Here is a 42,680-nt window from a genome sequence, read left to right as displayed (position 1 = left end):
CTCGAGGGGGAGGGGAGCGGCTCCGGTGGCTCACTTACCCACCAGCCGCTCGTAGTTCATTCGCATCATCGCGATCACGTCCTCGACGTCCTCTGCGGTGCGGATGCGGCGGGCTGCTGGACCCTGGGCATCGGGGAACACCGGGTGGTGGGTGATGCGGCCCTGCGCCTTCAGCTCGCGCCAGAGGGGCTTGGGGAAGAAGAAGTGGGCGACGCTGTCGCCGTGGAGATGGCCGATCTCATGGCCGTTGACCTTGAAGGCCCATTCGCCGCGGCTGCCGTAGCCGCTGGTGACATCGGGCCAGGACGTGACGATCAAGGTGATGTGCTCGCTGGCGGTGAGGGTGTCCGTCATATTGCTGTCCTTGCTTGGCATTTCTGCAGGACGGGCGAGTCTGCAACCTCAAGCACTGTTGAGGTCAAGAGGGACGGGGAGGGGGCGCGGGAACTGCCGAAGCGTCGGCGCAATTCGAGATATTAGGGTTATCGCTTATACTTAACAAAAGCTTGCCGGTTGCCGGCCGCGGGTTTTGCTTGTGTTTGATTCGGCAAGGAGTAGGGTCCCGGCAAACGAGCCAAGGGATACGTGTTTCCCCTGAGCTCCGGGCTCCCTACGGTTCTTCTCAGGTCCGCCGCAACTCCTGAGTCCGTAGGGCGGCTGGTCCGGTCGCCGTGAGAGTGGCCTCTTCAACATGCGCGCCGGACCAGCCACTCCTCTTTCATGTTAGCTCCAAGTCCGTCGGCCCGGACAGAGACGATCCCGCACTAACCACAACAAAAAAACCCCGCATGGCTCATGCGGGGTTTTGCATTTCGTTCCGGAAAGCCCGACTACTTGATCTTGGCTTCCTTGAACTCGACGTGCTTGCGCGCCACCGGATCGTACTTCTTGAAGGCGAGCTTCTCGGTCTGGGTGCGGGCGTTCTTCTTGGTCACGTAGTAGAAGCCAGTATCAGCCGTCGACACGAGCTTGATCTTGACGGTGTTGGCTTTGGCCATTTTGGTGGTCCTTCTGAACAGCGGAAAGCGCCGCGATGGGCGGCGCTGAGAATTTGCGCGCAACCTACGGATTTGTAGGCGATTGTCAACTGGCAGGATGCGTGAAAGCCAAGGAGACCAGCCATGCCGCAACCGACGGACCTTCTCAAGAAGCTGCAGATCAAGTCCGGTGCGCGGCTCTGGCTGGTCAACGTGCCGCGCGAGATCGCCGAGGAGCTGACGGCTGGGGCCGAAGTCGAGCCGGTGCGTGCGGGCGAGGACTTCGACGGCGCCATCGCCTTCTGCGAGACGATTGCCGAGCTCGAGAGCTTTTCGGCGCAGATCCTCAAGCGGCTGCCCGAGGACGGGCTTTTATGGTTCGCCTACCGCAAGGGCGAAGCGGCGGCGGAATCAGGGTTCAACCGCGACAAGGAGTGGGAGAGCGTCTACGCGCGGAGTCTGCGGCCCGTGCGGCAGATCGCGTTCGACCATACCTGGAGCGGCGTGAGGTTTCGCCCGGCCGCGAAGGTCAAGGCGAAGGAGGGATCGCGGTTTTCGCCGGCAGGGTGACGGTGCCACGCCTCGTGGTTCGAGGGTCGCTTCGCTCCCGCCTCACCATGAGGCTACTGGGATTCGAGTGCGCCGCACCAGTAGCCTCATGGTGAGGTGCCCGCTGAGCGGGCCTCGAACCACGAGGCGTGGCAGAATGCGGAGTTACTGCCCCGCGACTTCCCGGTGGGCCGGATTGAAGCCGTGCATCTTGAGCGCCCATTGCAGGCCGACGATCGCGCCCTTGATCGAGGGCAGCATGGCGAGCGGGAGGATGACTGCCAGCGGCAGCATGGTGAAGACGTAGGTCATCGGGTGCACCCGCCAGACCATCTCCATATGCATCATGATGCCGACCAGCACGTGGCCGACGATGAAGATCGCGATATAGGGCGGCAGGTCATCGGCGCGGTGATGGAAGAACTCCTCGCCGCAGGCGGGGCACTCGTCGACGACCTTGAGATAAGAGCGGAAGAGCTTGCCCTTGCCGCATCTGGGGCACCGGCAGAGCGCGCCTTTCCATATGGCATCGCCAACGCTGCGCTTTTCGACGGCGGTGGTATCGACGTTTGTGCTGATCTCGACGCCCATGGCTTACCTCTTTCGGCGGCCCCGCGGCCCGCCGGCCATAGATCGGCGTTTCGCGCCCGAACGGAAAGATGGCGGTTTGACGCGGGGGCCTTCCGAGAGCATCTCGAAACGCAGGGCTCCGGCGACGGGCGCGGCCTCCAGTAGCCGGACGGTTACCGGATCGCCGAGGCCGAATTTTTCCCCCGTGCGTTCGCCGATCATGGCCTGCTGCTCCTCGACATGGCGGAAATAGTCGCTGCCGAGGGTGGAGGCGGGGATGAAGCCGTCGGCGCCGGTGTCGCTCAGGCGCACGAAGAGGCCCGAGCGGGTGACGCCCGAGATGCGACCCTCGAAGCGTGAGCCGATGCGCTCGGCAAGGAACTGGGCGAGGAGCCGGTCGGCGGTCTCGCGCTCGGCGAGCATGGCGCGGCGTTCGGTCGCCGAGATGTGCTGGGCGATGCCGGGGAGCTTGGCCGTCTCGTTCTCACTGAGGCCGTCATTGCCGAGGCCCAGGGCCGCAATCAGCGCGCGGTGGACGATGAGGTCGGCATAGCGGCGGATGGGCGAGGTGAAGTGGGCGTAGCGGTCGAGATTGAGGCCGAAGTGGCCGTAGTTCTCGGCGGCGTATTCGGCCTGGGCCTGGCTGCGCAGCACCATCTCGCTGACCTGCTCGATGTTGCCGGCCTTGCGGGCCTGGGCGAGGATGCCGTTGAACTGGCTCGGCTTCATCGCGTCGGTCTTGGCCATCGAGATGTCGAGGGATGCGAGAAACTCGCGCAACGCGCCGAGCTTTTCGCGGCTCGGCTCGTCGTGGACGCGGTAGAGGAGGGGCGTCTTCGCCTTTTCCAGCGTTTCGGCCGCGGCGACGTTGGCGGCGATCATCATCTCCTCGATGAGCCGGTGCGCGTCGAGCCGTTCGGGGATGTGGATATCGGCGACGAGGCCGTCTTCGCCGAGCAGGATCTTGCGCTCGGGCAGCTCGAGGTCGAGCGGCGACCGCTTGTCTCGCGCCTTGGCCATGGTGGCATAGGCGGCCCAGAGGGGTTTCAGCACAGGCTCGAGCAGCGGGCCGGTCTTGTCATCGGGCTTGCCGTCGATGGCGGCCTGGGCTTGCTGGTAGCTCAATTTGGCGGCCGAGCGGATGAGGACGCGGTGGAAGCTGTGGCTTTTCTTGCGGCCATCGGCGCCGATGACCATGCGCACGGCGAGCGAGGGACGCGCCTCGCCTTCGCGCAGCGAGCAGAGGTCGTTGGAGATGCGCTCGGGCAGCATGGGCACGACGCGGTCGGGGAAATAGACCGAATTGCCGCGCAGGTACGCCTCGCGGTCGAGCGCCGTGCCGGGGCGCACATAGGCGGCAACGTCCGCGATGGCGACGCGCACGATATGGCCGCCGGGGTTCTTCGGGTCCGTGTCGGGCTCGGCCTGCACGGCGTCGTCGTGGTCCTTGGCGTCGGCCGGGTCGATGGTAAGGAGCGGAATGTCACGCCAGTCTTCGCGACCCTTCAAGGTCGCGGGCTTGGCCGCCTCCGCCTCGCGCTCGACGGACGCCGGGAAACGATAGGGGATCTCGAGGTTGTGGATGGCGATGAGGCTGACCGCGCCCTCGGACTTGGGATTGCCGATGACGTTGGTGACGCGGGCGCGCGGGATCATCAGCCGGCCCGAGAGCTTGACGTCGACCTCGACGAGGTCGCCGTCCTGCGCTTCCCCGAGGTCGCCGAGGGGAATGCGCATTTCCTTCTGCTTGCGGTCGACGGGGATCAGCCGCGCGCCATCCTCGTCGCGGCGCACGATGCCGATATGGGCGCGGCGCGGCTTGTCGAGGATCTTCATCGGGCGGGCGGTGTAGCGCGGGACCGGACCGTCACCGGCATCTATGCGGGCAAGGATGCGGTCGCCGGGGGCCGGCGCGACGCGGGCCGACTTGCCGCCGACGACGGAGACGCGCGGAGGCTCGCCTTCCTCCTCGTTCCACTGGGCGGGGAAGGCGTGGAGATCGTCAGGATCGGCGTCGGAGGGAATATCGAGGACGGTCACCGCCGGCAGGGCCGCTGTGCGGCGGATGGCCTTGCGGGTGCGGGTGATGACGCCCTCGCCCTCGAGCTCGTTGAGCATCGCCTTGAACGGACGGCGCAGGTCGCCGCGGATGCCGAAGACCTTGGCAAGATCGCGCTTGCCCTTGAGGTCGGTCTCGTTGGCGAGCGCTTCGAGAATCTGCTCGCGGGTCGGGAGTTCGCCGGGCGTCGCCTGGCGGGGCCGCCTGGGGCCCGAGGTGTTCCTGTTTCTGGTTGGCGCTTTGGCCATTAATTCGCTTTTTCTGCCGCTTTCTTCTTGGTTGCGGCCTTTTTCGTGGTGGCTTTGCGAGCCGGAGCTTTCCTCGCCTTGCCACCCGTCTGGGCGGCGCGGGCGGCGATCCATTGGACCGCCTGATCGAGCGTCACGTCCTCGGGCTTGATGTCCTTGGGGATCGTCGCGTTGATCTTGCCCTGATTCACATAGGGACCATAGCGCCCGGCTCGCACGGTAATCGGGCCGTCGTCGTGCTCGAACGTCTTGATTGCGGCTGGCGTTGCACGCCCTCCGCGCGAACCTCCGTTGGCGGCCTTCTGGGCGAGGGCGTCGACGGCGCGGTTAAGGCCGACGGTGAACACCTCTTCCACATCGGAGAGGTTGGCGTATTTGCCGTCGTGCAGGACGAAGGGGCCGTAACGGCCGATGCCCGCCGATATGGGAAGCCCGGTTTCGGGATGCAAGCCCACCTCGCGCGGCAAGGATAGAAGCTGCAGCGCCTTGTCGAGCGTCATGGCCTCCTGCGCCCAGCCTTTCGGCAGGGACGAGCGCTTGGCGTCCTTGCCGTCGCCGAGCTGCACATAGGGGCCGAAGCGGCCGGACTTGAGGAAAACCTCCTCGCCGCTCTCGGGATCGGCGCCGAGCACGCCATCGCCGGCGCCAGCCGTTTCCGCATTGCCGGTCGCGGCATCGGAAAGCTGCATGGTGTACTTGCACTCGGGATAGTTGGAGCAGCCGATGAAGGCGCCGAACTTGCCGAGCTTCAAGGACAGCTGGCCGGTGCCGCAGTTGGGGCAGCGGCGCGGATCGCTACCATCGGCGCGGGGTGGGAAGATGTGATCGGTCAACAGATCGTTGAGCGCGTCGAGGACTTCCGAGACGCGCAGATCCTTGATCTCGGCGATGTGGTTGGAAAAATCCTGCCAGAACTCGCGCAGCACCTGCTTGTAGTCGAGCTCGCCGGCCGAAATCTGGTCGAGCTGCTCCTCGAGGCCGGCGGTGAAGCCGTACTCGACGTAGCGGCGGAAGAAGCTCTCGAGGAAGGCGGTGACGATGCGGCCGCGGTCCTCGGGCACCAGCGCCCGCTTGTCGAGCCGCACATAGTCGCGGTCCTTGAGGGTTGCGAGCGTCGCCGAATAGGTGGAGGGGCGGCCGATGCCGATCTCCTCCATCTTCTTGATGAGGCTGGCTTCGGTATAGCGCGGCGGTGGCTGGGTGAAGTGCTGCTCGATCAGCGCCTCTTCCAACGCCGGCTTGTCGCCTATGGCGAGCGGGGGCAGCTCGCGGCTGTCCTCGTCATCCTCGTCCGCATCGGTCGATTTCGCCTCGACGCCATAGAGGGCGAGGAAGCCGGGGAAGGTCACGACCGAGCCGACGGCCCGCAGCTCGATGTCGCGGCCGGGAACGTTGACGGCGATGTCGGCGGTGGTGCGCTCGATCTCGGCCGATTTCATCTGGCTGGCGAGGGTGCGCCGCCAGATGAGGCCATAAAGCCTGGCCTGATCCGGATCGCTGTTCCGCATCGTATCGGGATGCTTGAACATGTCGGTCGGGCGGATGGCCTCGTGCGCTTCCTGGGCGTTCTTGGCCTTGGTCTGGTAGATGCGCGCCTTCTCGGGCAGGTAGTCGGCGCCGAATTCCTTGGCGATGGCGCGGCGTGCCTGGTCGATGCCCTCGGGCGACATCTGCACCGCATCGGTACGCATGTAGGTGATCAGCCCGTCCTCGTAGAGGCGCTGGGCGATTTGCATGGTGCGCGAGGGCGAGAGGCCGAGGCGCGAGGAGGCGTCCTGCTGGAGGCTCGAGGTGGTGAAGGGCGCGTAGGGGTTGCGTCGCGTCGGCTTCTTCTCGACGTTGGAGACGTTGAAGTTGCCGGCCTCGATGATCTTGCGTAGCGCGGTGGCTTCCGCCTCGTTCTTGATCGAGAGCTTGTCGGTCTTCTTGCCGTCGACCGAGAACAGGCGCGCCTCGAAGCTCTTGCCCTTCTGATTGAAGCGGGCGCCGACGGACCAGTATTCCTCAGGCTTGAACCGCTCGATCTCGGCCTCGCGATCGCAGACGAGCCGTAGCGTCACCGACTGCACGCGGCCGGCCGAGCGCGAGCCGGGGAGCTTCCTCCAGAGGATCGGGGAGAGGGTGAAGCCGACGAGATAGTCGAGCGCGCGGCGAGCCAGGTAGGCGTCGACCAGGGGTTCATCGATGTCGCGCGGATTGGCCATCGCCTCGGTCACCGCGTCCTTGGTGATGGCGTTGAACATCACGCGCTTGACGGGTGTGTCCTTCCTGATCGCCTTCTTCTGTTTCAAGACATCCAGCAGGTGCCAGGAGATGGCTTCGCCCTCGCGATCCGGGTCGGTGGCGAGGATCAGTTCGTCGGCGCCCTTCAAGGCGTTGGCGATGTCGCTGATGCGCTTGCGGGCGGCCGAGTCCACCTCCCACGACATGGCGAAATCCTCGTCGGGACGCACCGAACCGTCCTTGGCCGGCAAATCGCGGACATGGCCGAACGAGGCCAGGACTTCATAGTCCTTGCCCAAATACTTGTTGATTGTCTTGGCCTTAGCCGGACTTTCAACGATAACGACCTTCATGGAAACCCGATCCGCAACTGCAACTCGAAAGCGCGGGCAACATGGTGAAGGCAAGGGGCGGTGTCAACGGGGAGGGGTATTGGTATCGTGCGGGGAGGCGGGGAGGATAGGCAAATGATGAGCATGGACGAGGCCGTCGAGGCTGTTCTCCGGTTGCCGCAGGGGAGTCTCATCGGCATCGACGGACTGCCGTGCTCGGGCAAGAGCACCCTGGTCGAACGGATCGAACGGCGCATGCAGGCAGCGTGTATCTATCTCGACGACTTCGTGCGGCCGGAGCAGGACTGGCCATCGCGGAACCGGCCGGCGTTCCCGTTCGAATATATCCAGTACGAGGCGTTCCTCAGCACGGTGCGGGCGCTTGCCGAGGAGGGGACCTGTTCGTTCCATCCATACGATTGGCAGACGCGTGCGGTGGTGCCGGAAGCGCGGACGATCACGCGGGAGCAGACGGTGATCGTCGAGGGCGTCTCGGCGCTGCACCCGGAGCTGGCGCCGCTCTACGACCTCAAGATATTCGTCGAGAGCGACCGGGCGACGACACTGGACGCCTCGTTCGCACGCGGCGTCGGCGGCTGGGAGACGGAATGGCGGGAGCTGTTCCTGCCGAGCGCCGACCTCTACATGGCGACCGATCCGAAGGGGCGGGCGGATCTGACGGTCGCGGGAGGAGTGGAGGCATTGGGCGGCGCGATCTGAGCTTCAAATGCAACTGGTTGCAATATGCAATCTAGTGTGCCACTCTTCCCGCCCGGAAAGAGGAGAGTGACATGGCCGAGCGGACCAACTTCGTCATCGTGCACGGCGCATGGACGGGAGGCTGGTCGTGGATGCGGGTGGTGGACCGCCTGCACGACCGTGGCCACCGCGCCTTCGCTCCGACGCTGACGGGACTTTGCGAGCGCTCGCATCTCAATGCGGTCGGCGTCGACCTCGATATGCACATCACCGATATCGTCAACGAGATCGTCTGGAAGGACCTGACCGATGTCGTGCTCGTCGCTCACTCCTACGGCGGATTGGTCGGCGCCGGCGTCGTCGAGCGAGTGCCGGAACGGATTGCTTCGCTGGTGTTCGTCGATGCGTTCATTGCCGAAGACGACAAGTCGTTTGCCGACATGGTGCCGGGGTGGGAGCCGACCGAAGCCCTCATCGACTCCCCGCCGACGTCGCCGGGCGACTATCTGGACGAGGCAGACCGCGCCTGGGTCGACACCAAGGCGTGTCCGCAGCCGGCGGGCACCATGACGCAAAGGATGCGGGTGACCGGCGCCTACAAGAAGGCGCCGAGGAAAATGTTCATCGTGGCGATGGGCTGGGATGGCTTCCAGGGCACGGCGGAAAAGCTGGAGCGCGAGGGCGGATGGACGGTGCACCGGCTGGCCTGTGGGCACGATGTGCCGATCGACATGCCGGACGAACTGACGGAGTTGTTGGTGGAGGCGGCGTGAGCGTGTTCAGCAGTGTGTCGGATTGCGCTGCTCAGGTCGGACTGGTGTCATTCGAATCGTCCTGCAGGATCGTTTCGTAGTCGTGACCGCCGTAGAAGACACCGATGATGGAAACGGTCTCGACATCCACAGCAAAGGCGATCACCGCGCGTCTCCTGTAATTCGTGATGCGCAGGCCAAGCCGGACGTCGTCTCGCTTGGTTCCCCGATGGGGGAAGGTATGCAGACTCTCGCAATAGCTCACGATGGCTTCGGTATATCGCGCCGCGATGTCGGGCGACGCTGCGCGCGCAATATGCCGGTAGAGCCCGGCAAGTTGTTCCAACGCTTCTGGGCTGAAAACGACGCGATGGCGCATCACTTCTTGGAGTGTTCGACCGCAAGGCGCGCGCGAACCTGGTCGGCGGTGAGGCCGCGGGCGGGATCAGCTTTCAGGGCGTCATAAGCTGGACCGACCTCGTTGTGCAGCCAGCTTTCCACGACGCGATCCCGGGCTATCAATGTTCGTAAGCCGTCGCGGATCACTTCGCTTTCGCTGGCGTACTCGCCGGCTCGTACTTTGGCTTTCACCATATCCGCCATGTCGCTGGGCAGAGTAATGCTCATTTGCCGGGTTGTTCGCATGGCTGGCACCTTAGTAGTAGGATTAAATCATACTACGTTGAATGCCAGCAATCCAGCTTTCCGTAGTGTCTATTCATACCGCAATGCCACCAGTTGCCCGCTCGACCATTCGATGCGGCCGGCAAGGTCGAGCTCCAGGAGCAGCATCTGGATGGCCGATACGGCGAGGCCGGTTTGGGAGATGATATCGTCCACCGCGACGGGCGTGGTGCTCAGGGCCTCGATGAGGCGGGAGCGGTCGTCGGAGGAGGGCGGGGGCAGATCGAGGGAATCGCCGAGGGCGTCGAGGTCGGGTTCCCAGTCGGGATCGAAGAGAGTGGTGCGGGCCGGGTCGGCGCTCGCGAGGGTCTCGATGATGTCGGCGGCGCAGGTGACGAGCTTGGCGCCCTGCTGGATGAGGGCGTTGCCGCCTTCGGCGCGCGGATCGAGCGGGGAGCCGGGGACGGCGAAGACGTCGCGGTTCTGCTCCAGTGCTAGGCGCGCGGTGATGAGCGAGCCGGAGCGCTTGGCGGCTTCGACGACGACAATGCCGAGGGATAGACCGGAAACCAGTCGGTTACGCCTCGGAAAATCGCGGGCCCGAGGCTCCCAGCCCATGGGCATTTCGGTCAGAAGAGCGCCGCCGTGGTCGAGGATTTCCTGGGCGAGCGGAATGTTCTCGTCCGGATAAATGCGGTCGAGGCCGCCGGCGAGGACGGCGACGGTGCCGGTCGTGAGGCTCGCGCGGTGGGCGGCGGCGTCGATGCCGCGGGCGAGGCCGGAGACGATGGTGTAGCCGCGCTCGCCGAGGTCGAGCGCGAGCGTGCGCGTCATCTTCTGGCCGGCCGAGGAGGCGTTGCGGGCCCCCACGATCCCGACCGTGCGCTGCCAGTCGAGGCTCTCGCCGCCAGCGATGGTGACGAGCGGCGGGGCGGCGGGGATGAAGCGCAGGTGACCGGGATAGTCGGCCTCACCGCTGGCGACGAGCCGGGCGCCGACCGCCTCGATGGCGGCGAGCTCGTCTTCGGCTTGCATCTGCGTGGTGATGCGCACGCCCCGTCCGGTGTTGCGCACGAGCTCGGGCAGAGCGTCGAGCGCCGCCTCGGCCGAGCCGAAGCGGTTGAGGAGCTGGCGGAAGGTGACGGGGCCGACGTTCTCGGTGCGCAGGAGCCGCAGCCAGGCGAGGCGTTGGGGCCGGCTCAGCGCGATGCTTCCCGGCCTTTCGCCCATGCTATTTGCCCTGGCCGATCTTGGGTTCGGTGCCGGCTATGAGACGCCCGATATTGCTGCGGTGCTGGAAGATGAGCACCAGGGCGATCAGCGCCGAGGTCAGCGCGAGCGGGGTGCCGGAGAAGGAATAGGCAAAGAGCGGAGCGGTGACCGAGGCAGTCAGAGAGGCCAGGGACGACATCTTCTGGGTCAGGGCGATGAGCAGCCACACGGCGCAGAAGATGAGACCGACGGGCCAATAGAGCGCCAGCAGGATGCCGATGAAGGTCGCAACGCCCTTGCCGCCCTTGAAACTGAGCCAGACCGGAAAGCAGTGGCCGAGGAAGGCGAAGCCGCCGGCGATCATGGCGGGGACCTCGCCCCAGTAGTAGCGGGCGATGAGGACGGCGATGGCCGCCTTGCCGGCATCGAGGATCAGCGTTCCCGCGGCAAGGCCCCGATTGCCGGTGCGCAGCACATTGGTCGCTCCGATGCTGCCCGAGCCGATATTGCGCACATCGCCAAGGCCCGCCATGCGGGTGAGGATGAGGCCGAAGGGGATGGAGCCCAGCAGGTAGCCGAGGGCGGCGGCGTAGAGATTGACGACTTCGAAGGTCATGCCAGAGCCTCCTCGCTCAGCTCGAAGACGGTCTTGCCGCCGACGATGGTGCGCATCGCCTTGCCCGCGAGCCGCGCGCCCTCGAAGGCGGTGTTGCGCGAGCGCGAGCGCAGCTCGGTTTCCTTGACCTGCCAGGGGTAGTCGAGATCGACGAGCACCAGATCGGCCGGCGCGCCGCGGGCGATGCGGCCGGTCGGCAAGCCGAGGATCTGGGCAGGGCGGAAGGTCATGGCGCGCAGCACCGTCATCAGGTCGACATCGCCGTTGTGGACGAGGCGGAGCGCGGCGGCAAGCAGGGTTTCGAGGCCAATGGCGCCGTCCGAGGCTTCGGCGAAGGGCTGGCGCTTGACCTCGGTGTCCTGCGGATCGTGGTCGGAATGGATGGTGTCGATGACACCCGAGCGCAGGCCTTCGATGACGGCGAGGCGGTCGTCCTCAGTGCGCAAGGGCGTCGCCAGCTTGAAATAGGTGCGATAGCGGCCGACGTCGTTCTCGTTGAGGGTCAGGTTGTTGATCGAGACACCGGCGGTGACGCGATTCGATTTTTGCTTGGCCTCGCGCACGAGCGAAACGGATCCGGCCGTCGAGATCTGGGCGGCATGGTACTTGACCCCGGTCAGGAGCGCGAGCTGCAGGTCGCGGGCGAGGGGGATGGTCTCGGCTTCGCGCGGAATGCCCTTGAGGCCGAGGATGGTGGCGAAAAGCCCTTCGTTCATCACGCCATCGCCGGTCAGCCCCTTGTCGAACGGCAGGTGGGCGACGGGCATGTCGAAATTGGCCGCGTAAGTGAAGGCGGCGCGCAGCAGGGCGCTCGACTGGATCGACTGCTTGCCATCCGAGAAGCAGACGGCGCCGGCCTCCTGGAGGAGGCCGAACTCGGTGATCTCGGCGCCGGCGAGGCCCTTGGTGATGGCGGCGGCGGGCAGCACGCGCACTTGCGAAGTCGCCTCAGCCCGCCGGACGAGGAAGTCGACCAGCGCGCCGTCGTCCACAGCCGGAGTTGTATCGGGCATCATCACGAAGCTAGTGACGCCGCCGGCCGCGGCCGCTTCGCCAGCCGATTGCAGCGTTTCCCGGTATTCCTTGCCGGGCTCGCCGACAAAAACGCGCATGTCGATAAGGCCGGGGGCGAGGACGAGGCCTCGCGCGTCGATGATTTCGGCGCCCTGGGGAGCGCCGGGCGTGCCGGCGGTGTCGATGTCGGAGATCAGGCCGTCCTCGACCAGCACGGCGCCGCGCGTGTCGGTCATCGAGGCCGGATCGACGATGCGGGCGTTGGTGATGACAAGGGCGCTCATCGCGGCGCTCCGTTGCTGTCGGGCAGCAGCGCATCGAGCACCGCCATGCGCACGGCAACGCCCATCTCCACCTGGTCGGTGATGACCGAACGGGGGCCGTCGGCAATCGCCGGATCGATCTCGACGCCGCGGTTCATCGGGCCGGGGTGCATGACGATGACGTCGGGCTTGGCGTTCTTCAGCTTGGCTGCGTCGAGGCCGTAGAACCGGTAGTATTCGCGCACGGACGGGATCATCTTGCCGTTGGCGCGCTCGTGCTGCAGGCGCAGCATCATGACGACATCCACGCCCTTGAGGCCTTCTTCCATGTCGGTGAAGACCTCGGTCGCGAGCTGCTCGATGCCGGCGGGCAGCAGGGTTTTCGGCGCGATGACCCGGGTGCGCACGTTGAGGGCGCCGAGCAGCAAAAGGTTCGAGCGGGCGACGCGCGAGTTGGCGATGTCGCCGCAGATGGCGACGGTCAGTCCGGCGATGCGGCCCTTGTGCTGGCGGATGGTCAAGGCATCGAGCAGGGCCTGGGTCGGGTGCTCGTGGGCGCCGTCGCCGGCGTTGATCACCGAGCAGCCAACCTTTTGCGACAAGAGCTCCACCGCGCCCGCCGCCGAGTGGCGCACGACCAGCACGTCCGGGCGCATGGCGTTGAGCGTCGCGGCGGTGTCGATCAGCGTCTCGCCCTTGGTGACGGAGCTCGTCCGCACCGACATATTGACGACCAGCGCACCGAGGCGTTTGCCGGCGATCTCGAACGAGGACTGCGTGCGCGTCGAGGGCTCGAAGAAGAGGTTGATCTGCGTCTTGCCCGAGAGGGTCGAAAGGGATTTCCGCTCCTGGCGCGAGACGGGTATCATCCGCTCGGCGCGATCGAGCAGTTCCACGATCTCGTGCTGGGCGAGATCGGCGATGGAGATGAGATGGCGCTGGGAAAATGGAGGGAAGCCGGCGAGCCGGCCGGGAAGATCGCCCGAGGCGTTGGCTGGCGAAGACTGGGCCATGCGCTCCGATCCTGATGGATTGGCAGGGGTCTAGCCGCTGGTGTCGGTTTTGGCAATCGACATTGGCCGACACCAACAGACAAAATGGAGTTGCGGGCGTGGGCTCGGGGAAGGCCCCCTCACCCGGCCCCTGACGGGGCCGACCTCTCCCCCAGGGGAGAGGTGGCGGGCTCCTGGCCGTAGTGCCTCCCTTCACCTCCCTTGGGGGAGAGGTCGCGCGAAGCGCCGGGTGAGGGGCCTTTCGCTCGTAGGTACGCTGAATATCAATCCCGCCGCAGCCGGTCGAGCGCACCCTGCAGGATGTAGCTGGCCGCCAGCTTGTCGACGATCTCCGCACGGCGGTCGCGCCGGAGGTCCGCCTCGATCATCATGCGGGTGACGGCGCTGGTCGAGAGCCGTTCGTCCCAGAAGGCGATGGGTATCGGCGTTTTCTGGGCAAGATTGCGGGCAAAGGCGCGCGTCGACTGGACCCGCGGGCCTTCCGAGCCATCCATATTGAGCGGCAGGCCTAGGATGATGGCGACGGCATTGTTCTCCGCGATGAGCGCGAGGATCCGCTCGGCGTCCTGGGTGAACTTGGTGCGCTTGATCGTTTCGAGCGGCGTCGCGCTATAGCGCAACGCGTCCGACACCGCGACGCCGATGGTCCTGGTGCCGAGATCGAGGCCGAGGAGCTTGCCGGAAGCGGGCAGGTCGGCGAGGGGGTTTGTAAAAGTTTCGGACATGAGCCTGTCTATCATTTCAATGAAAGAAGTTCATCTCGCTGTGGACTGAATCAGTTTCAATCATTATGATTGGCTTTGATTGGAGATGAGTCATGGAAACGAAGGTCCTGACGGCGCATGTTCCCCTCGAACTGGCCGAGCGCGTCGATGAAACCGCAACGCGTCTGGAACGGTCTCGCGCCTGGGTAGTGAAGCAAGCCCTGACTGAATGGCTGTTGCAGGAAGATGAACGGCGACGGTTGACGCTCGAAGCACTCGCGGACGTCGAGGCCGGGAATGTCATCGACCATGATGCTGTCGAGGCGTGGGCCAAGAGCCTGAGCTCTGGCAATCCACTTTCGCCGCCGCGTTGATGCGGCTGCAATGGACGCGGGCTGCGGTCAGCGATCTGACGCGGCTGCATGATTTTCTGAAACCCGTCAATGAAAATGCGGCGGCGCGAGTGGTGCAGATGCTGACAGCCGCGCCCAGTCGCCTGCTGCAATATCCCCGCATCGGTGAGCGCCTCGACGAATTTGCGCCTCGTGAGGTGCGGCGGATTATCGTTGGGCACTACGAGTTGCGTTACGAACTCGCCGGCGAAGTGATCTACGTGCTTCGCATCTGGCATACGCGAGAGGAACGATGAAACTCACCTGGTTCGGCGATACCGCCATCCGAATCTATATCGGCGGGCAGATTTTCGTGGTCGATCCGCAGCTTGCGCCGGGCGGGGTGGACCAGGCCGAGCTTGCGGCGGGAGCGGAGAAGGTGTTGCGGCTGGCTGGTGGGGACGGCGCCGAGACGATCGATCCGCGCAACTGGCGGCCGCAGAAGGCGCCGCGGATGATCGATGAGGGCGAGGGATTGCCGCCGGTTCGGCTCTACCGCATCGGGCTGTCCGCATTGCTGATCGATGCCGTGGGGGAAGCGCCCCTGATGCTCGCTGGCCATGACGATCTGGAGTTCGGGCGCTGGGCGGATGGGGCAGTGGTGGTGCTGTTCGGGGCTGGACAGGCGGCGGCGAAATTGCTCGATGCAGCGCGGCCCAAGCTCATAGCCCTTGCCGGAGGCGAGGAGGCGGTGGACGCGACGGTCGGCGCCATCCGTGATCGGCTGGACGGGGCAGGGCTCGTGGCAATGGAGCCCGGATTGGCCGTGGAAGTTTGATACGTGCCATAAGGCAAAATCGTTGTCTTTTGTCCGGGCGCGTTGCTAAAAGCGCCAGATCGGACGAACCAATCCCGTTTTCTGGAGTATTGCATGTCGGTTGACGCGACCACCGTGAAGCGTATCGGGCGCCTAGCGCGGATTCGGATCGAGGAGAACGAAGTCGCTGCCTATCAGAGCGAACTCAATGCGATCCTCGGTTTCGTTGAACAACTGGGTGAGGTGGATGTTTCGGGCGTCGAGCCGATGACGTCGGTCACGCCCATGGAGCTGCGCCGGCGCGAGGACGCGGTGACGGACGGTGACTATCCGGAAAAGATCGTCGCCAACGCGCCGCTCTCGGAAGACAATTTCTTCATGGTCCCCAAGGTCGTGGAGTAGGCGATGGCCGTTACCGTCGCGATCGAGACGCCCTTGCAGGACGACGTACGCCGGCTGGTTGCGGCGCTGAACGACCATCTGCTGCCGCTCTCGCCCCTCGAATTCCAGTTCAAGATGACCGTCGAGCAGATGGCGGGCGCCGACACGAGCGTGTTCGTTGCGCGCACCGAAGACGGCCGGGCCGTCGGCATCGGGGCGCTGAAGGTGCATGATGCCGGGCTCGGAGAGGTCAAGCGCATGTTCACCGACCCGCAAGTGCGCGGGCAGCGGGTCGGGGTGGCGATCCTTCAAGCGGTGATCGAGCTCGCGAGGCAGAAGGGGCTTTCGCAGCTGATGCTGGAGACGGGCACGGGCGAAGGCTTTGCCGGCGCCCACCGGCTCTACGAGCGCTACGGCTTTACCCCGCGCGGTGCCTTCCTCGACTATCCCGACAGCGAGTGGTCGGCCTTCTATGAAATGCGGCTCACGGTGCCGGCGACCGCCTGAGCGGATGCGGCGCCTCCTGCCAAGACGAACGAAAGAGCTTTCTTTTGACTGATCTGACCAAACTCACGCTCGCCGACGCCCGCAAAGGGCTCAAGGCCAAGGACTTCACCTCGGTCGAGCTGACGCAGGCCTATCTCGACGCCATCGAGTCGGCCAACCCCAGCCTCAACGCCTATGTGGCGGTGACGCCCGAGCAGGCGACGGAGATGGCCAAGGCCAGCGATGAGAAGCTCGCCAAGGGCGAGGGTGGGGCGCTCGAAGGCATCCCGCTCGGCATAAAGGACCTGTTTGCCACCAAGGGGGCGCATACGCAGGCGGCCAGCCACATCCTCGACGGCTTCAAGCCGGAATACGAGTCGAGCGTCACCGCCAATCTCTGGCGCGACGGGGCGGTGATGCTGGGCAAGCTCAACATGGATGAGTTCGCCATGGGTTCGTCCAACGAGACGTCTTATTACGGGCCGGTCGTCAGCCCGTTCCGGGCGCAGGGGTCGAACGCCAACCTCGTGCCGGGCGGCTCCTCGGGCGGGTCGGCGGCGGCGGTGGCGGCCTGGCTCTGCGCCGGGGCGACGGCGACGGATACGGGCGGCTCCATCCGCCAGCCGGCGGCGTTCACCGGAACGGTCGGCATCAAGCCGACCTATGGGCGGTGCTCGCGCTGGGGGATTGTGGCGTTCGCGTCCTCTCTCGACCAGGCGGGGCCGATCGCGCGCACCGTCGAGGATGCGGCGATCCTGATGACCTCCATGGCCGGGTATGACCCCAAGGATTCTACCAGCGTCGACCTCCCGGTGCCCGATTTCGCCGCTGCCGTCGAGCGCGGCGTCAAGGGGCTGACCATCGGGGTGCCGCGCGAGTACCGGATGGACGGCATGCCCGAGGAGATCGAGGCGCTCTGGAAACAGGGGCTCGAGTGGCTGAAGGCCGAGGGGGCGAGCGTCAAGGACATCTCGCTGCCGCACACCAAGTACGCGCTGCCCGCCTATTACATCGTCGCGCCGGCGGAAGCGTCGTCGAACCTCGCTCGCTATGATGGCGTCAAGTATGGCCTGCGGGTCAGCGGCAAGGACATCACCGACATGTACGAGCTGACGCGCGCCGCCGGGTTCGGCCGCGAGGTCAAGCGCCGCATCATGATCGGCACCTATGTGCTTTCGGCCGGCTATTACGACGCCTATTACGTGCGGGCGCAGAAGGTGAGGACGCTCATCAAGCGCGACTTCGAGACTGCGTTCAACGACGGGGTCGATGCGATTCTTACCCCCGCCACGCCTTCGGCGGCGTTCGGCGTGGGCGACGAGGACATGAACGCCGATCCGGTCAAGATGTACCTCAACGACGTCTTCACGGTGACCGTCAACATGGCCGGCCTGCCGGGCATCGCCGTGCCGGCGGGCAAGGACGGCAAGGGGCTGCCGCTAGGTCTGCAGCTCATCGGCAAGCCGTTCGACGAGGAGACGCTCTTTGCCGCGAGCCGGGTGATCGAAAAGAGCGCGGGCCTCGATTTCTCGCCAACCCGTTGGTGGTAAGCTCCGTTATCAGGATGCCCCCGAATAGAGCCCGACCCTCGCTTTCCTTGATTGCGAGGGTTTTGGGCGTTATCTGGCCGGCAACGACAATCTTCCCGGCGCGCCCCTGCGCCGCACGACAATGGTGACGCGTATGGCCAATGATGTTTTCTCGACCCTCGACTGGTCCGAGCCGCCCAAGGACATGACGAAGCCTCTGCAGGCGCTGTGGTGGATCAAGAAGGGCGGCTTCCGGGTCGGTCCGGAATGGGAGCAGGCCCATATCATCTGCCAGGCGATGGAAGGCGTGCAGGCTTTCGACTGGGTGCATGCTTTGCTGCATTGGGTCGAAGCGGACATGGGCAATGCGGACTACTGGTACCGCCGGGCCGGAAAGCGGCGCGCGACCGCCAGCGTTTCACAGGAGTGGGAACATATCGCGGCAGCACTCAGCGATGTGACCCGGCATTAGGTCCGGAGTGCCTTGCGGGCGCGCTCGTCCGCACCATATCCCACTGCGGACGATCCAGAACGGACCCCGCGATGAACGACAAGAACAGGCGGCGGCTCGACCGCCAATTCGACAAGATCGAACGCATGGCGCCGCCGGCGCAGCGGGTTCTGGCGTTCCTGCGCAGGCCAGGCGTCCGGCTCATCCGCGTTCCCCTCGGCATTCTCCTCGTCCTCGGCGGCATCTTCAGCTTCCTGCCGGTGCTCGGGCTCTGGATGCTGCCCGTCGGGCTTCTGCTGCTGGCGATCGACCTGCCGTTCCTGCGCGGCCCGGTGAACTGGAGCATCGTGCGGGGGCAGCGCCGGTGGACGACCTGGCGGCGCTCGCGGCGCAAGTTCTGAATCTCCCCTAGCCCCGGACAATCACGGCCGACCTGTGCTATGGCGTGGTCACCTTCCAGGAGGTGCGACCATGCCCATGCCAGTCGAAGCGGCGCTGTGGGGACTGCTCAGCGGATCGGCGCTGGTCATCGGCGCGGTGCTCGGGTTCTTTCTCAAGCTTCCGCAGCGGCTTGTGGCCAGCGTGATGGCGCTCGGCTCGGGCGTGCTGATCTCGGCGGTGGCGTTCGACCTCATGGACGAGGCTTTCCAGCAGGCCGGATTCGGGCCGGCGGCGACGGGGTTCGTCACCGGAGCCGTCCTCTATACGCTCGCCAACATAGTCGTCTCGCGCCAGGGCGCGCGGCACCGCATGCGTTCGGGCTCGGATCCCAAGGAACGGCAGATGGACGCGGCGGCCGGTGGCGGGCTGGTCCTCGCGATCGGCGCGCTGCTCGACGGGGTGCCGGAATCCGTGGTGATCGGGGTGAGCCTGCTCGACGGAACGGGCGTGAGCATCGCGACCGTGGCGGCGGTCTTCCTCTCCAACGTACCGGAAGGGCTGTCGAGCTCGGCGGGAATGCGCCGGGCCGGTCGTTCGGCGGGCTATGTCTTTGCCGTCTGGGGCGGCATCGCGCTCGCTTCGGGCGTCGCCGCGTTCGTCGGCAATTGGGCGCTGGCAAGCGCCGATCCGGCGGTGCTCGCCATCGTCACCGCGCTCGCGGCGGGGGCAATACTGGCGATGATCGCCGATTCGATGATTCCGGAAGCGTTCGAGACGACGCATGAATTCACCGGGCTGATCGCGGCCAGCGGGTTCCTTGCGGCGTTCGCGCTGACGAAGCTGGCTTAGCGTATGGCGTTCCCGCCACGCCTCGTGGTTCGAGGCTCGCAAGGGCTCGCAAGGGCTCGCACCTCACCATGAGGACTACTGACATGCCGCGCCCTTTCATCAGCCCTCATGGTAAGGTGCGCCGACAGGCGCCTCGAACCACGAGGGCGTGGCACTATTGAACGAGTTCTCCCGCCGCGAAGGCGGCTTCGATCCTGTCCACGGCGTCAGCCAGTTTCTCGTCGATGATATGCAGGTACTGCGTCCAGTCGGAGAGATGCCCCAGTTCGTCGGCGCCATCGGAGATGCCGCGCAGCGCCATGAGGGGCACGCCGAAGGTCTGGCAGGCGCGGGCGAGCGCGAAGGTTTCCATGTCGACCATGTCGGCATCGATGTCGTCATAGCCGGGGCCGGAGACGACATTGGCGCCGGTCGAGAGGCGCGCCTGCGGGATGCCGGCAAGGATGGGAGAAAGCGGCAGCTCGCGCGGCAGGTCGAGCAGGGGAGTCTTGCCCTTCTCGAAGCCGAGGGCCGAGGCGTCCATGTCGCGGTAGGAGACCGAGGACGCCTGATAGAGGCCGGTCTGCTCGAGCGTGCGCGAGCCGGCCGAGCCCAGCGAGACGACGAGTTGCGGCAGATCGCCTTCGAGTTCGGCGCGGGCGAGAAAACGCGTCAGGACGACCGCGGCTTCCACCGGACCGATGCCGGTCATCAACGGCTTGATGCGCGCCTTGAGGGCAGGGCCATATTCGGGCTCCGCCGCCATGACATAGAGGATGCGCCCGGCCACCAGCGAAGCGCTAGACGGCGAAGCTCGTGCCGCAGCCGCAGGAGGCGACGGCATTGGGATTCTTGATCTGGAAGGACTGGCCGATCAGGTCATCGACATAATCGATCTCCGCCCCGCCCATGAATTCGAGCGAAAGGGAATCGATGAGGACCGTCGCGCCATTCTTTTCGAGAACGACATCGTCCTCGGCCGGCCGCTCCTGCACGAGGTTGTACTCGTACTGGAAACCGGAGCAGCCGCCGCCGGCCACGGAGATGCGCAGCACCGTGCCTTCCGGTTCCTTGGAAATAATCCGCGAGACGCGCTTGGCAGCGCGGTCGGTGAGGACTACTTGGGGGCGTTCGAGCACTTGCGTCATCGGTTTGCGTCCAGCCGTTGTCGTAACTTCATAACAGCAGTTGCAAGATAGGCGTTCCCGGTGCCGATGAAAAGGGGGCAGGATTTGGTCGAAACGGGTCAGCATGCCCCCTATGCATCCTTTCCCACGCGGTCGCGCGGGCGGGTCCATCCGACGGGCGAGAGCCCGACGCGTTCGGAATTCCAGCGCGACCGCGACCGCATCATCCATTCGACCGCCTTCCGCCGCCTGCAGCACAAGACGCAGGTGTTCCTCCATCACGAGGGCAAGCATTTCCGCAACCGGCTGACCCATACGCTCGAGGTCAGCCAGATGGCGCGCTCCATGGCGCGCTCGCTGCGGCTCGACGAGGACCTCGCCGAAGCGGTGGCGCTCTCGCACGACCTCGGGCACACGCCGTTCGGGCATGCGGGTGAGCGGGTGCTGAACGAGCTGATGAAAGAATTCGGCGGGTTCGACCACAATGTGCAGGCGCTGCGCGTCGTCACCCGCATCGAGAACCGCTATGCCGAGCACGACGGGCTCAATCTCACATGGGAGACGCTCGAAGGCATATTGAAGCATAACGGACCGCTGACCGACGCCGAGGGGAGGCCGGTCGGCCGGTATGTCGAGGAGGGGTTGCGGGCCGGACTCGACGATATTTCGGCGAGCGAGGACCTGCGCATCGACACCTACGCCAGCCTCGAAGCGCAGGTGGCGGCGATCGCCGACGACATCGCCTACAACGCCCACGACATCGACGATGCGCTGCGGGCGGGGCTGCTGGGGCTCGGTGAATTCGCCGAGGTGCCGATGGTGGGATCGATCCTTGCCGAGGTGACTGCACGCTATCCCGATATTCCGGTCAAACGGCAGACGCACGAGGTGCAGCGGCGGCTCATCACCCGGGCGATCGAGGACGTCATCAAGAGGAGCGCGGCCGAGATCGCGGCGTCCGGCGTCGCGAGTTCGGACGATGTGCGGGCGGCGGGACGCGCGCTGGTCCGGTTTTCCGAACCGATGGCAGAGGCGGAAAAGGGGCTGAAGCGCTTCCTCTTTGATCGCGTCTACCGGCACGAGGACGTGATGCGGCCGGTGCGCGAGAGCGAAGCCGTGGTGGCCGGGCTTTTCGGGCGGTATATGGATGGGGCGTCGATGCCGGGCCGATGGGGCGAAGCGATGATGGCGGCTCCTGACGAAGCGGGCAGGGCGCGGATCGTTGCCGATTTCATCGCCGGCATGACCGACCCCTACGCGCTCGACGAATACGAGCGCCTGTTTGACGCTCGACCCGATTTCCGATAGGCGGCATCCACGCTGGCAACGCGCTCCGGAGTCATCCCCGCGAAAGCGGGGACCTCTATTTGCGGTTCGGCAATACTGGTAACAGAGGTTCCCGCTTTCGCGGGAATGACCCGGTGAGAAAAGCATAGCTCGTCAGCTTTGCCGTACCACCCAACTTCACAGTTCAGGTTCCCATGGACATCTTTGCCCTTTTCTCAACGCGCGTCGCCGATGCCCTCAAGTCGCTCTATCCGGACGTCTCCGCTGAGCTGCTTGCACGTATCGTGGTCGAGCCGCCGCGAGACGCGGGGCATGGGGACCTTTCGACCAATGCCGCGATGGTCGTCGCCAAGCCGCTGGGCAAGAACCCGCGCGAGGTGGCGACGGCGCTCGCCGCCAGGTTCGAGGGAGATGCGGACGTGACCTCGGTCGAGGTCGCGGGGCCGGGTTTTCTCAACTTCCGGCTGGCGCTGCCCGTCTGGCACGAGGTGCTGCGGGCGATCGCCGCAGAAGGCGCGGACTATGGCCGCTCGAACATCGGCAAGGGCGAGCGGGTCAACGTCGAATATGTGTCCGCAAACCCGACCGGTCCGATGCACGTGGGCCATACGCGTGGCGCCGTCTTCGGCGACGCACTGGCCTCGTTGATGGAATATTCGGGCTATGACGTCACGCGCGAATACTACATCAACGATGCCGGCGGGCAGGTCGACGTGCTGACCCGCTCGGCGCTGCTGCGCTACCGCGAGGCGCTGGGCGAGACCATCGATATCCCGCCGGGTCTCTATCCCGGCGATTATCTCATTCCGGTCGGCAAGGCCCTGGCGGACGAGTTCGGCGCGAGCCTGCTCGACAAGCCGGAGGACGAGGCGCTGGCGCTGGCGAAGGACCGGGTGCTCGCCGCGATGATGGAGCTCATCAAAGCGGACCTCGCCAAGCTCGGCATCCGCCACGAGGTGTTCTTTTCCGAGCGCACGCTGCATGGGCAGGGCGGAGATATCGATACGACCATCGACTGGCTGCGTGAGCAGGGCATGGTCTATCAGGGCCGGCTCGAGCCGCCCAAGGGCAAGACCGACCTCGACGATTGGGAAGACCGCATACAGACCCTCTTCCGCGCCACGGACTATGGCGACGACGTCGACCGCGCACTGCTCAAGTCCGACGGGTCCTATACTTATTTCGCCGCCGACATCGCCTATCACCGCACCAAGTACATGCGCGGCTTCAAGCACATGATCAACGTGCTGGGCGCCGATCATTCGGGGTACGTCAAGCGCCTGCAGGCGGCGGTGAAGGCCGTTTCGCACGGCGAGGCGGATATAGACGTCAAGATCTGCCAGCTCGTGCGGCTGATGAAGAACGGCGAGCCGTTCAAGATGAGCAAGCGCTCGGGCGACCTCGTCACCGTCGCCGACGTGGTCGACGAAGTGGGACCGGACGCGACCCGCTTCATGCTGCTCTTCCGGCGGAACGACGCGGCGATGGACTTCGATTTCGACCTGGTCAAGGAGCAGACGCGGGACAACCCGGTGTTCTACGTGCAGTATGCGCACGCCCGGGCCTGCTCGGTTTTCCGGGTGGCCGAGCGGGACATGCCGGGTGTCGACCTCTCGAAGGCGGCACTGGCGGCGGCCGAGATCGAGCGGATCGAGACGCCCGACGAACTGGAGCTCGTGAGGCTGCTGGCCGCATGGCCGCGGGTCGTGGCGGGAGCCGCTGCGGCGCACGAACCGCACCGCGTCGCTTTCTATGTCCACGATCTCGCGGCCGCGTTCCACGGGTTCTGGGCGAAGGGCAAAGAGAGTATTGGTTTGCGTTTTGTTAACGCGGACGATCCAATGCTTACATTGGCGCGACTCGCCCTCGTCGACGCCGTACGGCAGGTTCTTGTCAATGGCCTGCAAATACTGGGGGTGACTGCACCCGAAGAGCTTTCATAATTCGGGCGCATTGGTGTGATGACTGTCGCGACCGCCCCTTTAGGCGTTCGTTTCAGTAACGAAAGGGCGCTGCATCGATGACGACAGCGAAACCGCAGCAAGTGAACGATCAACCGGAAGCTGCCGACGACCTGATCGCCGAACTCGCCAAGTTGATGGCCCAGGACGCGCAGGGGGATCGCCGCGACAAGGCACCCGAACAGCAACCGGAAGAGACCGATCCCGCTCCGGCCGCCGTTGCCGCGTCTGAACCTCCAGGCGATGTTCCGGCTGCAGAGGATGCCGCTCCGGCGTCCGAGCCGTTCGCCTTCCGCTTGCCGGGCAGCGCTGCCGGTCCCACCGAACCGATCCCCGCGCCGCGCTTCGATATCGGGCAGGCCGAACCGGCCGCTCCCGAGCCGGTTGCTGATCCGGTCCCGCCGGCGCCGGAGCCCTTTGCCTTCGACTTCGGGCTGACGCCGCCGCGCGAGCCCGCATCGTCGCCGGCTGTCGAAGAGTCTCCCATCGCCCTCGACGAGGATCACGACACGATCGGCGATCTCATCGCCGCCGAGCTCGGCGAGGAAATCGACGCTGCCGAGGACGCGTTCAATAGCGATGCCGGGGCCGAAGCGCCGGAGCCCGCCATCGCTCCGACGCCGACGGTCAACGCAGCGCCGCAGGCGCCCGCGGTCGAGCCGCGCCGCGGCGACGCCTCCGATGGTTTCCGCATCGCCCCGGTTTTCGGGTTGGGCGGGCGGCGAGTGGAGCCCGCTCCGGCCCCCGTCCGCGAGCCGACGGCGGCGCGCGCCGAACCGGGCATCGGACAGGACCCGATCGACGATATCGAGACGCTGATCGGCGACGCCATCCGCGTGCAGAACCAGCCGACCGAACCGGAATTCGAGCCCGAGCCGGCGCGCGGGGACCCCGTCAACGCCGCTCCGGCGCTGCGCAGCCTTGCAACGCCCGTGCTGCCGCAGACAAGGCCTGCGCCTCAGCCCGATCCCGAGCCGATGAGCGCGGAGGCCACCATTCTGGCGGCCGCCGCCGCCACCGGCGCACAGGTCGGCTGGGCGGACGGACGCGAGACCGACTTCGAGCCGACGAGCGTCGAGGACGAGCCGCTGCCCCCACGGCGACGTGGCGGCATGGTGCGCGCCTTCGCCGGACCGGCGATCGCCGTCGTGGCGCTGCTGGCGGCCGGCATCGGCCTCTATTCCGTGCTGGGCCTCGGTGGCAATGACGGACCGGCGCCGCTTCTCACCGCCGACGCAGAGCCGGCCAAGGAAGTGCCCGAGCCCGCCGCGGAGCCGACCGCGCAGCAATCGGTGGTCTTCAACGAGATTTCCGGCAATTCGACGCCGGCCGAGAACGAGCAGCTCGTCTCGCGCGACCAGAGCCAGGCAAGCGAGGTTGCCAGCGCAACGCCCGCCGAGGACGCGAGCGCCGAAGGTCTCGTCAATCGCAGGGTGCGCACCGTGACGGTGCGGCCAGACGGTACGATCGTCGGTGGCGAGGACTCGGTGGCGGGCGCGGCCATGCTGCCGGTCGACCGTCCGAACGTGCCGGCGGTGCCGGGCGCCGAACAGGCTGTCGCTTCCGCCAACGCAACCGAGGGCGGGGCCGCCAATGCAGGCACTGCGGCAGGTGCCGCCGCCGGCGCGGCGGGCGCGACGACCGGTGCGCCGGCTGCCGACGGGGACGATCCCCTTGCCGCGCTCATCGCCACGGCGCCGGGCGATGCCGCGGCGACCGGCGGCACCCCCGCGACCACTCCGATCACGACCACTCCCGCGACGACCGCGACCAACGGCAACGTGCCGACGCCGATGCCGCGCATCGAACGTCCTTCGGCGCCTTCGACGATCACCAACGTCGCCGAGACCGCGCCGCAGGCGGCGAGCCAGCCGACCTCTTCGGTCAACGCGGTGGTCCAGGGCACGCTGCAGCCGGTCGGCGGGCAGGCTCAGGCCCCGGCCCAGCAGCAGGCTGCCGTCACGCAGCAGGCGAGCACCGCGCCTGCCTATGTGCAGCTCTCCTCGCAGCGCAGCGAAGAGGCCGCCCAGCAGACGGCGGCATCCCTGCAGAGCCGGTTCGGCAATCTCTTCGGCGGCACGACACTGGAGATCCAGCGCGTCGACCTCGGCGAGCGTGGCATCTACTACCGCGTGCGCCTGCCGGCGCAATCGCTGCAGAACGCCACGCAGATCTGCAACAACGTCAAGGCCGGCGGCGGCGACTGCTTCACGCTTTAGTTCACATCGTTGGTGCCGGAGCACATAAGGCCCCAACACCTCTCCCCCAAAGGGAGGTGTTGGGGCATCGCTGCGGTGTGCACCACCTCTCCCTTGAGGGAGGTCGCCCGAAGGGCGGGTGAGGGGGCCTCAGTGCCCAATTGTCTTGACGGCCCAATGCTCAACCGCCAAGGTCGCCGGACAACGGGAAGGCGCCCGCGGCAATGGCCGATACACCCAGCGACTGGTTCGATACGACGCCGGTGAGACAGCCGTCCGAAGAGGACGTGCTGCACGTCGACGTCAACGGCTATGAAGGGCCGCTCGACCTGCTGCTGGAGATGGCGCGTCGGCAGAAGGTGGACCTCGCCGCCGTCTCGATCCTTGCTCTCGCCGAACAATACCTGGCCTTCATAGAGACGGTGCGCCGCAAGCGCATCGAGGTGGCGGCGGACTATCTGGTGATGGCGGCCTGGCTGGCCTATCTCAAGAGCCGGCTGATGGTGCCGCAGGCGCCGAGCGACGACGAGCCGTCCGGCGAGATGCTGGCGGCCATGCTGCAGTTCCGCCTCAAGCGCCTCGAGGCGATGCGGGACGCGGCCAACCAGCTGGTCCACCGGCCGCGGCTGGGCCTGCGGGTCTATGCCCGCGGCGAGCCGGAGCCGATCGTCGTCGACCGGCGCAGCATCTGGGAAGCCAGCCTCTACGATCTTTTGAAGGCCTATGCGGGCCAGCGCGAGAGGGGCATCGTCAGCGACTATGCGCCCGTCCAGCGCACCGTCTGGTCCCTGCAGGATGCGCGCGAGATTCTCGAGCGGCTGATCGGCGAAAGCGCCGAGTGGATATCGCTCGATACCTACCTTGCCGACTATCTCGCTTCCCCGCAGGAAAGGGCGACGGTGCGCGCGTCGAGCTTCTCGGCCAGCCTTGAACTGGTGCGCCAGGGACAGGTAGAACTGCGCCAGGCATCGACGTTCGCTCCGCTCTTCGTGCGGCGGCGCAAGACTGACGGGCAATAGGTTGGCATTGGCGGACGAATACGGCGAACACCGGGAGGTTGCGGAGCGGAACCTGCGCATCCTCGAAGCCTTGCTGTTCGCATCGGCCGAACCATTGTCGGCGGCGCAGATGGCGCCTTATCTCGGCGAGGGAGCCGATGCGGCCGCGCTTCTGGCCGAGCTGGAGCAGCGCTATGCAAGCCGGGGCGTCAACCTCGTCCGGCGCGGCGACAAGTGGGCTTTCCGTACGGCCGAAGACCTGGGCTTCCTGCTGCGCCGCGAGGAGGAGGAGAATCGCCCGCTCTCTCGCGCCGCGCTCGAGACGCTCGCCATCATCGCCTACCACCAGCCGACCACGCGCGCCGAGATCGAGGAGGTGCGCGGGGTGGCGACCGGCAAGGGGACGCTGGACCTCCTTATGGAGGCTGGCTGGGTGCGCATGCGCGGCCGCCGGCGCACGCCCGGCCGGCCGGTGACCTACGGCACGACCGATGCCTTCCTCGACCATTTCGGCCTCGAATCCCTGAGCGATCTGCCCGGACTCGAGGAGCTCAAGGGCTCGGGACTGCTCTCGAACCGGCTGCCGCCGGACATGCAGATCCCATTGCCCTTCGACGGACCGCTGCGCGAGGACGAGGACCCGCTCGATCCCGACGACACCGGCGGTCAAGACGTCGACGACGAGGCCTGATGAGCACGGACGACCTTTCCTCCGAGCTCGGCGGCTGGGGCGCGCGCGGCACGGCGGGCGTGAGCTTTGCGGCAGCGCTCGTCTTCCGCGAGGTCGGGGTGCGGCTCGGCGGGCGACCGGTGCTCGACCGGTTCGACCTCAAGCTCAAGGCCGGCGAGATCGTCTGCCTGCTCGGCGAGTCCGGTTCGGGCAAATCGACGGCATTGCGGGTGGCGGCCGGCATCCAGCCGGTGGATGCCGGCGAGGTGCGCATCAACGACGAGGTCGTTTCGGCGCCCGGCCGGCACGTGCCGCCCGACCGGCGCGGCATCGGCCTGATGTTCCAGGATTTTGCGCTTTTCCCGCACCTCTCGGTGCTGGAAAACGTGATGTTCGGTTTGAAGCGCCTGGGGCGCGCCGGAGCGCGCGCGCAAGCCCATGCGGCGCTTGCCCGCGTGGGGCTCGCCGGGCGAGAGGGCGACTATCCGCACATGCTTTCGGGCGGCCAGCAGCAGCGGCTGGCCCTGGCGCGCAGCGTCGCGCCGCGGCCGGGACTGCTGTTGCTGGACGAGCCGTTCTCCAGCCTCGATGCGCGGTTGCGCGAGAGCGTGCGCGGCGAGACGCTGGCGGTGCTGCGCGAGACGCGGGCGACCAGTGTCATCGTGACGCATGATCCCGAGGAGGCGATGCTGCTCGGCGACCGGGTGGCGCTCTTGCGGGCAGGGCGCATCGTCCAGATCGACACGGGCGCCGAGATCTACCGCAAGCCCGTCGATCTCGATGCGGCGCGGTTCTTCTCGCCCTTGAGCGAGATCGAAAGCGTGGTGCGCGCAGGCGCGGCCGAGACGCCGCTCGGCCTCGTGCCGACGCCCGGACGCCCGGACGGGCGGCGGGTGACCATCGCCATCAGACCGGCGGGCGGAGTCGACCTCGGCGACGGGGGGACAGGCGTGCCGGGCCGGATCGTCAGCAAGCGGGACGCCATCGGGGAGGATATCTGCGAGGTCAAGGTCGAGGGTGTGGACCGGCCGATCGCCGTGCGCCAGCGCGCGAATGCGGCCATGAGGCCGGGTCAGGACGTGTTCGTGATCCTCAATGCCGAACACATCCTTGTGTTTGACCGCGATTGACCCTATTTCTCGGCTAGAAACCGCGTGTATCGCGTTCTGAAGTTGAAGGGAGATCTCAATGCACGCGCCAGGTATTTGGGGCATTCTAATCGTCGCCGTCGTCGTCGTCCTGCTGTTCGGACGCGGCAAGATCTCGGGCATGATGGGCGAGGTCGCCTCGGGCATCAAAGCCTTCCAGAGAGGCATGAAGGACGAGGACAAGCCCGCTGAACGGATCGAGACGGCCACTCAGGTCGAGGCTCGCGAGACCGAGAAGAGCAAGGACGCCTGAGCGTTCGTGGCCGGCGCTTCTGCGCCTCTCCCACATCCTAAGGACTTTGTAGGCGATGCTCGGCTTGGGCTGGACTGAAATGCTCGTCGTGGGCGTGGTGGCGTTGATCGTCATCGGACCCAAGGACCTGCCTGTCGTGATGCAGCGCATCGGCAAGTTCGCCGGTCAGATCCGTCGCATGGGCAGCGAGTTCCAGCGCGAGCTCAACAAGACCACCGGCCTCGACGAGGTGCGGAACCTGCGGCAGTCGATCACCGATCCGCTGCGCAAGTCGACCGAGGAAATCCGGCGCGAATTCAACGCGATGACGCCGAGCGGTCCGAAGCCTTCGGGTCTCATCAAGCCTGCCGATCCGTCCAAGGAAAGCGTCGCCGACGAAATCCGCGCCGCCGCGGGCATGCCGCCCAAGACCGAGCCGGCGAAGGCCGCGGCGACCGAGGCGCCGGTGAAGGCTGCGCGTCCCGCGCCGATGAAGCCGCCCGCCAAGGCCGTTCCGGTGGCCGAGAGCGCGGTGGAGCGCAGGGAGCTGGCGCCTGTCGAGGCCAAGCCCGTGCCGGTCAAGGCGCCGCGCACGCGCAAGGCCGCGGCCGCCAAGCCGGCGGCCGAACCTGCCGCGGCGGCCGCCAAGCCTGCCGCTAAATCCGCAACCTCCACGAAGGCCGATGCCGCGCCGGTCAAGCCGGCAGCGAAAAAGCCGGCAACCCGCAAGCCTGCGACGCGCAAGGCACCCGCCGCCAATCCGGCCGCAACGGACGGGGAGGGCTAAACCATGGTCGACGCGCCCAGGCAGATCGAAGACAAGACCACGGAACCCGAAGACGAACTCGCCGGCAGCGAGGCGCCGCTCCTCGACCACCTCGTCGAACTGCGCAAGCGCCTCATCCACTCGCTGATTGCGCTCGGCGTGCTGCTCGTTGCTTGCTTCATCTTCGCCGGGCAGATCTTCGACATCCTGCTCGAGCCCTACCGCTCGGTCGTGCCCAATCCGGCCGAGCTGGAGCTGATCTATACGGCTCCCCAGGAGTTCTTCTTCACCCAGCTCAACATCGCCTTCTTCGGGGCGCTGTTCCTCGGGTTCCCCTATATCGCCACGCAGATCTACATGTTCGTCGCGCCGGGTCTCTACCGGCACGAACGCAAGGCGTTCATTCCGTATCTCGTCGCCACGCCCGTGTTCTTCCTGCTCGGCGCGATGCTGGTCTATTTCGCCGTCCTGCCCATGGCGATGCGGTTCTTTCTCGGCATGGAGACCGAAAACGTCTCGATGCTGGTCAAGGTCAGCGAGTACCTGGGCCTGGCGATGACGCTGATCATCGCCTTCGGCATCTGCTTCCAGCTGCCGGTGGTGCTCACGCTCCTGGCGCGGATCGAACTCGTCAACACCGAGATGCTCAAGAAGGGCCGGCGCTACGCCATCGTCGCTATCCTGGCCGTCGCCGCGTTCATCACTCCCCCGGATCCGATCTCGCAGATCGGGCTGGCGATCCCGGTCTACCTGCTTTACGAGGCCTCCATCTGGTCCGTGCGCTGGATCGAGCGATCTCGGGCGGCAAAAGAAGCGGCGGAAGCCGCCAAACCGCAGGCTTAGCACCGGCACTACAAGCCATTCATCCACAGGGTCATTCCCGCGAAAGCGGGAACCTCCGTTAGCAATGTAGAAGTTGAAACAGAGGTCCCCGCTTTCGCGGGGATGACCCTGATGGGAGGGATACTTTGTGCCATGCTCCACACCGGGTTCCCCGGACGCTGCAAATACGCTAACCCCTTTCTGTTACCGAGATTCAGAAGGCGGGCCCCAAGCGGGCCTGACCCTCCCATGTTCGACATCAAATGGATTCGTGCCAACGCAGAGGCGTTTGACACGGCAATGCAGAAGCGCGGCGCGGCCTATCGGGCGCAGCCGCTGATCGAGCTCGACGAGAACCGCCGCGCGGTGATCGCCAGGCTCAACGAAGCGCAGGAGAAGCGCAACGCCGCCTCCAAGCTCATCGGCCAGGCCAAGGCGCAGAAGGACGAGGCCCGGGCCCAGGCGCTGATGGCGGAGGTTGCCGGGCTCAAGGACGACATCCAGAAGGGCGAGGCCGAAGAGCGCGAGGCGGAAGCCAAGCTCAAGGCCGCTCTCGAGGTCATCCCCAACATCGCGCTCGACGACGTGCCGGTCGGCGACGACGAGACGGACAACGTCGAGTATTTCGGGCCGAACGGCTCGCCGGAACTCGCCGCCAAGGCGCGCCCGCCCAAACCCTCGTTCGCCTACCGTCCCAAGGAGCACTACGAGCTCGGCGAGGCGCTGGGGCAGATGGATTTCGAGATCGCCGCCAAGCTCTCGGGCAGCCGGTTCGTGGTGCTGAAATCGCACCTGGCGCGGCTGGAGCGGGCCATCGGGCAGTTCATGCTCAACACGCACGTCGACGAGCACGGCTACACCGAGGTGCAGCCGCCGCTGCTGGTGCGCGATGAAGCGCTCTACGGCACGGGGCAGTTGCCGAAGTTCCTTGCCGACCAGTTCGCGGCGGTCAAGGACGTGACGGCGGAGGAAGCGGACCGGCTTTGGCTCATCCCCACCGCCGAAGTTCCGCTGACTAATCTGGTGCGCGAGTCGATCCTTTCCGAGGAAGAGCTGCCGCTGCGCTTTACCGCCCTCACCCCGTGTTTCCGTTCGGAAGCCGGGTCGGCCGGGCGCGACACGCGCGGGATGCTGCGGCAGCATCAGTTTGACAAGGTCGAGATGGTCTCGATCACCACGCCCGAAACATCGACCGACGAGCACGAGCGCATGCTCGATTGCGCCGAGAAGGTGCTGGCGCGGCTGGGGCTGCATTACCGCGTCATGACGCTCTCGACCGGCGACATGGGGTTCGGGGCGCAGAAGACCTACGACATCGAGGTGTGGCTGCCGGGGCAGGACACCTATCGCGAGATCTCGTCGGTGTCGGTCTGCGGCGACTTCCAGGCCCGGCGCATGGAAGCGCGCTACCGCGCCGCCGACGGCAAGCCGCGTTATGTCCACACCCTCAACGGGTCGGGCACGGCGGTCGGCCGGGCGCTGATCGCGGTGATGGAAAACTACCAGCAGGAGGACGGCTCGGTCTCCGTGCCGGAGGCGCTGCGGCCCTATATGGGCGGCCTCACGACCATCGGCGGCCGCTAGAATGACCGGGGCGCTGCGTATCCTCCTCACCAACGACGACGGCGTCGACGCGCCGGGCATCGAGGTGCTGCGCAGGATCGCGCTCGAGCTCTCGGACGATGTGTGGGTCGTGGCGCCGGAGGGCAACCAGAGCGGGGCAGGGCACCGCTTCACCTTCGGGCGCGAGCTCGAGGCGAAGGAGCGTGGCGAGCGCGTCTATGCCATAGACGGCGCGTCGCCGGCCGACTGCGTCGTCTATGGCGTCACGCATCTTCTCAGGGATCGGCAGCCGGACGTGGTCCTCTCGGGCGTCAACAACGGGCAGAATCTTGGCGACATCATCCACTGCTCCGGGACGGCCGCCGGCGCGCGCGAGGGGGCGCTGCAAGGCGCCATCGGCATCGCGCTCTCCCAGGCGGTCGACTACATCCATGGGCACGACGTCGTCTGGGACAATGCGGCGCGCTATGGGGCGCAGGTGGTCCGGCAGATTCTCGCAGGGGCCGAGGGGCGGGATACGTTCTACAACGTCAACTTTCCCCTCGGTGAGCCCGATGCCGTCTCCGGCATCCGCGTCGTGACGCCCCAGCGCTTCGCGCGTTCGCCCTTCAGCTACTATGCGAGCCAGAATGCGGGAAAATTCTTCGTCGCCATACCCGAAACGCCGCTGCCGCTCGATCGACAGGCCGATTTCGAAGTGCTGACGCGCGATCGGGCGATCACGGTGACGCCGATCAGCCTGGTACAGGCCGACAAAGCGGCGATGGCGCGGCTGGATGGAAAGCTGCGGCTCGGTTGATCCATCACTTTGCCGAGATGCGGCGGCAGGGCACATTTGAGGGGCCGTCCGTTTGGACTAAAACGGCCCGGCTGTAAGGAGCCCGAGTCTTGGAGTTTTCGCTGCCCATCGTCTTCGGAGCCGGGGTGCTTAGCTTTCTCAGCCCCTGCGTGCTGCCGCTGGTGCCGCCGTATCTCACCTATATGAGCGGGGCGAGCTTCGAGCAGCTGCGCGCCGAAGGACAGGGCGCGGCCGCCCTGCAGCGGCGGGTGGCGGGCACCTCGATCTTCTTCATCCTTGGCTTCTCGGTCATCTTCGTCCTGCTTGGGGCGACGGCGACCGCATTCGGGCAGGCGTTCCGGCAGGCGCTGCCGGTGCTGACCCCGATCGCGGGCGTTCTCATCATCGCCATGGGGCTGCATTTCATCGGGGTCTACCGCATCGGCCTGCTCGACCGGCAGTTGCGCCACCAGGGGCCGGGCGTGGCGAGCGGACCGCTGGGCGGGTTCCTCCTTGGCCTCGCCTTCGCGCTCGGCTGGACGCCGTGTATCGGACCGGTACTGGCGGCGATCCTGTCAGTGGCGGCGAGCCGCAGCACGGCCGCGGAGGGAGCAGCGCTCCTCGGGCTCTATTCTCTGGGGCTCGGGGTGCCGTTCTTCCTGGCCGGCATCGCCATCGGGCCCTTCCTGTCGTTCTTCCAGGGATTCCGCAAGCACCTCGCGCTGGTGGAAAAGATCATGGGCGGGCTGCTCGTGGTGACGGGACTTCTGTTCCTTACAGGTCAATTTACGCGTTTATCCTACTGGTTTCTCGAAACTTTCCCTGTTCTTGCTCAGTTCGGGTGAGCCGCAAGCGCGTTTTTAACCTTGCGCGCAGTTTTTCCGCACAAGTGACGGCCGCACCGGCAATGTGCACGCTGGTTTTACAAGTCACCGGCAAGGTGGCGGCTTGCGTCGATTGGACAAGGAACGTCCATGACTGGGGAGACTGCGCTCTTGAGTTCGCTGCCGGCCAGGAAGGCTGACGCAGGCGAAGCCACGGCCGGCGCCGGCGTGGCAGGCGCCGCCTTCACGGTGACCGCGACCCAGCGTATCGAGGATGTCGAGGCGGTCTGGCGCGCGCTCGAGGCCGAAGGAGTCGAATCTCCCGGCCAAAACTACGATTTCATCCGACTGTGGGTGCGTGAGCGGGGCATACCGCAACACAACCAGCTCTACCTCGTCGGCTCTCTCGGCGGCGTGCCGCTGGCGCTGATCGCGCTGCAACGGCGGCAAAGGTTCGGCATCAGCGTCATGACCTGGTTCCCCGGCGCACACGTGGGGTGCCTTGCCCCGCTCGTCGACCGGGAGGGGGTCGCGGCCCTCGGTCCCGAGGGACGCCGCGCGCTCTGGTCCGCCATGATGGGGCAGGTTTCGGGGGCCGATGCGGTTTACCTGCGCGCGGTGCCGCAGGAGAGCGACGGTTTTTCGGGCCTCTTCGACGAGCTCGGCAGCGCTGTTGCGGTCGACACGCTCTACCGCGGGCGCTTTGCCAGCTGGGAGGAGTGCGACCGCCTGCAGCGCAGCCGCACCCGCCGCAAGCACGACCGCCAGCAGAGCGAGCGGCTGGCCGCGCTCGGGAGCGTGGATTTCGACGAGATGCGCAATGGCGAGGACATCGGCGAGGCAATCGCCACCATGTTCCGTCACCGCTCGGCCCGCTTCAAGCAGATGGGTATTCGCGACACCTTCGCGCTCGGCAACATCGCCGCGTTCTATCGCGCAGCGCTCGCGCCCGACTCCGGCGTCGACGTGCGGCTGCACGTGCTGCGCCTCGATGGCGAGATCGTCGCCACCCGCTACAACATCGTCCACGGCGACCGCATGTTCTGCCTCATCTCCTCGATGTCGGACGACCCGGACATCCAGGCGGGCTCGCCGGGCAAGCAGTGCCTGCTGCGGGTGATGCAGAGCGTGTTCGACGCCGGCATGCGCGTCTTCGACATGGGCGCGGGCCTCACCGACGAGAAGCGGCACTGGTGCAACGAGCAGATCGTGTTGCGCCAGCACTATGTCGCGCTCACCTGGCGCGGCCGGATCGCCGCCGCCGCCCACCAGCGCTTCCAGGCGGCCCGCGCGCGGATGAAGGCCGACCGGCGGTTCCTGACCTTGCGGCGCACGCTCGGCAAGGTGCTCAACCGCAAGAGCTGGCAGGGCTAGATCAGCTTCAGGCCCTTCAGCGACGTGTGGCCGGACTTGCCGATGATGATGTGGTCGTGGAGCGTGATGCCCAAGGGCTTGGCGATATCGGCGATCTCGCGCGTCATGCGCACGTCGGCAGAGGAGGGGGCCGGGTCGCCCGAGGGATGGTTGTGGACGAGGATGAGGGCGGTCGCCGAGAGCTCGAGCGTGCGCTTGATGACCTCGCGCGGGTAGACGGGCGTATGGTCGACGGTGCCGGTCTGCTGCACCTCGTCGGCGATCAGGCGGTTCTTCTTATCGAGGAAGAGGATGCGGAACTGCTCGATGTCCTCGTAAGCCATCTGGGCGCGGCAATAGTCGATGAGCTGGCTCCATGAGCCGAGGATCGGCTGGTCGCGCACGATCTGGTCGCGCCCGTAGCGCTGGGCGACGGCCTGCATCACCTTAATATGGGTGATGGTCGTCTCGCCCAGGCCCTTGACCTCGGCGAGCCGGGCGCGGCTGGCGCCCAGAACCTGCGAGAACGAGCCGAAGCGGGCGAGCAGGTCCTTGGCGAGCTGCTTGGTGTCCTTCTGCGGGATGATCATGTGAAGCATGAGCTCCAGGAGCTCATAGTCCTGCAGCGCCTCGCCACCCACGGCGTTGAAGCGCTCGCGGGCGCGTTCGCGATGCCCGAGATAGTGGGGCTTGAGGCTCTCGCCTAAGCCGCCGCCCGCCTCCTTGCCGTCCTGCGGCATGGGTCAGGCCCGCGCGGCGAGGGGATTGAAGAGGCCGGCCGGCGAGAGGGTGAACACCTCGCAGCCATCTTCGGTGATGCCGATGGAATGCTCGCACTGGGCGGAAAGGGTGCGGTCTCGCGTCACCGCCGTCCAACCGTCGGCGAGGATCTTCACGTGCGGACGGCCGAGATTGATCATCGGCTCGATCGTGAAGATCATGCCGGGCTTCAGCTCGACGCCGGTGCCGGGCGTGCCGAAGTGCATGATGTTGGGCTCGTCGTGGAAGAGGCGGCCGACGCCGTGGCCGACGAAATCGCGCACGACGCTGGTGCGCTCGCCTTCCGCATAGCTCTGGATCGCCGTGCCGATGTCGCCGGTGGTGTTGCCGGGCTTTGCGGCGGCAATCCCGCGCGCGAGGCTCTCATAAGTCACCTCGACCAACCGTTCGGCTTTGCGGGAAATCTCGCCGATCGGATACATGCGGCTCGAATCGCCGTACCAGCCGTCGACCACTAGGGTGAGGTCGATGTTGACGATGTCCCCCTCGCGCAGCGGCCGATCGTCGGGAATGCCGTGGCAGACGACGTGGTTGATCGAGGTGCACACCGAATGCCGGTAGCCCTTGTAGAAGAGGGTCGCCGGAATCGCGCCGTGGTCCTGGGCGAACTCGTAGGCGAGCTTGTCGAGCCGCCCGGTCGATACGCCCGGCTGCGCGTATTCGACCAGCATGTCGAGCGCCTCGGCCGTCAGCCGGCCGGCCTTGCGCATGCCTTCGAAGCCCTCTGCGCCATGGAGCGGAATCACCCCCGGCGTGCGGCGAGACTTCGACTGGGCATCGACATAGGTGATCATGAACGCTCCGGCCGCAATCGGCGGCAATACAGGGACTTGCCTATAAGTAATCGGTGGTTCCGCCGATGGGAAGGGCTTGCTGGCCGCCGGCCCTCAACGTCTGCGCGAGCGCAATGGAACGGTGGCGCGCCGGACGCGATGCGGTGATGAACTTGTCGGGTTCGCTGGCTGTTCCTGCCGCTGTCGAGCTGCTGGGCCTGTCCGGCTAGAGAAGATCGCTGGCCGGCACGATGGGAAGGGCCTGGCGCAGGACGATCTCCTGCGTGGTGACGGTACAGTCGTAGCAGAGCGCCTCGACGCCGGCGGCACGCGCCAGGGCGAAGGCGGCGGCGTATTTCGGGTCGAGGTCGGCGGCCAGCGTCATCCGCTCGCAATCGCTGCGCTGCACGAGGTAGAGCATGGCGGCGCGGTGGCCGGCAGCGACCATCGCCGAGAGCTCGGCAAGATGCCGCGCGCCGCGATCGGTCGGGCAATCGGGGAATTCAGCGAGGCCCGGAGTGCGCGAGAAGTGCACGTTCTTGACCTCGAGGTAGAGGTCCGGCAGGCCCTCGCCGGTCAGCAGGAAATCGATGCGGCTGCGTTCGCCGTATTTCACCTCCGGCCGGCAGGCGGAATAGGCGGCAAGCTCGGCGATGGCGCCGTTGGCGATGGCCTCGGCGACGACCCGGTTGGGGTGGTTGGTGTTGATGCCGACGAGGCTCGTTGGCGTCTCGACCAGCTCGAAGTTCCAGGCGAGGCTGCGCTTCGGATTGTTCGAAGGCGAGACCCAGACGGGCAGCCCCGGATCCTTCAGGCCGAGCATGGCGCCGGGATTGGCGCAATGGGCGACGATCTCCTCGCCCGAATCGAGGCGGATATCGGCAAAGAAGCGCTTGTAGCGGGCAACGAGGGTGCCCCGCTGCATCGGCTGGGGGAGACGCATGGGCTCGGCTTGACCTTTGGAACGGCAGCGGGCATCCATTGCCGGCAGCAAGCTTCAGGTCAAGCCATGACAACGCCCGCAGACACCGTAACCGCCGGCCTTGTGGTCATCGGCGACGAAATCCTCTCCGGGCGCACCAGGGACGTCAACATCGGCGCCACCGCCGAGTTCTGCACCGATCTCGGTATCGAGCTTCGGGAAGTGCGCGTCGTTTCCGACGACATGGAGGCCATCGTCGAGGCGGTGGACGCCGTGCGCGGGCGTTACACCTATGTCTTTACCACCGGCGGCATCGGGCCGACGCATGACGACATCACCGCCGATGCCATCGCCAGGGCGTTCGGCGTCGCGCTGCCGATCAACGAGACGGCGCGGGCGATGCTGGAGACGCGCTGGAAGCAGACCGGCACCGAAGTCAACGAGGCGCGGCTACGCATGGCGCGCATTCCGGAGGGCGCCGACCTCATCGTCAACTCGGTGAGCGCGGCGCCGGGCTTCCGCATCGGCAATGTGCATGTGATGGCCGGCGTGCCGGTCATCATGCGCGCCATGCTCGAGGCGCTGGCACCGACCCTCAAGGGCGGGCGCAAGATCGCCTCGGTGACGGTCAAGGCGGCGGTGGGCGAGGGGACCGTGGGTGGACCTCTGGGGCGGCTGCAGGAGGAATATCCGGACGTCAAGATGGGCAGCTATCCGCAGATGGGGCGGGACCGGGTGATGACGGAACTGGTGCTGCGCTCGTCCGATCTCGCCCGGCTGGAGGAAGCGGCGACCAAGGTGCGGGCGATGGTCGCCGAGGCGCATGCCAGGGCCGGGGTCGAGCCGCCCGCGGAGGACTGAGCCTCCGGGCGCGAAAATCCACGAAAACCGCGCCGTCCGCGCTATGGTGCCATTGGCGCGCGCTTCGCATTTTGCTATTGGGCTTGCCTTTCAGAGCTTTCGTCAGAACGAAAGCTCCCCGCTTTGAGTTGTCGCGTTTCCGGCAAAAGTGGCGTCCACTTTTGCCGGAAACGCTCTAGCGCTGCCGCATCGGAGAGCCGAGCCTTGAGCACCAACCAGAAGTCCTTCCCGGTCACCTGGGACCAGTTCCACCGCGATAGTCGGGCGCTGGCCTGGCGGCTGACGGGGCAGGGCAACTACGATGCGGTCGTCGCCATCGCGCGCGGCGGGCTGGTGCCGGCGGCGATCGTGGCGCGCGAATTGAACATCCGCACCGTCGAGACCGTGGCGGTTAAGAGCTACGACCACCAGAACCAGGGCGGGATCAAGGTTTTGAAGGAAATCAGCCGGCCGGTTCTCGATCTCGCTCGCAACGGCGGCAAGGTGCTGATCGTCGACGACCTCGTCGACACCGGCGCCACCGCCCGGGTCGTGCGCGACATGCTGCCCGGCGCCCACTTCGCCACCGTCTACGCCAAGCCCAAGGGCCGGGAGATGGTCGACACCTTCATCACCGAAGTCAGCCAGGACACCTGGATCTTCTTTCCGTGGGACCTCGACGTCGCCTATGTGGCGCCGATCTCGGGTGGAACGGACTGAGGTTCGGTCAGGCGCCTCTGGCCGACCTCCGCTGTGTCAGGCGCTCGGCAATGAGCGCGGCGCCTTGAGGTCATCGCGGCCATCGAGGATATCGAGGTCATCGGGATGCGCGCGCCTCGGAGGTCTCCCTGGAGACTGCGACCTTGCCTATGAGTGCCGATCTTGGGCGGCACGGGTTGATAGTTTCGAGTTTTGAACCTGAGGGCCAAGTTAGCCGCTTTGGCCCTCACGGCTGCTTTCGACCCATTCCGTCGTTCGTGCTGCAGCAAGACGCCGCAAAAGCAGACTTGCCAGGGGGCATTCCACTGCGGACAAATGCCGCCCCTTGAAACAAGTCTGCAATTTTTTCCTTTGATTTAGGAATCGAATTCAGCCAAGGTGTAGCATTCCTCCACCTCCGAGATTCCACCTCATGATCGCCCTCTATCCCGACGAAGACGAAGTTAAAGAAATCCTGAAGCCGTTCGAAGGCAAGCTCATGGAAGCGCATCTCAACGCCTTCGCTCGCTGGATGGCTTCCCCAGAACGTGCCACGAACCGTTTTCAACGGACAATGTCCACCATGATGTACGACTTCATCGTGCAAGAGGTGGGTCTACTGCTGGACGATCTGCCAGGTGTCCATCGCATTGATCGCGCCGAGAGTGTGAAGTACCTGTTTGATGATCGGGTGTTGGTCCGCTTCAAGCGTGGCAATAAAGACGGCCTGGGGCGAAACATCGAAACCAAAGCCGAGTATGAATTCATCGATCCGAGGGAGTGCTTCATGGGCCTTCCGGAGATATGGAAGGTCGAGGCGCTCTGGTATCCGAACAAGCTGGCCACCAAGCTCGACAAGGTGAAGATCGTCGCCCGCGACATCAATGCCAAGATCTGGAGCTATGAGATTGGCGCCGAGGCTGATACCGCGCTGCTGCCGACGCCGCTGCCAATCATTCCTATCGAGCCAGCAGCGCGGGCGCCGCTGGTTTCCCTACGGGACACGCCCACGAACACAGACCAAGAGAAGAAGTAGCGGATTACATGAGCACTCGGGGAGACATGCTCAGGCTGGCACGGCAACGCCGTGGGTATCAGCAGAAGGTGGCCGCGGCGCTGCTTGGCGTCTCGGCGAGCGACCTTTCGCGTATTGAGAATGGCATCAAGGACGCTTCCGATCAAACGATCGAAGTCGCAGCCCGGGCGTTCAAGATGCCGCCATCGTTCTTCGACCAGCGAATCGCGGTCTACGGTGCGCCGGTGAGCGTCCATCCCATGTGGCGCAAGAAGGCCGAAGTCACTGCCGGCGAGATGGATGCGGTAATCGCAGAATTGAACATCCGAACCCATCACCTCAGGCGGCTGCTCGACGCCGCGCAGGTGAACGCCGTGCGGACGGTGCCGACACTCGACTTCGATGAGTATGGTGACGCAGAGCGTATTGCTGGTCTAGTCCGCGCGCATTGGCAGGTGCCATCGGGGCCATTGCGCAACCTCACGCAGATTATCGAAGAAGCGGGCATCGTCGTCGCCCACTCGTCGTTGAACGGCTCTTCGATCAGCGGCGTCACGTTTCGTGTTCCCGGCATGCCGCCGCTGATCGTGCTCAACGATTCTCAGCCTGCCGATCGCATGCGCTTCACGCTGGCGCATGAGCTTGGCCACATCGTCATGCACCGTTTCCCAACGCCCGACATGGAGGCCGAGGCAAATGCGTTCGCATCGTATCTGCTCGCTCCCTCGCGCGACATCCGTCCATACTTCGGCCGTGGGCGCGTTGACCTGCCGCGCCTCGCTGCGCTGAAGACCGAATGGCGCATGTCCATGTCGTCTCTGGTGTTCGTCGCAGATCGTCTCGGTCTGCTGACGCCCAACCAAAAGGTCTACATCTGGAAGCAGTTCAGCATGAACAACATGCGGACCCGCGAACCGCCCGAACTCGATTTCCCGCATGAGCAGCCGACCGTGCTCCCCAGCGTCATTCGCATGCACATAGATGCTCTTGGATACTCCGTGGGAGACTTGGCCGCTATATTGCACATGGACGCTGAAGAGCTACCCGCGTTCTATGGCATCGATGCGCCCGTAGGGAACCGAGGTTCCACGCTTCGTCTGGTAAAGTAGAGGGCGGCGCTTGATCCGTTTGGCCGTCCCATATCTGCGCCCACCGACGGAATGACTTCACGGCTGACGAACTTTAGGTCGAGGAGAGGAAGTCTATCTCTGAAGCATGGAGACGCGGCTCGAGGCTCTCATAGAGAGTGCGTGGTTGTCTGCTTTCGAACCTAGGCATCTGAAAGCCGCCAGTCCGCAACCCACCCCAAATTCGTCACGCAAGCAACCAAGCTGGTGCGGGCGGCGGGACTCGAACCCGCATGGCTTGTGGCCGAGGGATTTTAAGTCCCTTGTGTCTACCGGTTCCACCACGCCCGCTGGCAGTTGCCCTGCGATTCCATCGCAGGGGCTTGCCCTGGAGCCCGTCTTTGTCACAAGGCTTGGCCCAAGACAATGTGGTGCGGGATTCGGAGGTGCCAATGCTGCTGAAGCGGGAATTGCTCGAGGACATCAAGGCGGGGAAGGTCGATCTCGTCTTCCGGCGCTGGAAACGGCCGACCGTCAGGGCCGGCGGGACGCTCAAGACCAAGGTCGGGCTCCTCGCCATCGAGGCGATGGACGAGATGCGCCCCGGGGACGTGACGGATGCCGATGCGCGGCGCGCCGGCTTTGCCGACGCGGCGGACTTCCGCAAGTGGCTGATGACGATGAAGGAGGGGCACCTCTTCCATCGTATTGAGGTGCGGTTCGTCGGGGAAAGCTGAAGTTCCGATTCAGAGTCCGGGTGTGCCGCTAACACTTTGGCAGTAACCGCTAAACGCAGGTTCCCGCTTTCGCGGGAATGACCCGGTGGCGAGGTTAAAACGGCGCCGGCACTACGAAGCGGCAAGGCTCGCCGGTCGTCGGGTGGACGAATTCCAGCTCTTCGGCATGGAGCTGCAGGCGGTCGGCGGCGGCGCGGGCTTGCGGATCGGCGTAGAATGCGTCGCCGAGGATGACGTGGCCGATGGCCAGCATATGGACACGCAGCTGGTGGGTGCGGCCGGTCAGGGGATAGAGGCGCACGCGGGTGGCGTCCGCTTCGCGCGCGATCACCTGCCAGCGGGTCTGGGCCGGGCGGCCGTGTTCGTGGTCGACCTTCTGGCGGGGCTTGTGCTCCCAGTCGGTGGCGAGGGGCAGGTCGATTAGGCCCTCGTCGGCGTCCATGAGGCCGGCGACGCGGGCCACGTAGTTCTTCTTGGTCGTGCGCTTCTCGAACTGCATGCCGAGCTTGCCGTGGGCGCGCTTGTTGAGGGCCATCAGGATGATGCCGGAGGTATCCTTGTCGAGCCGGTGCACCATCTCGGCGGTCGGCCACTTCTGCCGGGCCCGGTGGCGGATGGAATCCCAGAGGGAAGGGTGCCGGCCGGGGACGCTGAGGAGCCCGCTGGGCTTGTCGAGCACGAGGATGTCGTCGTCGACGTAAACCACGTTCAGGTAGGGTTCAGTCGGCGGAGCATAATCGAGAAGCGTCGGCAGGGGTTCGGACATGGCGCGGCTTTAGCAGGTCTTGCGCCGATAGGACAGGGACAGGTCCGATGCTGGCTGTTGCTTGTGGCGACAACTGGCGTAGATTTGGCGCAATTCCACCGGGGGACGCAGCATGTGGGATTTCTCGATCGGGCGTGGGCTCTCGATGATGGCGAGGACTTGGCCGTTCATCGTCTTCCGTCTCGTCGTCTATTTCGGCATCGCGGTCGCCTATGTGCTGGCGACGGGCGTGGGGGCGGCCCCTTATACACATCTGACGCTGCCGCCGAGCGCACCAGGTTACAGTTCGTGTGG

General features: G+C 65.8%; 48 protein-coding genes, 1 tRNA gene and 1 pseudogene. 31 read left to right on the top strand and 19 right to left on the bottom strand.

All coding sequences use genetic code 11. The features are described from left to right. Positions 1-30 precede the first annotated feature (30 nt). Both VE25_RS00915 and rpmG read right to left on the bottom strand, forming a co-directional pair. The gene (locus VE25_RS00915) at positions 31-354 is read right to left on the bottom strand and encodes a luciferase domain-containing protein (protein WP_046106694.1); all 324 of its coding nucleotides are present in this window, start codon (positions 352-354) and stop codon (positions 31-33) included. 476 nt (positions 355-830) lie between these two features. Beyond that, complete coding sequence (gene rpmG / locus VE25_RS00910) at positions 831-998, bottom strand: 50S ribosomal protein L33 (RefSeq protein ID WP_046106693.1); 168 nt, start codon at positions 996-998, stop codon at positions 831-833. Positions 999-1,121: 123 nt separating this feature from the next. Between rpmG and VE25_RS21600 the strand changes: the two genes are divergently transcribed. Then, entirely contained in the window at positions 1,122-1,547 is a 426-nt protein-coding gene (locus VE25_RS21600) for a hypothetical protein (RefSeq protein WP_052731640.1), read from the top strand. A 144-nt stretch (positions 1,548-1,691) separates the two neighbouring features. Here the strand turns inward: VE25_RS21600 and VE25_RS00900 are convergent, their stop codons facing one another. The 3 genes from VE25_RS00900 to topA are packed head-to-tail and all read right to left on the bottom strand — an operon-like array spanning position 1,692 to position 6,979. Next, positions 1,692-2,117, bottom strand: coding sequence for a DUF983 domain-containing protein (locus tag VE25_RS00900; RefSeq protein ID WP_046106692.1), 426 nt, complete (start codon positions 2,115-2,117; stop codon positions 1,692-1,694). 3 nt (positions 2,118-2,120) lie between these two features. Beyond that, the gene (gene rnr / locus VE25_RS00895; RefSeq protein WP_046106691.1) at positions 2,121-4,403 is read right to left on the bottom strand and encodes a ribonuclease R; all 2,283 of its coding nucleotides are present in this window, start codon (positions 4,401-4,403) and stop codon (positions 2,121-2,123) included. Continuing rightward, positions 4,403-6,979 (bottom strand): type I DNA topoisomerase, encoded by a 2,577-nt coding sequence (gene topA, locus VE25_RS00890; protein ID WP_046106690.1) that lies wholly within the window; start codon positions 6,977-6,979, stop codon positions 4,403-4,405. The genes rnr and topA overlap by 1 nt, the downstream gene beginning before the upstream one ends. Before the next feature lie 114 nt (positions 6,980-7,093). On the opposite strand from topA, the gene VE25_RS00885 reads away from it, so the two are divergent. Both VE25_RS00885 and VE25_RS00880 read left to right on the top strand, forming a co-directional pair. Beyond that, positions 7,094-7,678 carry a uridine kinase family protein gene (locus VE25_RS00885; RefSeq protein ID WP_046106689.1) on the top strand — a complete coding sequence of 195 codons (585 nt, stop codon included), beginning with the start codon at positions 7,094-7,096 and terminating at the stop codon, positions 7,676-7,678. Between the two features lie 71 nt (positions 7,679-7,749). Next, complete coding sequence (locus VE25_RS00880) at positions 7,750-8,430, top strand: alpha/beta fold hydrolase (protein WP_046106688.1); 681 nt, start codon at positions 7,750-7,752, stop codon at positions 8,428-8,430. Between the two features lie 31 nt (positions 8,431-8,461). Here the strand turns inward: VE25_RS00880 and VE25_RS00875 are convergent, their stop codons facing one another. The 7 genes from VE25_RS00875 to ruvX form a co-directional block, all read right to left on the bottom strand. Further along, on the bottom strand, positions 8,462-8,788 hold the full coding sequence (locus VE25_RS00875) for a type II toxin-antitoxin system RelE/ParE family toxin (protein ID WP_046106687.1): 327 nt from the start codon (positions 8,786-8,788) through the stop codon (positions 8,462-8,464). Beyond that, positions 8,788-9,054: a ribbon-helix-helix domain-containing protein gene (locus VE25_RS00870; RefSeq protein ID WP_046106686.1), complete on the bottom strand. Its 267-nt coding sequence runs from the start codon at positions 9,052-9,054 to the stop codon at positions 8,788-8,790. Before VE25_RS00870 ends, VE25_RS00875 begins: the two co-directional genes overlap by 1 nt. A 69-nt stretch (positions 9,055-9,123) precedes the next feature. Further along, complete coding sequence (gene dprA / locus VE25_RS00865; RefSeq protein ID WP_046106685.1) at positions 9,124-10,263, bottom strand: DNA-processing protein DprA; 1,140 nt, start codon at positions 10,261-10,263, stop codon at positions 9,124-9,126. A 1-nt stretch (position 10,264) separates the two neighbouring features. Continuing rightward, a complete protein-coding gene (gene plsY / locus VE25_RS00860) occupies positions 10,265-10,861 on the bottom strand; it encodes a glycerol-3-phosphate 1-O-acyltransferase PlsY (RefSeq protein ID WP_046106684.1) in 597 nt (198 codons plus the stop codon). After that, positions 10,858-12,159 carry a dihydroorotase gene (gene pyrC / locus VE25_RS00855; RefSeq protein ID WP_046106683.1) on the bottom strand — a complete coding sequence of 434 codons (1,302 nt, stop codon included), beginning with the start codon at positions 12,157-12,159 and terminating at the stop codon, positions 10,858-10,860. The genes plsY and pyrC overlap by 4 nt, the downstream gene beginning before the upstream one ends. Then, positions 12,156-13,151, bottom strand: a complete 996-nt coding sequence (locus tag VE25_RS00850; RefSeq protein ID WP_083988642.1) for an aspartate carbamoyltransferase catalytic subunit — start codon at positions 13,149-13,151, stop codon at positions 12,156-12,158. The genes pyrC and VE25_RS00850 overlap by 4 nt, the downstream gene beginning before the upstream one ends. Positions 13,152-13,414: 263 nt before the next feature. Then, positions 13,415-13,876 (bottom strand): Holliday junction resolvase RuvX, encoded by a 462-nt coding sequence (gene ruvX / locus VE25_RS00845; protein ID WP_083988641.1) that lies wholly within the window; start codon positions 13,874-13,876, stop codon positions 13,415-13,417. A gap of 92 nt (positions 13,877-13,968) precedes the next feature. Here ruvX and VE25_RS00840 point away from each other — a divergent pair, with 92 nt between their 5' ends. The 9 genes from VE25_RS00840 (at position 13,969) to VE25_RS00800 (ending at position 19,081) form a co-directional block, all read left to right on the top strand. After that, a complete protein-coding gene (locus tag VE25_RS00840) occupies positions 13,969-14,229 on the top strand; it encodes a CopG family ribbon-helix-helix protein (protein ID WP_046106681.1) in 261 nt (86 codons plus the stop codon). After that, positions 14,229-14,504, top strand: coding sequence for a type II toxin-antitoxin system RelE/ParE family toxin (locus VE25_RS00835; RefSeq protein ID WP_046106680.1), 276 nt, complete (start codon positions 14,229-14,231; stop codon positions 14,502-14,504). Before VE25_RS00840 ends, VE25_RS00835 begins: the two co-directional genes overlap by 1 nt. Then, positions 14,501-15,025, top strand: a complete 525-nt coding sequence (locus VE25_RS00830; protein ID WP_046106679.1) for a hypothetical protein — start codon at positions 14,501-14,503, stop codon at positions 15,023-15,025. The genes VE25_RS00835 and VE25_RS00830 overlap by 4 nt, the downstream gene beginning before the upstream one ends. Before the next feature lie 93 nt (positions 15,026-15,118). Beyond that, entirely contained in the window at positions 15,119-15,406 is a 288-nt protein-coding gene (gatC, locus tag VE25_RS00825; protein WP_046106678.1) for an Asp-tRNA(Asn)/Glu-tRNA(Gln) amidotransferase subunit GatC, read from the top strand. Positions 15,407-15,409: 3 nt separating this feature from the next. Continuing rightward, entirely contained in the window at positions 15,410-15,892 is a 483-nt protein-coding gene (locus tag VE25_RS00820) for a GNAT family N-acetyltransferase (RefSeq protein WP_046106677.1), read from the top strand. 44 nt (positions 15,893-15,936) lie between these two features. Next, the gene (gene gatA, locus VE25_RS00815; RefSeq protein ID WP_046106676.1) at positions 15,937-17,421 is read left to right on the top strand and encodes an Asp-tRNA(Asn)/Glu-tRNA(Gln) amidotransferase subunit GatA; all 1,485 of its coding nucleotides are present in this window, start codon (positions 15,937-15,939) and stop codon (positions 17,419-17,421) included. 133 nt (positions 17,422-17,554) lie between these two features. Further along, on the top strand, positions 17,555-17,872 hold the full coding sequence (locus tag VE25_RS00810) for a hypothetical protein (RefSeq protein ID WP_046106699.1): 318 nt from the start codon (positions 17,555-17,557) through the stop codon (positions 17,870-17,872). Between the two features lie 71 nt (positions 17,873-17,943). Then, positions 17,944-18,252 carry a hypothetical protein gene (locus tag VE25_RS00805; protein ID WP_046106675.1) on the top strand — a complete coding sequence of 103 codons (309 nt, stop codon included), beginning with the start codon at positions 17,944-17,946 and terminating at the stop codon, positions 18,250-18,252. Between the two features lie 70 nt (positions 18,253-18,322). Continuing rightward, entirely contained in the window at positions 18,323-19,081 is a 759-nt protein-coding gene (locus VE25_RS00800; protein ID WP_046106674.1) for a ZIP family metal transporter, read from the top strand. Positions 19,082-19,235: 154 nt separating this feature from the next. Here the strand turns inward: VE25_RS00800 and VE25_RS00795 are convergent, their stop codons facing one another. Both VE25_RS00795 and erpA read right to left on the bottom strand, forming a co-directional pair. Beyond that, on the bottom strand, positions 19,236-19,904 hold the full coding sequence (locus VE25_RS00795; protein WP_046106673.1) for a 5'-methylthioadenosine/S-adenosylhomocysteine nucleosidase: 669 nt from the start codon (positions 19,902-19,904) through the stop codon (positions 19,236-19,238). Then, a complete protein-coding gene (gene erpA, locus VE25_RS00790; RefSeq protein ID WP_046106672.1) occupies positions 19,861-20,208 on the bottom strand; it encodes an iron-sulfur cluster insertion protein ErpA in 348 nt (115 codons plus the stop codon). Before erpA ends, VE25_RS00795 begins: the two co-directional genes overlap by 44 nt. 84 nt (positions 20,209-20,292) lie before the next feature. Here erpA and VE25_RS00785 point away from each other — a divergent pair, with 84 nt between their 5' ends. From VE25_RS00785 to VE25_RS00725, 13 genes are all read left to right on the top strand, one after another. Continuing rightward, on the top strand, positions 20,293-21,495 hold the full coding sequence (locus VE25_RS00785; RefSeq protein ID WP_244466833.1) for a deoxyguanosinetriphosphate triphosphohydrolase: 1,203 nt from the start codon (positions 20,293-20,295) through the stop codon (positions 21,493-21,495). Between the two features lie 173 nt (positions 21,496-21,668). Continuing rightward, positions 21,669-23,417: an arginine--tRNA ligase gene (gene argS / locus VE25_RS00780; protein ID WP_046106670.1), complete on the top strand. Its 1,749-nt coding sequence runs from the start codon at positions 21,669-21,671 to the stop codon at positions 23,415-23,417. Positions 23,418-23,518: 101 nt separating this feature from the next. Further along, positions 23,519-25,654: an SPOR domain-containing protein gene (locus VE25_RS00775; RefSeq protein ID WP_152664462.1), complete on the top strand. Its 2,136-nt coding sequence runs from the start codon at positions 23,519-23,521 to the stop codon at positions 25,652-25,654. A gap of 203 nt (positions 25,655-25,857) precedes the next feature. Beyond that, positions 25,858-26,652: a segregation and condensation protein A gene (locus tag VE25_RS00770; protein ID WP_046106668.1), complete on the top strand. Its 795-nt coding sequence runs from the start codon at positions 25,858-25,860 to the stop codon at positions 26,650-26,652. 7 nt (positions 26,653-26,659) lie between these two features. Beyond that, entirely contained in the window at positions 26,660-27,322 is a 663-nt protein-coding gene (scpB, locus tag VE25_RS00765; protein WP_046106698.1) for an SMC-Scp complex subunit ScpB, read from the top strand. Then, positions 27,322-28,431 (top strand): ABC transporter ATP-binding protein, encoded by a 1,110-nt coding sequence (locus VE25_RS00760; protein ID WP_046106667.1) that lies wholly within the window; start codon positions 27,322-27,324, stop codon positions 28,429-28,431. The genes scpB and VE25_RS00760 overlap by 1 nt, the downstream gene beginning before the upstream one ends. A gap of 58 nt (positions 28,432-28,489) precedes the next feature. Next, a complete protein-coding gene (locus VE25_RS00755; protein ID WP_046106666.1) occupies positions 28,490-28,702 on the top strand; it encodes a twin-arginine translocase TatA/TatE family subunit in 213 nt (70 codons plus the stop codon). A 55-nt stretch (positions 28,703-28,757) separates the two neighbouring features. Continuing rightward, positions 28,758-29,468, top strand: coding sequence for a Sec-independent protein translocase protein TatB (gene tatB, locus VE25_RS23490; protein ID WP_046106665.1), 711 nt, complete (start codon positions 28,758-28,760; stop codon positions 29,466-29,468). A gap of 3 nt (positions 29,469-29,471) precedes the next feature. After that, positions 29,472-30,290 (top strand): twin-arginine translocase subunit TatC, encoded by an 819-nt coding sequence (gene tatC, locus VE25_RS00745; protein WP_046106664.1) that lies wholly within the window; start codon positions 29,472-29,474, stop codon positions 30,288-30,290. A gap of 228 nt (positions 30,291-30,518) precedes the next feature. Beyond that, positions 30,519-31,853: a serine--tRNA ligase gene (gene serS / locus VE25_RS00740; protein ID WP_046106663.1), complete on the top strand. Its 1,335-nt coding sequence runs from the start codon at positions 30,519-30,521 to the stop codon at positions 31,851-31,853. Between the two features lies 1 nt (position 31,854). Then, a complete protein-coding gene (surE, locus tag VE25_RS00735) occupies positions 31,855-32,631 on the top strand; it encodes a 5'/3'-nucleotidase SurE (protein ID WP_083988639.1) in 777 nt (258 codons plus the stop codon). A gap of 89 nt (positions 32,632-32,720) precedes the next feature. Beyond that, positions 32,721-33,455 carry a cytochrome c biogenesis CcdA family protein gene (locus tag VE25_RS00730; RefSeq protein WP_046106662.1) on the top strand — a complete coding sequence of 245 codons (735 nt, stop codon included), beginning with the start codon at positions 32,721-32,723 and terminating at the stop codon, positions 33,453-33,455. A 129-nt stretch (positions 33,456-33,584) separates the two neighbouring features. Next, positions 33,585-34,808, top strand: a complete 1,224-nt coding sequence (locus VE25_RS00725; RefSeq protein ID WP_046106661.1) for a GNAT family N-acetyltransferase — start codon at positions 33,585-33,587, stop codon at positions 34,806-34,808. Here VE25_RS00725 and radC read toward each other — a convergent pair. The 3 genes from radC to sfsA form a co-directional block, all read right to left on the bottom strand. Next, positions 34,805-35,527, bottom strand: coding sequence for a RadC family protein (gene radC / locus VE25_RS00720; protein ID WP_046106660.1), 723 nt, complete (start codon positions 35,525-35,527; stop codon positions 34,805-34,807). The two genes, VE25_RS00725 and radC, sit on opposite strands and share 4 nt — an antisense overlap. A gap of 3 nt (positions 35,528-35,530) precedes the next feature. Then, entirely contained in the window at positions 35,531-36,361 is an 831-nt protein-coding gene (gene map, locus VE25_RS00715; RefSeq protein WP_152664461.1) for a type I methionyl aminopeptidase, read from the bottom strand. A 205-nt stretch (positions 36,362-36,566) separates the two neighbouring features. After that, positions 36,567-37,283, bottom strand: coding sequence for a DNA/RNA nuclease SfsA (sfsA, locus tag VE25_RS00710; protein WP_046106659.1), 717 nt, complete (start codon positions 37,281-37,283; stop codon positions 36,567-36,569). Between the two features lie 66 nt (positions 37,284-37,349). On the opposite strand from sfsA, the gene VE25_RS00705 reads away from it, so the two are divergent. The 4 genes from VE25_RS00705 to VE25_RS00690 all read left to right on the top strand — a co-directional run bounded on the left by VE25_RS00705 (position 37,350) and on the right by VE25_RS00690 (position 40,925). Continuing rightward, positions 37,350-38,123 (top strand): competence/damage-inducible protein A, encoded by a 774-nt coding sequence (locus tag VE25_RS00705; RefSeq protein ID WP_046106658.1) that lies wholly within the window; start codon positions 37,350-37,352, stop codon positions 38,121-38,123. Positions 38,124-38,327: 204 nt separating this feature from the next. After that, the gene (gene gpt, locus VE25_RS00700) at positions 38,328-38,822 is read left to right on the top strand and encodes a xanthine phosphoribosyltransferase (protein ID WP_046106657.1); all 495 of its coding nucleotides are present in this window, start codon (positions 38,328-38,330) and stop codon (positions 38,820-38,822) included. A 412-nt stretch (positions 38,823-39,234) separates the two neighbouring features. Continuing rightward, entirely contained in the window at positions 39,235-39,837 is a 603-nt protein-coding gene (locus tag VE25_RS00695) for a hypothetical protein (protein WP_046106656.1), read from the top strand. A 26-nt stretch (positions 39,838-39,863) separates the two neighbouring features. After that, positions 39,864-40,925, top strand: a complete 1,062-nt coding sequence (locus VE25_RS00690; RefSeq protein ID WP_244466832.1) for a helix-turn-helix domain-containing protein — start codon at positions 39,864-39,866, stop codon at positions 40,923-40,925. Positions 40,926-41,148: 223 nt separating this feature from the next. Here VE25_RS00690 and VE25_RS00685 read toward each other — a convergent pair. Beyond that, positions 41,149-41,234, bottom strand: a tRNA-Leu gene (locus VE25_RS00685). Between the two features lie 101 nt (positions 41,235-41,335). On the opposite strand from VE25_RS00685, the gene VE25_RS00680 reads away from it, so the two are divergent. Continuing rightward, positions 41,336-41,620, top strand: coding sequence for an ASCH domain-containing protein (locus tag VE25_RS00680; RefSeq protein ID WP_052731639.1), 285 nt, complete (start codon positions 41,336-41,338; stop codon positions 41,618-41,620). Between the two features lie 94 nt (positions 41,621-41,714). On the opposite strand, the gene VE25_RS00675 is transcribed toward VE25_RS00680, so the two are convergent. Continuing rightward, the gene (locus tag VE25_RS00675) at positions 41,715-42,386 is read right to left on the bottom strand and encodes an RluA family pseudouridine synthase (RefSeq protein ID WP_046106654.1); all 672 of its coding nucleotides are present in this window, start codon (positions 42,384-42,386) and stop codon (positions 41,715-41,717) included. A gap of 112 nt (positions 42,387-42,498) precedes the next feature. Between VE25_RS00675 and VE25_RS00670 the strand changes: the two are divergent. After that, positions 42,499-42,680, top strand: a pseudogene (locus VE25_RS00670) (hypothetical protein); the annotation flags it as partial.

This window comes from Devosia geojensis, assembly GCF_000969415.1.
In the GTDB taxonomy this organism is placed as follows: Bacteria; Pseudomonadota; Alphaproteobacteria; order Rhizobiales; family Devosiaceae; genus Devosia; species Devosia geojensis.
The sequence above is the reverse complement of the archived record's forward strand: the minus strand, read 5'-3'. Positions and strand labels throughout refer to the sequence as shown.

Coding starts and splice junctions, on each gene's coding strand:
- VE25_RS00915 (WP_046106694.1), bottom strand. CDS start 354: ATGACGGACACCCTCACCGCCAGCGAGCACATCACCTTGATCGTCACG.
- rpmG (WP_046106693.1), bottom strand. CDS start 998: ATGGCCAAAGCCAACACCGTCAAGATCAAGCTCGTGTCGACGGCTGAT.
- VE25_RS21600 (WP_052731640.1), top strand. CDS start 1,122: ATGCCGCAACCGACGGACCTTCTCAAGAAGCTGCAGATCAAGTCCGGT.
- VE25_RS00900 (WP_046106692.1), bottom strand. CDS start 2,117: ATGGGCGTCGAGATCAGCACAAACGTCGATACCACCGCCGTCGAAAAG.
- rnr (WP_046106691.1), bottom strand. CDS start 4,403: ATGGCCAAAGCGCCAACCAGAAACAGGAACACCTCGGGCCCCAGGCGG.
- topA (WP_046106690.1), bottom strand. CDS start 6,979: ATGAAGGTCGTTATCGTTGAAAGTCCGGCTAAGGCCAAGACAATCAAC.
- VE25_RS00885 (WP_046106689.1), top strand. CDS start 7,094: ATGATGAGCATGGACGAGGCCGTCGAGGCTGTTCTCCGGTTGCCGCAG.
- VE25_RS00880 (WP_046106688.1), top strand. CDS start 7,750: ATGGCCGAGCGGACCAACTTCGTCATCGTGCACGGCGCATGGACGGGA.
- VE25_RS00875 (WP_046106687.1), bottom strand. CDS start 8,788: ATGCGCCATCGCGTCGTTTTCAGCCCAGAAGCGTTGGAACAACTTGCC.
- VE25_RS00870 (WP_046106686.1), bottom strand. CDS start 9,054: ATGCGAACAACCCGGCAAATGAGCATTACTCTGCCCAGCGACATGGCG.
- dprA (WP_046106685.1), bottom strand. CDS start 10,263: ATGGGCGAAAGGCCGGGAAGCATCGCGCTGAGCCGGCCCCAACGCCTC.
- plsY (WP_046106684.1), bottom strand. CDS start 10,861: ATGACCTTCGAAGTCGTCAATCTCTACGCCGCCGCCCTCGGCTACCTG.
- pyrC (WP_046106683.1), bottom strand. CDS start 12,159: ATGAGCGCCCTTGTCATCACCAACGCCCGCATCGTCGATCCGGCCTCG.
- VE25_RS00850 (WP_083988642.1), bottom strand. CDS start 13,151: ATGGCCCAGTCTTCGCCAGCCAACGCCTCGGGCGATCTTCCCGGCCGG.
- ruvX (WP_083988641.1), bottom strand. CDS start 13,876: ATGTCCGAAACTTTTACAAACCCCCTCGCCGACCTGCCCGCTTCCGGC.
- VE25_RS00840 (WP_046106681.1), top strand. CDS start 13,969: ATGGAAACGAAGGTCCTGACGGCGCATGTTCCCCTCGAACTGGCCGAG.
- VE25_RS00835 (WP_046106680.1), top strand. CDS start 14,229: ATGCGGCTGCAATGGACGCGGGCTGCGGTCAGCGATCTGACGCGGCTG.
- VE25_RS00830 (WP_046106679.1), top strand. CDS start 14,501: ATGAAACTCACCTGGTTCGGCGATACCGCCATCCGAATCTATATCGGC.
- gatC (WP_046106678.1), top strand. CDS start 15,119: ATGTCGGTTGACGCGACCACCGTGAAGCGTATCGGGCGCCTAGCGCGG.
- VE25_RS00820 (WP_046106677.1), top strand. CDS start 15,410: ATGGCCGTTACCGTCGCGATCGAGACGCCCTTGCAGGACGACGTACGC.
- VE25_RS00810 (WP_046106699.1), top strand. CDS start 17,555: ATGGCCAATGATGTTTTCTCGACCCTCGACTGGTCCGAGCCGCCCAAG.
- VE25_RS00805 (WP_046106675.1), top strand. CDS start 17,944: ATGAACGACAAGAACAGGCGGCGGCTCGACCGCCAATTCGACAAGATC.
- VE25_RS00800 (WP_046106674.1), top strand. CDS start 18,323: ATGCCCATGCCAGTCGAAGCGGCGCTGTGGGGACTGCTCAGCGGATCG.
- VE25_RS00795 (WP_046106673.1), bottom strand. CDS start 19,904: ATGCCGTCGCCTCCTGCGGCTGCGGCACGAGCTTCGCCGTCTAGCGCT.
- erpA (WP_046106672.1), bottom strand. CDS start 20,208: ATGACGCAAGTGCTCGAACGCCCCCAAGTAGTCCTCACCGACCGCGCT.
- argS (WP_046106670.1), top strand. CDS start 21,669: ATGGACATCTTTGCCCTTTTCTCAACGCGCGTCGCCGATGCCCTCAAG.
- VE25_RS00770 (WP_046106668.1), top strand. CDS start 25,858: ATGGCCGATACACCCAGCGACTGGTTCGATACGACGCCGGTGAGACAG.
- VE25_RS00760 (WP_046106667.1), top strand. CDS start 27,322: ATGAGCACGGACGACCTTTCCTCCGAGCTCGGCGGCTGGGGCGCGCGC.
- VE25_RS00755 (WP_046106666.1), top strand. CDS start 28,490: ATGCACGCGCCAGGTATTTGGGGCATTCTAATCGTCGCCGTCGTCGTC.
- tatB (WP_046106665.1), top strand. CDS start 28,758: ATGCTCGGCTTGGGCTGGACTGAAATGCTCGTCGTGGGCGTGGTGGCG.
- tatC (WP_046106664.1), top strand. CDS start 29,472: ATGGTCGACGCGCCCAGGCAGATCGAAGACAAGACCACGGAACCCGAA.
- serS (WP_046106663.1), top strand. CDS start 30,519: ATGTTCGACATCAAATGGATTCGTGCCAACGCAGAGGCGTTTGACACG.
- surE (WP_083988639.1), top strand. CDS start 31,855: ATGACCGGGGCGCTGCGTATCCTCCTCACCAACGACGACGGCGTCGAC.
- VE25_RS00725 (WP_046106661.1), top strand. CDS start 33,585: ATGACTGGGGAGACTGCGCTCTTGAGTTCGCTGCCGGCCAGGAAGGCT.
- radC (WP_046106660.1), bottom strand. CDS start 35,527: ATGCCGCAGGACGGCAAGGAGGCGGGCGGCGGCTTAGGCGAGAGCCTC.
- map (WP_152664461.1), bottom strand. CDS start 36,361: ATGATCACCTATGTCGATGCCCAGTCGAAGTCTCGCCGCACGCCGGGG.
- sfsA (WP_046106659.1), bottom strand. CDS start 37,283: ATGCGTCTCCCCCAGCCGATGCAGCGGGGCACCCTCGTTGCCCGCTAC.
- VE25_RS00705 (WP_046106658.1), top strand. CDS start 37,350: ATGACAACGCCCGCAGACACCGTAACCGCCGGCCTTGTGGTCATCGGC.
- VE25_RS00695 (WP_046106656.1), top strand. CDS start 39,235: ATGATCGCCCTCTATCCCGACGAAGACGAAGTTAAAGAAATCCTGAAG.
- VE25_RS00690 (WP_244466832.1), top strand. CDS start 39,864: ATGCTCAGGCTGGCACGGCAACGCCGTGGGTATCAGCAGAAGGTGGCC.
- VE25_RS00680 (WP_052731639.1), top strand. CDS start 41,336: ATGCTGCTGAAGCGGGAATTGCTCGAGGACATCAAGGCGGGGAAGGTC.
- VE25_RS00675 (WP_046106654.1), bottom strand. CDS start 42,386: ATGTCCGAACCCCTGCCGACGCTTCTCGATTATGCTCCGCCGACTGAA.